Genomic DNA, 57,094 nt, shown 5'->3' on the forward strand with positions numbered 1-57,094 from the left:
GCGCGAGCAAGCTGGTGTACTACACCCGCGCCGGCGCCGAGATCGGCGTGGCCTCGACCAAGGCGTTCACCACCCAGCTGGTGGCGTTGTTCACCCTGACCGCGACCCTGGCCAAGCTGCGCGGCGCGCTCAGCGACGAACGCGAAGCCGAATACCTGGACGCGCTGCGCCATCTGCCGGGCAGCGTGCAGCACGCGCTGAACCTGGAGCCGCAAGTCGCCGGCTGGGCCGAGCGCTTCGCGCCGAAGCACCACGCGCTGTTCCTGGGCCGCGGCGTGCACTACCCGATCGCGCTGGAAGGCGCGCTCAAGCTCAAGGAAATCTCCTACATCCACGCCGAAGCGTATCCGGCCGGCGAACTCAAGCACGGCCCGCTGGCGCTGGTGGATGCGGCGATGCCGGTGGTGGTGATCGCGCCGAACGACAAGCTGCTGGAGAAGGTGAAGTCGAACATCCAGGAAGTGCGCGCGCGCGGCGGCGAGATGTTCGTGTTCGCCGACCTGGACAGCCATTTCGGCGAATCCGAGCAGGTGCACGTGATCCGCACGCCGCGCCACGTCGGCGTGCTGTCGCCGGTGGTGCACGCGATCCCGGTGCAGATGCTGGCGTACCACGCGGCGTTGGCGCGGGGGACGGACGTGGACAAGCCGCGGAATCTGGCGAAGGCGGTTACGGTGGAGTAAGCGGGCGGCGCCGCGGGCCTTGGGCTCGCGGCGCTGGTTGCGGCTGGTGCTGCGACGGTAATAGCGACAGCAAAGGCAAGATCAAAATGGATTCCGGCGTTCGCCGGAATGACGGAGTGAGAGGTGCGCAGCGATCATCCGCCAGCGCCATTCCCGATCCGTCATTCCGGCGAACGCCGGAATCCATTTTGCTTTTCGCTTCGCCCGTGCCCGGCGAGAACCGAAGCGTTCCCGTCGTGCCGGGAGCCGCGGCGGCTGGCGCTGCTCTTGGTGCGGATCGCGCCGATGCCGACGCAGATCGCGCGCCGAGCGCGCCAGCCGCGCTACGTTCTCTTCACCTCCCCATGTCGCCGGCCTTACCGCCGCGCGCCTAATCTGGCGCGCATCGTTCCCGATGCAGGCATCGACATGCACATCGTGTTAGGCGGAACCGGACATGTGGGCTCGGCCCTGGCGTGCGAGTTGATCGCCCGCGGCGAGCCGGTGACCGTGGTCACTCACGACCCGCGGCAGCGCGAGCCCTGGAAGACGCGCGGCGCGCAGGTGGCGCTGGCGGACGTGCACGGCACCGCCGGCCTGCGCCAGTTGTTCCGCCAGGGGCGGCGGCTGTTCCTGCTCAATCCGCCGGCCGATATCGGCAGCGACACCGACGCGGTGGAGAAGGCCAGTCTGTATTCGATCCTGGCCGCGCTGGAGGATTCGGGCCTGGAAAAGATCGTCGCCGAATCGACGTACGGCGCTCAGCCGGTGGAGCGCGCGGGCGATCTCGGCGTGCTGTACGCGATGGAACGCGCGCTGGCGGCTCAGCCGATCGCCTTCAGCACGATCCGCGCCGCGTACTACATGAGCAATTGGGACGCGTCCCTGGCCAGCGCGCGCGAGGACGGCATCGTGCGCAGCTTTCTGCCGGCGGATTTCCGCCTGCCGATGGTGGCGCCGCGCGATCTCGGCCTGGCTGCGGCCGAGCTGATGACCGCGCCGGCCGACGAGCGCGCGCTGCGCTACGTCGAAGGCCCGCGGCGTTATTCGCCGCGCGACGTGGCGGCCTGCTTCGCCAGCGCGCTGGGGCGCGAGGTCGCGGTCGAGGAAGTGCCGCGCGATCGCTGGGTCGAGGGGTTTCGCGAGCAGGGGTTCTCGCAGGCGGCGGCCGAATCGTATGCGGCGATGACCGCGTTGACGGTCGACCGACTGGAACTGGCGGACGATCCGGTGTGCGGGGCGACCGGCTTGCGCGAGTACATCGACGCGTTGGTCGCAGCGGGGTGACGCCGCGGCGTCAGGTCTGCGGCGGCGCAGGCGGCGCAGGCGGAGCGTCGGCCGGGTCGGGGTAATACGCCGCGAATTCGCGATGGCGCCTCAGCGCATCCGGACGATAGGCCGTCCGGCGGTCGCAGATGGTCACGCTGTGGGCCTGCAGGCGTTGCAGCACCGTGGGGTCCAGGTCGGGCCCGGGTCCGCGCGTCGCGCTCGGCCAGCCGGCGATCCGCGACAGGAACGGATACCGCTGCCGCTGCGCGAATATTTCGCAGTGCTGCAGGCCGCATGCGTCCGGGTACAGCTGCAGCTTGCTGCGGTCCAGTTGGATCGGCGGCTGCAGTTCCTCGAGTTCGTCCACCATCCAGGCCAGCGCGATGTCCGACAGGCGCGATTCGTCTTCCGGGTAGCTGCCGCCGATGTCGGAGTGGTTGCCGGCGAACCAGCGCTGCTTGAAGCGGCATTGCTCGACCTGCTGCCGGTTGCTGCCGCCGCCCCAGGTTACCCGGCCGAACTGGCGGCGGTTTTCGTCGATCGCCAGGGCGTGGCGGACCTGCGGGATGCGCCGATCCAGCAGTCGGTCGTAATGTTCCGAGTTCCACAACGCCAGGTGAAAGCGCGGGCCGTCGCCGCGGACATCGGCCGAGGCGTAGCGCAGCGTCGCCTTGAGGTAGGCGGCAGCGACGCCCAGGCCCAGCGTCGCCAGCGTGGCGGCGAACGCGATCCATCCGCCGCCGCCGAGCCAGGACTCGCTCGCCGCGCCGATCGCGATGGCGGCCAGGACCGAAACCAGCAGCCCGGCCAGGATCAGCAGCATGCGCGCCGGCAGCGGCAGGCCCAATGCGGCGACCGCGTCGAACACGCCGACGAATTCGGGATACACCTCGCCGTGGTCCGGGTGCTCGCCGGCGGCGTACTTGCGGCGGAAGCGGCGGGCGATGGCTTCGCGCTGGAACTCGAAGCGCTCGCGCGGATGGCCCGCGCCGTGCTCGTACACCCGGGTCACCGCTTCTTCGGCGATCGCCCGCAGCGCGCGGCCCGCCCGCGGCAGCGGGCCGCCGCGGCCGTCGCCGGTCGGCACGCCGCACAGGTTCAGTACGTTGGCGACGCAGCGCACCGTGTAGCCGCCGCGGCTGAAGCCGAACAGGAAGACCCGGTCGCCCGGTTCGTAGCGCTTGAGGATCGCTTCGTAGCAATCGACCACGTTGCGGCTGAAGCCCAAACCGAACGCCAGCCCGGCCAGCGACCTGAGCCGCTGCCACAGATTCAGGCGCACGCCGCCGGCGGCGGTGGCGGTGCCCAGGCCGGGGTCGTAGAACGCCACCTGGCGCTTGGGGTCGATGGCGCTGTCCGGGCCCACGCGGGTGGCGCGGAACAGCTTGTAGATGTTGCTCAACTGCTGGTCGGGCCGCACGCCGCCGGCCTGGCCGGTGCCGTCGGCGAAGATGAGGATGGTCTTGGGCATGTCGCGCGGTCGTTGCGGCGGGTCGGGCCGGCTCCGCGCAAGCCGATGCGCGGGCGGGAGGCGTGGGCGCGGACGCGGCCTAGACCACGTCGGCGACGCCCTTGCCGGCCTTGACCACGGCCTTGGCGTCGCCCGACGCGAGCGCGCCGGCGAGGACCACCAGCGCGGCGACGATCTCCAGGCCCTTGCGCACCGTCTTGACCGTTTCGATGCGGGCCTTGGCGTCGGCGATGGCCTGTTCGATGTTCTGCCCGGCCTGCGCCGAGGCGTCGAGCGCCGCGCCGAGATTGACCGCGGCCACCACCGAGGCCTCGGCGCGCAGTTCCATTTCCTTGATCCGCGCGTCGGTGTACTCGTCCAGGTCCATCTTGCCGGCGGCGTAGGCTTGCCTGCTGCGGTCGCGGATGGCGTCGGCGGCGTCGTCGAGTTGGTTGGCGAGGTCGAACGCGGATTTCTTGGCTTGCGCCAGCGGGGTCGGCATGGGAGCGCTCCGGAATTAGAGGGTGGCGAAGCTCTGGCGGATCGACTTGAGGTCTGCGGAGGCCTTGCGCAGGGTAGCCTGGAGCTGCTTGTCGCCGAGGCGGTCCACGTTCCGCAGCAGCGCGCTGTGCGCCGCGCGCACCTGGGCGAGCCCTTCGGCCGCGGCTTTCTGCGCCTTCAGCGCATCGGCCTGCGCGGCCTTGTCGATGCGCGCGGTGCGCCGCAGCAGCGTCACGACCGCGTCGCGCCGCGCGGGGGTGAGTTCGCTGTCGCCCTTGAGTTCGGCCGTCCACGCGGCTTCGCGCAGTTCCGATTGCGTGTCGTAGTTTTTGGCTTCGTCGCGCAACACGATGCCGTAGGCCTCGGTAGCCAGCTCCATCGCCTCGAGCAGCTTGTCCATGTCCTGGCCGTTGCGCTCGACCATGTGCTTGACGTCCTTGGCCTGCTGCGCGGCCAGCGCCCAGTCGGCCACGCGCCGGGCGATGTTGCTGTAGGCCTGCACGTGGCCGGCGTCGATGTGCAGATCTTCGGAAGCGACGATGGCATCGGAGACCTTGCCCAACTCGGCCGACACCGAATACGCGTCCTCGCCCGCCAGCAGCGCCAGCGCGGCCAGGTAGCCGGTGGTCGTGGCGTGCAGCTTGAGCAGGGTGTCCTTGTCGCGCGCGCTGACCGTGCGCAGGTTCTGCAGTTTCGTGCGCAGCGGGTCGTAGCGCTTGTCCGGCGGCAGGTCGGCCAGCTGCCGGTCGGCGCTGGTGACATAGCGTTCGGTCACGCCCTGGTAGCCGGTCATGCGCGCCGAGGTGCCGGCGAACTCGCGCACCGGGCCGAGGTTGACGCAGCCGCACAACAGCGCGGCCAGGACCAGGCTGCCGGCGCAGCCGATTTGCCTCAAGGCAAGCATGAGCATTCCCCAGTGAGATGTCGCGGACGGTCGATCCATTCAACCGCCGGACGGCGTGGCTTGCCTGCCGGCGCGTTTGCGAAGTCGTGGTGCTGCGTAGGGTCATACGGATTGGCGCGGGCGTACCGGCCGTATCGGGCGCCCGTGGATTGCGGCGGCGCCGTTGGCCGCGCGGGCGGGCCGGGCGGACGCGGCCGCCGGCGCGTCCGCGATGTTTCATTTCTGAAATGTCCTGCCCGACGCGGCAGCGGCGTTTGTTCGGGGGTGACCGGCGCGTCCGCATACCTGCATCGGGCGGCTCGGTCGAACACCACAGGCAATGGAGCGCGGCGCCGCAAGCGCCGCGATGGCGGCGCTTTGCGCCGGGCACAGGGAGAGGTATATGCCGCTGGGACGCTTGCTCAATCTCAATCAGATCGTCGCCGGCGTGCGTCCGGCGCCCGCGGCCGTGTCGGTCGCCGCGCCGATCCGGATTCCCGGCGTCGTGGTCGCGCCGCCGGTGCATGCCGCCACGCCGGTGGTGGTGGCGCCGCCCGCGCAAGCTGCGCCGGCCCAGCCCACGCCGGCCCAGCCGGCGCCGACGGTGCGGGTCGCGCCGCCGTTCATGCCCGGCGCGGCGCTGCGGGTGAACCCGGCGATCGTGCGCGCGCAGCCGGCGATCGTCGCCCAACTGGAAGGCCGCACGCTGCGGCCGCGCCTGGACGTGCTGCGTCCGGGCCTGCTGCCGAACGCCGGCGGCGGCATCGCCCGCGCCGATTCGGCCTATCCGATCAGCCCGAACGCGACGCCCGACGACCGCTGCGTATTCGAGGACGCGAAGAACCCGCAGCAACGCTACTGGCTGCCGCGCTTTCGCCTGCGCAGCGCCGGCGGCCAGTACGAGATCAAGATCGCCCAGGGCCAGGACGGCCTGTGGGCGGTGAGCCTGGCGCTGGAGGCGTTTCCCGCGCCGGAGATCGCCGAAGCCGCGCGCACGATGGTGATGATGGGGATCAACCGCAGCGCGGTGATCGCGTACCGCGCGCCGGGCACCTCGATCGAGCAACGCCTGCCGGTGGCCGAGCTGATCGACGATCCGCGCGGCGGTTGCGTGGCGATGCTGCACCTGAGCCTGGCCGAGCGCGACGGCCTGTTGCGCGCGTTCATGGCCGCCGATGCGCAGTGCCGGCTGATCGTCTCGCGCGGCTACACCGTGGCGGTGCCGCGTCCGGCCGAGACCGCGCCGGACGCGCCCAAGCGCCAGCTGATGATGGTCAAGGGCCAGATGCAGCTGCTGCGCGCGCCGGCGGCGATGTTGCGCGCGCAGGCCATGGTCGCGGAGGTGGCGCCGCCGCCTCCGCCGGGCGTGGCCGCAGCCCGGCTCGCGCCGGGCGCGCTGAAGGCCGCGGCGATCCGTCCGATCGGCGGCGAGTCGATCATCGCCGGCGACGAGGTGTTCCCGCGCAAGCCGTTCCCGCGGCCGCGGCCGATGCCGTTCCCGCGCCCGCAGCCCGAGCCGCAGCCGCAGCCGCAACCCGCGCCGGAACTGCGCTACGACATTTCCAACCAACTGCAGGACTGCGCCATCGCCCTGCTGTTCGAGCCGCAGCTGCATCCCTACCTGTATCCGGCCGGCAGCAACACCGGCGCGCAGGCGACGCGCTGGGTCGTGCACGCGCTGCGCTATCCGGCCGACAGCGGCCGCGTCCACGCCTATTTCCAGGACATGAACGATCCGGCGCGGATCTACTACCTGCCCGATTCGTTCAAGCTCGCCCGCCGCGGCGACGCGCCGCACGCGCCGGCGCTGGTGTTCCAGGTCGACCAGGGCGACAACGCCGAGCAGGCGATGGTCGACTTGACCTGCGAAGTGCGCCCGGTCACCGACGGCGAGCGCCTGCTGGCTGCGCGCCGCGCCCTGGCCGACAAGGTGCCGGCGAGCGCCGACAACCCCAACCGCGAGTTCGAACTGCGCCTGCTGCGCGCCAGCTCGAGCTTGCAGATGTCGCTGCTGCGCAACGGCGCGGTGCGTTCGCAGGCGGTGCCGGCGACGATCGACTGGGACAACGGCTTCACCCTCAACGAGCGCTTCGAGTTCAAGGACTTCCAGGACGTGTTCGGCGTGCTGATGACCGCCGGCGGCGCGTCCAACCTGCTGCAGGGCAGCGTGGTGGTGGCCAGCGGCGTCAACGAGAACGTGATGGTGCCGGTCAAGCTCAATTTCGCCGACATGGAAGGCGAGCTGTTCCGCTCGATCGAGACGCCCGACGCGCAGACCGGCGCGGTCGCGGTCAAGTTGATCAACGTCACCGAGAGCACCCTGCGCATCACCCAGCTGCCGGTGTGGATCACCCGCGGCGAAGGCCTGGTGGAAGGGCGCATCGAAGGCATGGACCTGAGCCAGCCGGTGGAGATCGCGCCCGAGCAGGGCCGCGACTTCGTGGTCCAGCCGGCCTCGCCGCCGGCCGGCCCGCTGCCGGCCGACGCGATCTTCAACACCGCCTCGGTGCGCACGATCCCCGACGGCGAGGCGATCCTCAAGTACACCCTGGACGACCGCATCGACCAGGAAACCGTGCGCGCGGTAACGGTGATGACCGCGCCGGAAGTGCTGGCCAACGCCGGCGGCGAAGGCGGCGAGATCCTCAACATCGTGGTCGAGTTCCGCGGCAACCGCCGGGTGGTGCTCGGCGCGGCCACCACCAGCGCCGACATCGAGGTGCCGGTGCCGCTGATGGACATCCTGTTGCGCAAGGACAGCGAGGGCTTCTACGAGTACCGCCAGACCGTGGTGTACAAGTCCGGGCAGAAGGCGCCGGCCACGCCGTGGCGCCGCGACGACGCCGGCGTGCTGTTCGTGACGGCGCTCTGACATGTCCTTCGCCGCCCGCCCCGACTGGCGCTCGCCGTTGCCGATCGCGCAACGCCTGGCCTACGCCGCCTACGACCAGCCCGGACGTTTCCTGCTGCCGCCGCAGGCGCTGGTGGCCGGCCGCGTCGAAGGCGGTTCGCCGCTGCGGCTGGACATCGTCCAGCAGGACCGCGGCAACGCGCTGGCGCGCTATTCGATCCTGTCGCTGGCCTTCGCCGCCGACTTCGGCCTGGACCCCGCGCGCCGGGCCGCGTTCGAGCTCGGCCAGCGCGTGCAGCTGGCGCCGCTGCCGGTGGAAGGCGGCTGGCTGCGGCTCAACGCGGTGCAGGCGCTGGACCTGCCGCCGGCGCTGGACGAACTGCTGCCGCTGGACGCGGCCAGCCTGAGCGCGATGAACCTGGCCGTGCGCCTGGATAGCGCCGGCACCGACCTGTTCGTGGCGGCGCTGCAGCGCGGCCTGCTCGCGGTCGGCGCCAGCGCCTGGCTGCGCGTGCGCGGCGTGGCCGAGCGGGCGCCGCTGAGCCTCGCCTTCGATCCGGCCGCCCTGCTCGCCGCGGTGCGCGGCCTGAGCGGCGGCGCCGACGAGATCGACGCCGCGCTGCTGCGCCAGCGCCTGATCGACGCGCCGCAACTGCTCGGGCTCGGCTTACCCGAACGCTCTGGCGAGGTGCCCGCGAGCGTGCTCGCCGACGCGGTACTCGACCGCATCGCCGCGCGCCTGGCCGCGCCGAAACCCTCGCCGGCCGACGCCGCGCCCGGCGTGCGGCTGGTGTTCGATCCGGCGGCGATGGCCTCCGGCCGGGTGCAGTGGAACCTCGCCGATGCGTTGCTGGCGCCGCGCCTGCTGATCCTGGAGGCCGACCCGCTCGGCCCGCTGCGCACGCTGCCGGCCGGCGAACTGCACGACGCGGTGGTGCGCCGCTTCGATGCGCGCGCCCTGGCCAGCGGCTGGCGCAGCCTCAGCGTGCGCGCCAACCTGCCCGAGCGGCGCATCGGCGTGATGACCTCGCAGGTGGACGTGCAGGTGCCGGCGCGGCCGCCGGCGCGCATGACCACGCTCAAGGCCAGCGCGCCGCTGGCGGCGTCCGACAAGCCGGTCGCGCTGGACCTGCGCCTGTCGCCTAGCGAGCCGCTGGCCTACCAGTGGCAGACCAGCGCGGTGGTGCTCAGCGACGGCCGCGCGGAAACCCTCAAGGGCCCGCTGCGCAGCGGCGAACGCGAACACCTGCTGGTCGGCCCCGACGACTTCGGCCTGCGCCTGCTGCCGGTGGAGGCCGAGCCGGCGTTCCTGCAGCAGGCCGACATCGAGGTCGAATGCTTCGGCACCCGCAAGGGCAAGCCGTGGAGCGCGCGCGGGCCGCTCGACGCGGCGCGGCCCGCGCTGGCCTTCGCCGTGCCGTTCGATGTCGACGACGCGCAGATCCGCGCGCTGGCGCGCGCCCGCGACGGCGGCGCGCAGCGGCCGATGGCGCCGCAGCCGGCCGACGGCCTGCGCCTGGACGCCTTCAGTTTCGACGGCAGCGGTTCGCGCGAACTGGCGCTGAGCTGCGAGTTCGACGACGACGCGCGCCAGTGCGCCATCGAGATCGCGCCGGAGGACGGCATCGACGATCCGTTGCGGCGCAAGCGCCTGAGCTTCACCCGCGCGCGGCCGCAGCAGGACTGGGGCTGGCTGGCGCTGTCGCCGTTCCGCAGCGGCTATCGCTGGCGCTGGAACGCGCAGGCGCCGTGGTCGCCGGTGCTGCAGCCCGATGCGCCGCTGCGCTTGCGCAGCAGCCAGGCCGCGCTGGCGGCGACGGCCGGTTGATTGATCGCACATCATCACAGGAAGGATCGAATGAACGCGGACAAGGACGAAGCGGGCGCCGGCGACCAGGCCGGCGGATACGAACAAGTGCAGGGCGTGCTGGTCGCGCAGGACGCCGACGGCGGCTGGCGCTACCGCGCGCGCGCGCCGGGCCTGGCGCGCGGCCCCGACGGCCGCGCCCAGTTCACCCTGGTCGGCGCGGGCGCGATCACGATGCTGGCGTTGACCGCCAGCTGGGGCGTGCCGGCCGCGACCCTGGATGCGGTGCGCGCCGAACTGGCCGCGCGCGCGCAGGTGCCGGCGGCGCAGCTGGGGCTGGCGCCGGCTGCGGTGGAGGTCGGCACGGTGCGGTTGTTGCTCGGCGACGGCGCCGGCGGTTTCGAGGAACTGGGCAAGGCCCAGTCCTCGGGCGTGCCGCCATACCACGCGGCGTTCAATGTGATGCTCGACGCGGAGCGGGCGGCCAAGGTGCGCAAGGCGCTGGGCGGCGAGCGCGGCTGGCTGCAGCTGAGCTACGAGGTGCGCGACGGCGTCGAGCCGCGCCGCAGCAGCCACACGCACAGCGAGGAGTCGCTGGCGGTGGACGCGTCCGTGCGCGATGCGCAGGGCGAAGCGGGGTTGAGCGCGCGCATCGACTACAGCGAGCGGATCGAGGCCGACAGCGGCCGGGCCGAACCGCGCACGCGATCGTATTCGGCCGACGCCGTGGATTGGGGGCTGCCGAAGCAGTGAAACGATCCGCCGCGCGGCGCGGCGGACGGGGCGATTGGAGCGGGACGCGACTGCGGGTCGGCTGAGCGAGCGCCGACGCAGCCGCAGCCCGGTCTCAACGGCGCGAACGTGCGCCGGCGGCATGGCCGCGACACAGGCGAACGACATCCGCACGCGGCGCCGGCCTGCTCCGGTCCGCGACGGTAACGCTCGTACCGGACACCGCGTGCGCGCCTGGCTGGCGCGCGCCGACAGGCGCTTTCGCGCTCGCGAAACCGCGAAAAAATACCTGCAAATCGTGTGTCTTTTTGTGTCCGGAGAGAACTGTGATCGGCGTTGGATGATTCGAGCCGGCAGCGAGTCCGGCGGCGGATCGCAGTCGCAGCCCGCCGCGCGGCGGGCGGGCGAAGGAACACGGCGCGCCTGCAACGCGCCAGGCAACGAACCGTCGCGGGGACCGCCCGGGACATCTCAGGACAACGCGTTTTTCAGGACACGGATAAGGAGCAAGTCCATGCTTAAGATCGACAAGGTCGACACCCTCTTCGACCACGTGGTGTACGGCGACGACGCCAACGATTTCACCTACTACATCATGCCCAACGCGCCGACCTTCGCGAAGATGGCCAGCGGCGGCCTGGCCATGCGCTTCGTCGAATACGGCCAGATCCGCGAGGACGGCGGCAAGAAGTTCGGCGGCTTCATCGCCTTCGACACCGAGCTGTCGGTGCCGGCCGACGTGCAGAAGAAGATCGCCGACGACCTGCAGAAGAAGCTGGCCGAGAAGTACAAGGGCAAGACCGTGCCCAAGGTCGCCATCGCTCCGGTGCTGTGGACCGACGGCACCGTCGAGCTGCTGCTGACCGAGGGCGGCGCGCTGGTGGAGAAGATCCGCGGCGCCGGCAAGCCCTCGATCTACGGCAAGAACATCGCCTCGTTCATGGTAGAGCTGTCCGAGCTGGGCACGGCGATCTTCAAGGAGACCCTGAGCACCGGCTCGGCCTCGGCGGTGCAGGTGGTCTACAAGATGAACTGCTACATGCGCCTGCCGGAGATGAAGGCCTGGGGCACCTGGAACGCCTCGGAGTTCTACAGCTTCTTCCAGGACATCAACACCGAGGACAACTTCTGGAGCGAGGACAGCTACACCGAGGTCGTCAACTCCAGCCGCTACAAGAACGACGTCACCAAGACCCACTTCGACTTCGTCCAGGCGCCCAACCTCAGCGCCGAGGACAACGCCAAGCTCGAGTCCGACATCCGCGCGATCATCAACAAGCAGCTCGAAGCCGCGGTCCAGCGCAACATGCTCAAGGAGATCGCCGAAGTCGATCCCAACACCAAAGAGCTGCGCGAAGGCTCGGGCATCGAGGACATCCGCCGCACCGTCAACAAGTCGCAGATCGCCAACGTGCGGGTGGAGTGGAGCGAGGCCAAGGCGGTCATCGTCAACCGCAACCCGCAGGGCATGCTGCCGACGATCACCTCGCTCAAGGACGACAAGAACAAGGCGCTGAAGTGGGAGGACTACTACTCCAAGATCAACCTGGACGAGTTCCTCAAGACGGTGCAGGTGGTGATGCGGGTCAACGCCGACTTCGCCAATCTGCCGATCCACAGCGTCGAGGTCAAGATCCGCTATCCCTACGGGCCGAACAAGAAGGTCCAGGAGTTCGTGTTCACCAAGCCCGATGACGTGGCCAAGTTCGAGGCCTTCGTCCACGAGGGCAAGCGCGACTTCACCTACCAGGTGACGGTGAACTACAAGGGCGCGACGTTCAAGCAGGTGTCGGAGGAGATCAAGACCGACGACACCAACCTGACCATCAACGTCGACGACCTCGGCGTGCTGGCGCTGGACATCGGCCCGGGCGACCTCGACTTCGCCCAGGTGCCGCGCACCCAGGTGACGGTGCGCTACAAGCACGGCAAGCAGCCGGTCGAAGCCAAGTTCAACATGACCAAGGACACGCCGACCTTCCAGCTGCGCAAGATCATCGGCAAGCCGCGCACCGAGGACATCGACCTGGAGTTCCTGTACACCCTCGCCGACGGCCGCCAGATCAAGAAGACCGACAAGCAGCAGGCCAAGGAACTGTTCGTCGACGATCCGTTCTCCTCGACCAAGACCGTGAGCTTCCGCGCCGCCGGCAACCTCAGCGAGGAGATCGCCTCGATCACGGTCGACGCCAGCTACACCGACTCGGCCAACAAGTACAACCAGAAGACCATCGTCACCCTGTCGAGCGAGATGACTTCCTTCGACTGGACCTTCCCGGTGGTGGACGAGACCCTGGGCGAGGTCAAGTACTCGGTGACCACGCTGTTCGCCGACGGCACCAGCAAGGAAGAGGCCGAGAAGGTGGCCGCGCGCTCGACCATCCTGGTCGGCAAGAAGCTCGACCAGCTCGAAGTCTCGGTGGTGCCGGACCTGCTGAACTGGGACGAGCTCAAGCTGGTCAGCGTGTCGCTGGCGCACGGCACCAAGCGCATCGACCTGCGCTTCAAGCCCGGCGACGAGGAGAAGAGCTGGAAGCTGCCGCTGACCGACGGCGAGGCGCCGGACTACAAGGCCACCGTGACCTACTTCCTGACCGACGGCACCCGCAAGGTGGTCGGCCCGGAAACCAAGGACGACATGACCTTGTTCCTGGAACTGCCGACCGCCTGAATCCGGCGCAGCGCGCGCGCGGCGGCTGGGCCGCCGCGCGCAAGCCCCCTCCATCGCACCACGCCTGATTCGGAAGGAGTCCGATCATGCTTCTCCTCGACAGCCGCAGCCGCGAGATCAACGGCATTTCGGTCTTCCCCGACCACGCCGATCCCGAGCAGTGGTACTACATGCCGCTCAACCCGCACCTGACCACCGTGCGCGACAACACGCTCGGCCAGGACGTGCCGCAGTTCCTGCTGATCGGCTTCCGCGGCGACGCGGGCACCGGCGGCTTCCTCAACTTCGACTGCAACCTCGGCGCCAGCCAGAAGCAGATCGACGACCTCGCGCGCGAGATCGCCAACAGCGAGAACCTGCGCAACAAGCCGCGCATCGCGCCGGTGCCGCTGGAAGACGGCGGGGTCAAGCTGATGATGCTCGGCAAGGCCAGCGGCGACACCGCGGCCACGCCCGGCGGCGGCCCGCAGTTCGTGCTCAAGATCGACCACAACGCCAAGCCGGCGCTGTACGGCGCCAACCAGGCCTCGTTCTCGGTGCGCCTGGACCAAGACGGCTACACCGTCATGGAGCAGTGCCTGGAAGGCGAGATCCTGCCGGTGGCGGTGATCTACTCGCTGGACTTCCTCGGCCTGCGCCCGGCCTACAACATCCGCCTGTCGATCGACTGGGACCGGGTGCAGAAGCACATGGACGAGAGCTTCTCCGGCGGCAACATCTTCTTCAGCACCGAGATCGGCAAGGCCGTGGACGAACTGGTCGAGAGCCGCGCGATCGTGCTGGAGTCGGACACCTTCGTCGCCGAGGGCGAGGACACCAAGGGCATCATCGACCGCCGCGACGCCGCCCTGGCGCAGGTGCGCAACATGGTCACCGACGCGTTCTTCCAGCCCAGCCTGCCGCCGTGGTCGCCGGAGAAGAAGAACGACTTCGAGCGCGGCCTGGACGCGATCGGCAAGTTCGCCTCCGAATCCTCCGCGCGCGCCGCCGGCGGGCCGATCGGCGCGCTGCTGCCGAGCTTCAGCTACAAGCGCATGGACTACAAGCGCATCGACAAGAAGAAGCTCAACGTCAATTTCTCCGAGCGCGTCGCGATCAAGCGCTCGATCTATCCGCAGGGGCACCTGGCGGCGCTGTTCAAGACCATCCGCGAAGGCAACGTGCCGCGCGACCGGCTGGTCAAGCAGATCAGCCTGGACAACGATTTCTTCAAGAAGCGCCGGGTCAAGGTGATCTCGCGCGCGGACCTGGCCGCCGACGACATCGGCAGCGTCAACGTGCGGGTGCGCTACGGCGACAAGGCGCAGAACGCGCTGCTCGGCGCGAACCAGGGCGAGGCCAGCTTCGAGTGGCTGAGCCAGCTCGACAAGGGCCAGATGAAGCGCGAGGTCCAGGTCGAGTACGAGGTCAGCTTCAAGGGCGTGGACGCGGCCGAGCGGCCGACCAAGCTCAAGTCCAAGCCGCAGACCTTCGACGTGGAGAACGTCGAGATCATCCCGCGCGACCTGTACGCGATCAACACCGTGCCGGTGCTGGCCGAGAACTTCCCGTGGGACCGCTACAGCTCGGTCGACGTGTTCCTGCGCTACCGCGACCCGGCCAACAAGATCAACCAGAACGACCTGGTGCGGCTGACCAAGGACGCGCCCTCGGGCAGCTGGAAGATGTTCATGCTCGACCCGGCCAAGACCGCCTACGAGGTGCGTATCGTCCACCACGGCCTCAGCGGCGGCGACACCGTGCGCGACTGGGCGCCGCTGGACGAGCCGCAGGTGATGGTGCGCAACCCGTTCCCGACCCGGCGCGTCGTGCAGGTGGTGCCGAACTTCAACTGGAACGAGGTGCAGGAGGTGTTCGTCGACCTGCGTTACGCCGACAAGGCCAACAACGTCCAGGAAGACATGCAGATGTCGTTCCAGGAAGGCTCGGCCTCGCAGGTGTTCGCCGTGGACCTGCGCAATCCAGAGGTCAAGGGCGTGTTCTACAGCGTCAGCATCCTCTACAAGGACGGCCGCGACATCGAGGAGATTCCGGAGTCGGTGACCAACAGCAATCGAATAATGCTCAAGGCCGGCATGAAAGGAAGACGCATCGTCACCGTAAAGCCGCCCTTGGACTTCGCCAAGCGCAAGATGCGCAAGGTCAAGGTGTCGCTGCGCTTCGAGGACTTCACCGGCGGGCTGTCGTTCGCCGAGGACTTCGAGTTCGCCGACGCCCAGGCCAGCGGCGAGTTCGAGTACGACTACCTCGACGCGGCGCGCATGCGCTACGAGTACAAGGCCAGCTACCTGCTCGAGAACGGCACCAACAAGAACGTCAACTGGGCGGCGGCGGAGACCACCGACCTGGTGTTGAAGATGCCCTGACCGGGGCGCGCATCGAGCAAGGCAACGCTCGGTCGCCGTTTTCTCGCAAGTGCGTCATCCCCGCGCAGGCGGGGATCCAGAGACTTCGGCGCCATGCTCCGGCGAAGCCCTGGGTTCCCGCGTTCGCGCGAACGACGCAGCCAGAAGGGCGCCGCCGCCTGCCGCGATAACCCAGAACAAGGAACGGCCGCGCCCCGCGCGCCACCGCAGAGCCCACGGAGTTCGTCATGCTCAGCCTGGAAAAACCCATCACCATCGACGGCATCACCGTCTTCCGCGACCACGCCGACAAGAGCCAGTTCTGGTACCTGCCCGGTCCGGTCGACCTGGCCAAGCGCCAGGCCGACGGGCGCAAGGAATTCAACTTCCTCAAGTACCGCGTCGCCGACGCCTCGGCCGCGGACAAGGGCGGCGGCTTCGTCACCTTCGTCACCACCTTGCAGCTGCCCTCGTCGATGGAATCGAAGATCGTCGGCCGGCTCAACGCCGAACCCGGCGCGGTGCCGCCGGTGCGGCTGACCTGTGCGACGTTCGAAGAGGGCACGGTGCAGTGCATCGCCCTCAACGTGCAGGGCGGCGGCGGCACCTCGGCGCAGCCGGCGGCGCCGGGTACGTTCAACGCGGTCGAGCACATCCTCGGCGCGACTGTGCCGTCGATGGACGCGGCCAACCGCGCCGCTTTCAGCCTGAGCCTGTCGGCCGAGGGCGCGACCATCCTGGAGCAGGCGCTCAGCGACGGCATGACCCCGATCGGGGTGGTCTACGACTTCAAGTACCTGGCCATGCGCCCGGCGCTGCGGGTCACCATCACCGCCGACTTCGAGCGCATCTACAACCACTTCAGCGCCAGCCTGGAAGGGCAGTACGCCTGGTTCAAGGCCGGCATCGACGCGGCGTTCGAATCGCTGGTGCAGAACGGCGTGATCGACATCCAGGTCGAGGCCTTCACCGACGCCGAAGACAAGCGCGACCAGGAGAAGTGGGCGCTGGATTTCTTCAAGAACGACCTGCTGAGCAAGTGGTTCGAACCGACCCTGGTGCCGGGCAAGCTGGCGACCGAGGCGGCCAACGCAGGCGGCGGCCAGAGCGGAGGCTCGGGTAGCGGGCAGGGCGGCGGCACCGGCGGCAGCGGCGGATCCAGCGGCGGCAGTTCGGGCGGCAGCAGCGGCGGATCGAGCGGCGGCAGTTCGGGCGGCAGCAGCGGCGGATCGAGCGGCGGCAGTTCCGGCGGCAGCAGCGGCGGATCGAGCGGCGGCAGTTCGGGCGGCAGCAGCGGCGGGTCGAGCGGCGGCAGTTCGAGCGGTAGCAGCGGCGGATCGAGCGGTGGCAGTTCGGGCGGCAGCAGTGGCGGATCGAGCGGCGGCAGTTCGGGCGGCAGCAGCGGCGGGTCGAGCGGTGGTAGTTCGGGCGGCAGCGGCAGCGGATCGAGCGGCGGCAGTTCCGGCAGCAGCGGCGGCGGTTTCGCCGGCGGCACGTCGGGCGCGAGCGGCGGCGCCGGCAGCAGCGGCGGCACCGGCGCGGGCGGTGCGACCGGCGGTACTGGCGGCAGCACCGGCGGAACCGGCGGAACCACTGGCGGCACCACGCCGCCGGCGCCGCAGATCCAGCCGGCCGCGCTCAGCGTCGATTCGACCGAGCCTTCGCCGTTGCCGGCGGGCCTGGGCGTTACCCACACGCCGGCCGCCAGCGGCCTGGCCGAGACGATCACCGTGACCGGCGCCGGCGCCGTGGTGAAGGTCGACGACCAGGTCGTCGCCGCCGACGCGCAGGGCCGCGTCAGCGTCACCGTCAACCCGGACTCGGCCAAGCGCATCGACGTCGAGTGGCCGGCGAGCGCGCGCGACCAGACCTTCGGCCTGTTCTTCGATTTCGACAAGCCCGCCGAATCGGGCTGGAAGACCAACCCGCCGTCGCCGCAGTTCCGCGCCTACGTGGACAACACCACCACCGACCCGCGTTATCGCGACGCCTCCGGCACGCTGCGCATCGAAGGCGACGGCGACTGGAGCGGCAGCGAACGCGGCGCCGATCGATTGATGGCGTGGATCCGCAGCCTGCCGACGCCGCGCAACCTCAATTTCCAGGCCTACGCCAGCCACGAGCACGTCAGCGGCGCCAGCGAGAGCCAGCGCGAGCAGTACAACCGGCGGCTGTCGCAGCGCCGGCTCGACGTCGCCCTGGCGGTGGCCAAGCGCGCCGGCGTGCCGATCACGGTGACCACGCAGGCTGCCAACGGCGACGTCGTGCCCGCGGCGCGGCCGGGTTCGCACACGCCGATGGGCGGCGACCCGGACAACCGCGTGGTCCACGTCAGCGGCCGCGCCGCCGGCACCACGCCGAACCGCTGGCACGGGCGCCTGCGCCGGCCCGCGTCGGTGACGCCGCCGAATCCCAATCCGAATCCGAACCCCAATCCGAATCCGAATCCGAATCCCAACCCGAATCCGAATCCGAATCCAAACCCCAATCCGCACCCCAATCCCAATCCCAATCCGACGCCGACCGTGCCGACGCCGCCCACCGCGGTCAGCCTCTCGCTCAAGCTCAAGTTCGTGCACCAGGAAGAGCGCAAGAAGCTGACCCTGCGCTACAACCGCGCCGAGGCGGTGCGCCGCACCTACGCGCCGCAGGGCTTCTTCGGGCTGATGCTCGGCGACCTCAGCGACAAGTCCAAGTACTTCAAGGAAATCGATCTCGACGACCCGTTCTTCCGTCAGTTCGCGGTCGAGGCCAGCCTGCCGATCGCGTTCGAGCCGATCGACCTCAAGTCGGTGCAGCTGGCGCTGGACTACGGCGACAAGAGCAAGCCGCGCGACCACAAGCACGCCGACTTCGTGTTCGGCCCCGGCGACACCGCGGCCAAGCGCTTCGAAGTGTTCATGAACCAGACCCGCGACATCGGCTACGAAGCCTCGTACCAGTACCACTTCGATCCGCAGTCCGACTGGGCCGCCGACCGCACCTCCTACACCGTGCCGGCCGAGCGCACCGAGGACCGCACGCTGTTCGTCAATCCCTACGAGCACGTCGAGTTCCGCCAGATCACCGCGACTGCCGGCGATGTCGACTGGGACGTGGTCGAGGCCATCGACGTCAAGCTGCAGGCGCGCGGCTACGCCTCGCCCGAGCCGAAGACGACGCTGACCCTGACCGCCAGCTCCGGGCCCAAGACCTGGCGCCTGCGCGGCGCCAGGCCGGCGCCGGCCAACCGCGGCGTGACCTACCAGGTCGTGCAGCGGCGCAAGGGCGTCTCGCAGCCCGATCCGGCCACCCCGGCGGTCGAGGTCGACGTGCCCGAGCTGCTGGTCCACGACAGTTTCGAGGACGCGCTGCAGCTGGAATTCATTCCGGTGTTCGACCCGGCCGCGGTCAAGCGCGTCTACATCGACGTGAAGTACGAGGACGGCGCCTACAAGCGCAACGAGCGCATCGAAATGGCCGGCTCGCAGGCCGACCCGATCAAGCTGCGCATTGCGTTGAACAACAAGGACAAGCGCAAGTACCGCCGGCGCTTCACCTTCGTCGGCATGCAGGGCCAGTTCGACCAGCGCGCCTGGGTCGAGGACAGCGAAGAACTGGTCGCGGTGCAATAAGGGGAGGAACGGCATGGACGCAGGCAACGCCAGGGACGGCTTCGACACAGGGAGAGCGAGCGTGAGCGACGCGATGCCGCGGTGCGCCGGCGGCGACGGATTGGCCGCGCCGGTCGCGGCGACGCTGCAGCGGCTGCGCGCGGTGCTGCCGCAGCAGGCCGACGCGGCGCAGGCGCGGCTGGCGCGCGCGCTGGCGCCGCTGGCGGCCTCGCGCTGGCCGGAAGTGGCGTGGAGCTTCAGTTCGCTGACCAACACCGGCCTGCCGGTGGAGTTCGCCTGGACTTCGCGCGAAGCGGCGGTGCGCTGGACCGCCGAGGTCGCCGAGCCCGAAGCCGACGACGCGACCCGGCTGCAACGCGCCGCGCAGGCGCTGGACTGGAGCGGCGACCTGCGGCCGTGGCTCGATCACCAGCGCGGCGCGCGGCTGAAGTTCGGCGCCTGGGCCTCGGCCCGGCACGGCGAGGATTTCGCCGCCAAGCTCTACGCCGACCTGCCCGAAGGCCGGCTGCCGCCGCAGTGGCGCGGCCGCCATCGCCTGTTCGATTCGGCCTTGCTGTTCTGGCGCATGTGCGGGATCAACCCCGACGGCAGCGTCGAATGCTACGCGCGCGCCGACGAACTCGACCTGGCCGCGCTGCGCGCGCTCGCCCGCGTCGCGCTCGGCGACGAGGCTGCGTTGCTGCAGCGCCTGCAGCGGGTGCTGCCGGCCGACGATCTGCCGCGGCCGTCGGGGATCAGCCTGGCGCTGTCGGCGCAGGGCGAGGTGCGCGCGCTGACCTGGTTCACCTTCGCCAAGGCGCTCTTCCGCGACGACGCCCAGGTCGAAGCCTGCCTGCGCGCGCAGGGCGAGGGCGCGTCGGCGCAGGTCTACGCCGCGCTCGCCGCCGGCCCGGCCGACGGCCGCTGGCGCCACGGCATGATCGGCGTCGGCGCCGACATCGCCGGCAACGCCTGGGTGCAATGCGGCGTGCGGCCGACATGATCGACGCGACCCGCGCCGCGTGGCCCGGCCCGACGCGCAGCGCGCCCGCGCGCGTCGCCGCGCCGGCTTACTTCATCGCCAGCGACGTCGTCCTCGACGGCCAGCGCCTGCGCGACCGCAACGGCTTCGTCACTGCGCTGGGCGTGCGCGCGCTGCGCCGCGCCGGCTTGCCGGTGCCGGCGGCGATGCTCGACGCGCTGGCGCAATGCCGCTCGGCGCGCGGCGGTTTCCGCTTCTGGCCCGAACGCGCGCATCCCGATTGGGCGCCGCGCCTGCCCGACGACGCCGACGACACCGCGATCATGCTGCTGGAACTGCTGCACGCCGGCCGGATCGAACGTAGCGACGCCCACCGCACCGCCTGCCTGGCCATCGCCCGCCGCCGCATCGCCCACCTGCCGCTGCTGCGCCCGCCGTGGCTGCGCACCGGCGTGTTCGCCACCTGGGCCCGCGACGGCATCCGCCGCGACCTCGTCGACTGCACCGCGACCGCCAACGTGCTGGCCGTGTTCGCGCACTTGCGGCTCGCCCATCTGCCCGGCGTGCGCGAGGCCGCCGACATGCTCGCCGCGGCGCTGCGCTGGGCCGGCGACGACGCCTTGCGCGCGGCCAGCCTGTCGCCGTTCTATCCCGACCCGGTCGAATTCGTCCTCGCCCTGGAACATGCCGCCGAATGCGGCGCGCCTGCGGCGGGCGAGCTGCATCGTCTCGCCGCGGCGACCGCGTGGGGCAGCGACGCGCCGGCGCGCAGCGAGCGGCCCGATCATGCGGTCTGCGGCAGCCCCTACGGCATGGCGGCCTGGCGCTCGCCCGAGCTGGCGCGCCTGCGCGCGTGGGCGCGGCGCAGCGGCGCCCTGCGCCACCGCGACCTGCAGGCCGAGTTCGACGAGCAGATCACCGCGATGGCGTGAGCGGCGGCGATCTTCTCGCCATGGCGACCGTGCGCAGCGACCGGCCACACCGCGGTCGCGGCTCGCGCCGCTCCTACAGCCAGCCTTCGAAGCCGCGACGTGCCCCTTGTAGGAGCGGCGCAAGCCGCGATCGCGACACCTCGACCACGACGAACCTCCCACCGCCGCCGCGCCCGCTCCGACCTCGCCGCGCACCTTCCCCCCGACAGGCCGCCGCGCCGCGCGACACCGCAAAAAACGAAGCCCGGCCTGAGCCGGGCTTCGTTCTCATCGATCAGGACCGCACCGGCCCCGCGACGCCCTCGATCAGGGCTTGGGCGCGTAGCGCAGGGTCACGAACCACTCGCGGCCCGGCTGGTTGTAGTACGACACGGTCTCGTACTCGCGGTCGAACACATTGGCCACGCGCGCCTGCAGGCTCAGCGCATCGTTGAACGCGTACTCCGCGCGCAGGTCGAAGGTGCCGTAGCCGCCCAGGCGGCCGCTGTTGGCGACGTCGTCGTAGCGCGAGCCGTAGCCGACCGCGGTGGCGCCGACGCGGAACTTGCCGAAGGCGCGGTCCAGGTCGATGCGCGCGCTGTGCTTGGCGCGGCGCGGCAGGTCGTTGCCGCGGTAGAAGCCGACCCGGTTCTCGGTGTCCAGCCAGCTCGCGCTCGCCGCCAGGGTCCACTCGGCGAAGGTGGTGTCGACGCCGATCTCGGCGCCGCGCATGCGCGCGCGTTCGATGTTGTTGGGCAGGTTGATCGCCGAGTCGAAGGTGATCAGCTCGTCCACGCGGGTGTCGAAGCCGTCGATGCGGGCGTTGAAGTTCTCGCCGCGGTAGGCCAGGCCCAGTTCCCAGGTCTTGGATTCTTCCGGCTTGAGGTTGTGGTTGCCGAAGAACGGGTAGTACAGCTCGTTGAAGGTCGGCGCCTTGAACGCGGTGCCGTAGCCGACGGTGACGCGCCAGTTGTCGGCGAAGTTCAGGCCCCACGCGGCGCCGCCGGTGGTGTGGCCGCCGAACTGCTCGTTGTCGTCGCGGCGCACGCTGGCTTCGAACGACTGGTTGCCGAACCGGCCCTGGTACTGGACGAAACCGGCCTTGTTGTCGCGCGAACGCTCGTCGTAGGTGGTGTCACTGCGCACTTCGTCGCGCAGCCAATCGAAGCCGGCGCTCAGCAGGTGGCCTTCGGCCAGGGTGAAGTCGGCCTGCAGGGTGGCGCTGTCGCGGTTGGTGCTGAAGTACCCCATCGGCACCGCGCCGAGGAAGTTGTCGGAGCTGTCGACGTTGCGCCCGCCGGTCAGCTGCACGTGCACGCGCTCGCTCGGACGCCAGTCGAGCTTGCCGCCGATCACCTGCTGCACGGTCTGGGAGTAATTGACGAAGCTGCCGTCGTAATCGTTGCGGCCTTCGGCGCGCAGCGCCTGGCCTTCGACGCTCCACTGGTCGTTGATCTCGACGCCGCCGCGCAGCGACAGCGCGTGGCTCTCGTAACCGTCGCGGTCGGGCTCGTCGGTGAAGCAGCCGGCGAACACCGGGAAGCCGGCGCCGCGGCAGGCGTTGATGCCCTGGGTTTTGCGGAAGCTGTAGTCGGCGCCGAACCAGCCGCGGCCGCTGCGGCCGCCGAAGCCGGTGCCGAACTCGACCGTGCCGTTGCTGCCGCCGCCGGCGTGCACGCGCGGGGCGAAGCCCTGGCGCTCGCGGCGGGTGAACACCTGGATCACGCCGCCGATGGCGTCGGCGCCGTACAGGCTCGAACGCGGTCCGCGCACGATCTCGACGCGGTCGATCAGTTCCAGCGGCAGGTCCTGCAGCGAGGCCAGGCCCGAGGTCGGCGAGCCGATGCGGATGCCGTCGACCAGCACCAGCACGTGGTCGGATTCGCTGCCGCGCAGGAACAGCGTGGTCAGCTTGCCGGCGCCGCCCTGGTTGGAAATGGTGATGCCGGCGCGGCCGCGCAGCAGGTCGTTGAGGTCGCGCGCCTGGCTGCGTTCGATGTCGGCGCGGTCGAGCACCTCGACCGGGGTCAGCAGGTCGTTGACGCTGACCGCGGTGCGGTTGGCGGTGACCACGACCTGGTCGAGATCGGTGGCCTCGCCGGCGGGCGCGGCGACGGCGGCGGCCGGCAGCGCGAGCGCTCCGGCGATGGCGAGGGACAGCAGCTTGAAACGACGCATGGGGCACTCCTGCGCGCGCGATCCTGCGCGCGCCACGTACGGCGAAGGGCGGCAGCGGGGGAGGGCGAACGCAGGCGAGCCGGCGCGAAGGCGCGGCGACCGCCGCGATGCCCTCCGCATCGCAACCTGTGGGGGCTTCGGGGCCGGTCTCCGGACTTGCGGGCCGAACCGGCGGACCGGTCCTGGCGCGGCGCCTTCCCATGCCGGTGGCGCGAGGCCGGTGGCACAGTGGCGTTTGCCGCGCTGTGGCGCGCTTACCGTTGCGGGGGCAGTGCCGGACTGGCCGCGGCGGGATCCTCGATCCGCGCCTTCAGGCGTCACCGGCTTCCCGTTTCAACCCGGCGGCCTGGCCGCGGGGTCACCTCGAAGCGGGGCGCAGTGTACGCGAAGTGGGCAGCGGCTGCCTGAGGGCGCGGCGGCGCGCGCCCGGCGGGCGCAAGCCCCGACTGGCGGCGCGGTCAGCCAACGTGTTTCGAAGCGACGAACCCAACGCTCTCGATCCCGCCCGGCGCCCTCCCTGCTCCCGCTGGCGGGAGAAGGGAGCCCGAAGGGCCGGATGAGGCCCGACGCGGCCGCTCAATCCCGCCCGTCGTTGCCTTCGTTGCCGTCGCGATCCTCGTGGCGATCCTCATCGACCCCACCCTCGCGGCCGTCGTCGTCGCGGTTGAAGTCTTCGCCGTGCGGCTCCTCGTGCACCCCGCCGAAGCCGCCGCCGCTGTCGTCGCGGCGCTCCTCGTTATGCACCGTAGTCCGCACCGGCCCAGCCGCCGGCTTGTTGCGCGGCGCCGGCAACAGCGCGGTCGCGGCCTCGGCGGCCAGGATCAGCTCCTGCCGGCGCTCGTCGGGAATCTCCTGCCAATGGCAGTCCAGCAGCGCGCCCTCGATCGCGTAGAGCAGGTTCAAGGTCGGCTTGAAGCCGGCGCGCTTGACCCGCATGAACGCCTCGACCGTGCCGATCGCGGCGACGTCCTCGTGCGTGCGCAGCCCCACCTGGCGCAGCCACGCCGCGCTCTTGGGGCCGATGTTGCGCATCTTGGTTCCGCTCATGCCAATGACTCCACATACACCTGGGCCAAGGCTTCCAGGCCGGCTTGGTCGTCGGCGTCGAAACGGTCCGGGACCGGGCTGTCGATGTCGAACACGCCGATCAGTTCCGCGCCGCGGGTCAGCGGCACCACCACTTCCGAACGCGAGGCCGCGTCGCAGGCGATGTGGCCGGGGAACGCGTGCACGTCGGCCACGCGCTGGGTGAGGCGGCTGGACGCGGCCGCGCCGCACACGCCCTTGTCGAGCGGAATGCGCACGCAGGCCGGCAGCCCCTGGAACGGGCCGACCACCAGTTCGGTGCCGTCGAAGAAATAGAATCCGACCCAATTGAGCTGCGGCAGGGCCTGGTTGACCAGCGCCGACAGGTTGGCGGCGTTGGCGATGCGATCGCGCTCGCCGTCGAGCAGCGCGCGCGCCTGCTCGACCAATTGGGCGTATTGCTCGGACTTTTGGCCCGAAAGTGTGGAGGCGGTAAACATCTTCGGAGTGTAACAGCGGCGTCCGCTGCGACTACCATGGCCGCCGGGCGGCGCCGGGAAAGCGCGAGATCAGTCACAGGCGCCGCCGATCCTTCCGACAAGCGCGCCGCCGGCCGTGCGGGCCCGTCCGCGCGCCGCGGCGGCCCCAGCCGCGAGACTCCCGCATGATTCCTGCCCACCGGCTTGCCGGCCTGTTCGTCACCGGCACCGACACCGGCATCGGCAAGTCGGTCGCCAGCGCCGCCCTGCTGCATGCCCTGCGCGCCGGCGGCGCCCGCGCGGTCGGCATGAAGCCGGTCGCCAGCGGCTGCGAGCCCGGCCCGGACGGCTGGCGCAACGAGGACGCATTGCTGCTGCAGGCGGCCAGCGATCCGCGGCCGCGCTACGGAGACGTCAACCCGTACGCCCTGCCGCAGCCGCTGGCGCCGGAGATCGCCGCCGCCGAAGCCGGGGTCGAGATCGCGCTGGAGCCGATCCTGGCCGCGCACGCGCGCCTGGCCGCCCAGGCCGACACCGTGGTGGTCGAAGGCGTCGGCGGCTGGGCCGCGCCGGTCAGCGACCGTCTCGACCAGATCGACCTGGTGCGCGCGCTGAAGCTGCCGGTGGTGCTGGTGGTCGGCCTGCGTCTGGGCGCGATCAACCACGCCCGCCTGAGCGCGCGCGCGATCCAGGCCGACGGCGCCGAGCTGATCGGCTGGATCGCCAACTGCATCGACCCGCACATGGCGCGCGCCGACGAGAACTTCGAGATCCTGCGCCAGCGCCTGCCGGTGCCGTGCTGGGGCCGGCTGCCGCATGCGGCGGATCCCGATCCTGCCGTGCTGGCCGCCGTTTTGCAGCCGATCTACTGAAGCCGCGCGATCTCCCTGCGCGCGATTTCCCTGTAGGAGCGGCGCGAGCCGCGACCGCGGGGGTTCCGCTCGCGCCGCTACGGTCGTCGTAGTTGCGTCGCCGCGGTCGCGACTCGCGTCGCTCCTACGGCAGTGCTGCGCAACTCCCATCGCGACTTGCGGCCCGCACAAACGAAAAAACCCGACAGCTTGCGCTGCCGGGTTTCTTCACCGCATCGGGCCGCCGGGAGAGAGGCGGCGGCCGCGAGGCTTACTTGGCGGCCGGAGCGGCGGCCTTGGCCGCGGCCTTGGTGGCCTTCTCGACGTTGGCCTGGGTGGCCTTGGCGGCGGTCTCGACCTGCGACTTGGCCAGCTCGGCGATGGCTTCGTTGGTCTTCACGGTGCGGCCGAAGGCTTCCTGGCCGGTGCTGACGGCGCGCTCGACGTTCTCGCGGGCGATCTGCACGCCCTTCGGGAACAGGGTCTTGAGGGCGTCGAAGTCGCGGGCCTCGGCGGCTTCGCCGAAGAAGGCGAAGGTGGCGTTGACGCGGTCTTCGATCGCGGCGATCTGCAGGCCGAACACGGCCTCGGCGTTGTCGAGGGCCAGGCGGTTGACCTGAGCGGCCGTGTCCGCGAACTGGCGCGTGGCGGCGGCGAACTGTTCGTTGAACTGCTGGTACATGGCTTAGCTCCTGAAAAGGTGGCCCAGACGGTGGGCGACTGGATTGTGCGATGCAGCATAGGCCGGTCTTTGTTGCGGCGCAACATGACGCCGACGAGCGGTCCTGAATCGTTCAGAAAACCAGCCTGTTCAGTCAGTTACGGGGTTGCTACCTGAATAGGCAAAGCGGCTTCGCTGCGCGGGCGTGCGCCGATCCACCCGGCGAGGCTGGCGGCAGCGGAGGTCGATGCGATGGCGCGCGCATGACCCCGCCCGGAACCGGGCGCGGCATCGGATCGCATCGCAGGTGCCGGCGCGAGGCGCCGGCGCCGGGTCACTCGCCGCGGTAGCGGCTGCCGGCGGTGCAGGTCTCGTGGACCACGATCTCGCTCAGCAGCGGCAGCGCCGGCTTGAGCTGTTCCCAGATCCACACCGCCAGCCGCTCGCTGGTCGGGTTGTCCAGGCCGTCGATGTCGTTGAGGTAATGGTGGTCGAGCCGGTCGTGGATCGGCTGGAACGCCTTCTTGACGTCGGCGTAGTCCATCAGCCAGCCGCTGTGCTCGCCGATCGCGCCGCTCAGGTGCACTTCGACGCGGAACGAGTGCCCGTGCAGGCGCGCGCACTTGTGGCCTTCCGGCACGTTCGGCAGCCGGTGCGCGGCTTCCAGGGTGAAGACCTTGAAGATGTCGATGGCGGGCATGGCGACGGAGCGGGTGCGGAGCCGGCGGCGCCGGCGCGTGGAAGGCCAATGATCGCGCAGCGCCGGGACCGGCGCGAACGCGACGGCGGGATGCAGCGGTGCGGATACGAAAAAGCCCGCTGCGCTGGCGGGCCGGACGGGTGTTGCGGCGCGTTATTTTATGGTGGCTATGGGTGGACTCGAACCACCGACCCCAGCATTATGAGTGCTGTGCTCTAACCGGCTGAGCTACATAGCCACGGTGAGCCGCGCATTCTTCATGTCGCGAGCGGGCTTGTCAATCCTTTCGCTGCGTTTTGCCCGGCTTGTCCTCTGGCCGACCCCGTGGCAGAGTCGGAGACAGTGAAATTAGGAGTCCGCATCGTGATCGATCCGGACGGCTACAGACCCAATGTAGGCATCGTCTTGATGCATCCCGATGGGCGCCTGTTCTGGGCGCGCAGGGTGCATCGCGACGGATGGCAGTTCCCGCAGGGCGGGATGAACAGCGACGAGACGCCGCTGGAGGCCATGTATCGCGAGTTGCGCGAGGAAACCGGCCTGCAACCCCATCATGTCGAAGTGCTCGGCGCCACCCCGGGCTGGCTGCGCTATCGCCTGCCGCGCCGGGCGGTGCGGCGCAACGACCGGCTGGTCTGCATCGGCCAGAAACAAGTGTGGTTCCTGCTGCGGCTGACCGGGCAGGAGTCGGACCTGTGCCTGGACGGGACCGAAAAGCCCGAGTTCGACCACTGGCGCTGGGTCGATTTCTGGTACCCGATCGAGCACGTGGTGATGTTCAAGCGCGGCGTCTACACCAGCGCCCTGCGTCACCTGGCGCCGTTCGCCCGGCACGTCGCCGGCGACCAGGCGGTGCCGATGCCGTGCCCGGTCGCCGATTCGCGGCCCGACCCGCGCCGCGACGCCGGCCTCGGCGGCCGCCAGCACCAGCGGCCGCGCGCGCGGTCCGGCGGGCAGTCGGCCTGCGGCGGCTCCGAACCCGGCGCCTGAACCGGCTCCCGGCCGGTCCCGGGGCGGCCCTGCCGGCGTCTTTGCCGAATTGGGCTTCCATTAATTGACAATCATTCTCATCCGTGGCGGAATGGCTCCGCAGCCAGCCGGCTGCCAACCGAAGACCAGCGCCGTGTACGTCTGCATCTGCAACGGAGTCACCGACCGCGATATCCGCCAGGCCGCCGAAGCCGGTTGCCGCAGCGTGTCCGAGCTGACCATGCGCACCGGCGCCGGCGCCAATTGCGGCAGCTGCCTGGACCTGGCCGGCTCGCTGCTGGAGCAGGCGCGCAACGTGCGCGAACTGCCGCTGTCGGTCCTGCAACAAGCCGCCTGACCCGGCCGCGCGCCGCGCCCGCGCCGCCGTAGCGGCCGCAGGCGTTCCCGCTCCGGAAACCGGGTTTCGCCAAGCGCAATCCGGTGACATAAGAGTTTCCGCAACGGCCGCCTCGCGCGGCCGTTTTCGTGTCCGCCGCCGCAGTTCGCGCGGCCGCGTGCGAGCGATTCGCGATTACCGTTGCGCACGATTCGCGTTTCGTCATGGCCTGCGCGAAAGGGCTACAGTGCCGCCCATCGCAACGCAGGAGCCGGCCATGAAGGGCGACGCCAAAGTCATCGAATACCTCAACAAAGCGCTCTACAACGAGCTGACCGCGATCAACCAGTACTTCCTGCACGCCAAGATGCTGAAGAACTGGGGCCTCAAGGAACTGGCCGAGCACGAGTACCACGAGTCCATCGACGAGATGAAGCATGCCGACAAGCTGTCGGACCGCATCTTGTTCCTCGACGGCCTGCCGAACTTCCAGGCGCTGGGCAAGCTGCGCATCGGCGAGAACCCGCGCGAACTGCTCGAGTGCGACCTCGCCCTCGAACTGGAAGCGATCCCGCTGCTGCGCGAGGCGATCAAGTACTGCGAGACCGTCAGCGACTACGTCAGCCGCAAGCTGTTCGCCGACATCCTGGATTCGGAAGAAGAGCACGTCGACTGGATCGAGACGCAGCTGGCGCTGATCGAGCGCATCGGCGAGCAGAACTACCTGCTGACCAAGATCGAAGACGCGTCGTAAGCGCAAGCGCAATCGCGCAGGAGCCTCGCGCTCCTGCCGCGGTGCGATCCACCCGCCAGCGCACGCCAGCCAGACGGATCGACCGCAGCCGCGCAAGCGGCGACCTTTCTCCAGCCAGCCGCGGCGACACGCGTCGCCGAGCCAGCCAGACGAAACCCAAGCCGCCGGCCCCGTGCCGGCGGCTTTTTTATTGTCCTTTCAGCGAATCCGGTCGCTCCCTGCAGGAGCGGCGCAAGCTGCGACCGCGACAGCGCAGCTGCGGCGAAAGCAACGGCCCGAGCGGTTGTCCCGCGGTCGCGGCTTGCGCCGCTCCTGCAGGGGCTTCGGCCATTTCCCGCGTACATGCAGAAACCGCCGGCTCGGGCCGGCGGTTTTCGGGAGCAGGGAGCGATCGCGGCCTCAGCCGGCTTCCAGCGCCTTGGGCTCGCGCTTGCGCCGCCGGAACAGCAGCCGCCACAGCCACCACAGCATCAGCGCCAGCACCACGGTGATCGTCGCCACGATGCCCAGGCTCAGCCAGGGGTGGGCGAAGGCCAGCGCCAGCACGCCGATCACGGCGGCGTCCTCGGTGATCGAGGCGGTCCAGTTGCTGATCGGTTCGGGCGAGGTGTTGAGCAGGGCGCGCGAGCTGGACTTGAGCAGGTGGCTGGTCAGCGCGACGCCGGCGCCGGCGGCGAGGGCGCCGGCGCCGAGCTGGCCGTCCGGCGAGATCGTCGCGGCGGCCAGGAACGCGCCCACCGGCACCCGCAGCAGGGTGTGCAGCAGATCCCAGCCCGAGTCCACGCCGGGGATCTTGTCGGCGAAGAACTCGCCGACCGTCAGCAGGCCGCACACGCCCAGCACCCACGGCGACTCGGTCGCCTGCAGCGCCGGCGGCAGGTCCAGCCAGCCGAGCATGCCGGCCAGGCCGACCCCGAACACGGTCAGGTAGACCCGGACGCCCGACAGCCAGGCCAGAACTACGCCAACTGCGAACAGGTGCGCATCGGACATCGCGGCATTCCCGTTAAGATTGAAGGTTGAGTATAGGTAAACCGGCGGCTGCGGGCCGTCGACGTCTCCGTATGAGCAAAACGCCGCCGCCCCGCTTCGTCATCGTCCAGCAGCAGCCGGACAAGCGACCTTATATCTGGTCGGCAGTGGGCGTGGCGTGGGCGGTATCGCTGGCGCTGGCCTGGTGGTGGTCGCAGTCGCTGGCCGCGCCGCAGCTGCCCAAGCTCAAGGTCGAGCTCGACCAGACCCGGCGCGAGCTGCGCCAGCGCCAGTCCGAGCTGGACAAGCTGGCCCAGCGCGAGGCCAACCTGCAGCGCTCCGACCAGGTCAGCCGGGCCGCCAACAAGCAGGTCCAGAGCTCGCTGGCCCAGCGCGAGGAGGAAATCTCCGACCTGCGCGCGGATGTCGCCTTCTACGAACGCCTGGTCGGCGCGACCGCGCCGGCCAAGGGGCTGAACGTGCACTCGGTGGAGTTCCACGCCGAGGCCGGCGGCACCTGGCGGTACCAGATCGTCCTGACCCAGAACCTGAACCGCGGTGCGGTGAGCAGCGGGGGGCTGCAATTCCAGGTCGAAGGGGTGCGTGGCGGCAAGCTCGCCACCGTGGGTTGGGACGAGTTGCACCAGAAGTCCAAGGCGCCCGCCCAGGACTACTCCTTCCGCTACTTCCAGACCCTCGACGGCAGCGTGATGCTGCCGGCCGGCTTCACTGCGCAACGCATACGCGTTTCGTTGCGCGGAGAGAACGCCTCGATCGAGCAGCGCTTCGCCTGGAAGAGCGGCGTCACCGTAACGACTGGGGAAACCTGACAGATGTTCAAGACCAACAGCAGCAAACCGGCTCCCCTGCGCGAAGGCCAGGTCGACACCATGATCGGCTCGCAGGTGGTGATCCGCGGCGACCTGCAATTCAGCGGCGGCCTGTACATCGAGGGCCGCATCATCGGCAAGCTGATCGCCGCCGACGGCCAGCCGGCCAGCCTGACCCTGGCCGAGAACGGCAGCATCGAGGGCGAGGTGCGCGCGCCGGTGGTGATCATCAACGGCACCCTGCACGGCGATGTCTACGCCAGCGAGCGGGTCGAGCTGGCGGCCAAGGCCCGGGTCGAGGGCAACGTGCATTACAAGGTGGTCGAGATGACCGCCGGCTCGCAGCTGACCGGCCGCCTGATCCACGCCGACGCCGCGGCTGCGCTGCCGCCGCCTGAAGCCGCGATTACCGCCGGCGCCCTGGTGGATTGAGCCGGCCCGCCGCCGCCCTCACGCTGGGGCGGATGAGCGAGGACACCAGCCCACCCCGACCTGCGCCCGCCGCCCCGGCGGCCGGCGCCGCCGCTTCGTCCCATCGCTGGCGCCTGCCGGCGATGGCGCTGTTGGCCGCGGCCCTGGCGTTCGGCGCCTGGGGCCTGTGGCGTTCGTTCAGCGGCGAGGACGCCCCCGCCCCGGCACCCGTCGGCGCCGGCGCGGCGACCCCGCGCCAGATGCAGGCCGAACTGGAGCAGCTGCGCCAGCGCGTGGCCACCCTGGGCCGCTCCGACGCGATCAGCCGCCAGGCCAACCGCGACCTGCAGAGCGCCCTGGCCGAGCGCGACGAAGAGATTTCCGGCCTGCGCGCCGACGTGGCCTTCTACGAACGCCTGGTCGGCGCCACCGGCCAGCGCCGCGGCCTCACCGTGCACGCGCTGAAGATGCAGGCGCAGGACGGCGCGCCGTCGGCCTGGCACTTCACCACCACCCTGACCCAGAACCTCAACCGCGGCGCGGTCAGCGCCGGCCGGCTGACCCTGGCCCTGGAAGGCACCCGCAACGGCAAGCTGGAGAAGCTGGCCTGGACCGACCTGCGCCAGCAGGCCGATGCGCCGGGCGTGGGCTACTCGTTCAAATACTTCGAGCAGGTCGAGGGCGACGTGTTCGTCCCCGCCGGCCTGACCCCGGTGCGGGTGACGGTGCGCCTGGTCCCGCAATCCGGGGCCGCGGTCGAGCAGTCCTTCACCTGGGCCGACGCCACCCGCGACGCGGCCGCGGCGAGCGCCGAAGCGGTGCGTCCCGCCGGGCCTTGACCGCACGGTCGCGGCCTGGCTCGCGGCCGGCTGCGACGAAGGCCGATGCGCCCCACGCCCGCGCCAGGCGCCTGGGCAGCGGCGGCCGCCAGGCCGCACGCCGGGCCTCCAGGTCCGCTTCCACCGGTGCGAAGCCCCGATTCCCGCCAATACGCGACTGGCTGTGTTCGCCTGGCGCGCTTGAATGCGCGGCGTGCGGCCTTATCCTTTGTGCATGGAAATCGCCACCCTCAACTCCGCGCCGGGCTACCAGTCGCTGGAGCGCCCGCTGCAGTTCACCTCCTCGGCCGCGCACAAGGTGCGCGAGCTGATCGCCGAGGAAGGCAACGACGCGCTCAAGCTGCGCGTCTACATCCAGGGCGGCGGCTGCTCGGGCTTCCAGTACGGCTTCGAGTTCGACGAACAGCAGGGCGAGGACGACCTGGCGGTGCAGACCGACGGCGTGACCCTGCTGGTCGACCCGCTGAGCCTGCAATACCTGATGGGCGCGGAAGTCGACTACACCGAGAGCCTGCACGGTTCGCAGTTCGTGATCCGCAATCCGAACGCGAAGACCACCTGCGGCTGCGGTTCCTCGTTCGGCGTTTGACCGCGCGCGAGTGAACACCGCCGAGGCCGCCCTCAGCCACGCCGCGCGTGCGTTCGCCTTCGTCGAGGCCGACGCGGCCTGGCGCGCCGCGCTGGACCGCGCCGACCACCTGCGCACCCAGCCCGAGGCCTTGTCCGAATTGTGGCCGCAGGCGCGGATCGTCGTGCTCGACGCGTCCGGCAACGCCCTGGCCGACGACGACGACGCCCTGCGCGCGCCGCTCGGCCGCGAGCTCAGCGACGGCCCCGGCGGCCCCGGCGCGGCGATCTTCCTCGGCCTGGACGACGCCGGCGGCGCCTGGTTCGCCATCGATGCGGAACTGGTCGCCTTCGACGCGCCGCGCCGGGTCGACCTGCGCGCCGCGGCCGCGCACTGGCCGCTGCTGCACGCCAGCGTGTTCGCCCAGGCCCGCGCGCTGCAGTTCTGGCGCAACCGCAACCGTTTTTGCGGCGTGTGCGGCGGCGCGGTCGCGTTCGAGCGCGCCGGCTGGCTGGGCCGCTGCGGCCAGTGCGGCAGCGAACATTACCCGCGTACCGACCCGGCGGTGATCGTCGCGGTCAGCGACGGCGAGCGTTTGTTGCTCGGCCGTCAGGCGGCGTGGCCGCCGCGGCGGTTTTCGGTGATCGCCGGCTTCGTCGAGCCGGGCGAATCGCTGGAGCAGACCGTGGCGCGCGAAGTGCTGGAGGAAACCGGCGTGCGCGTGCGCGACTGCCGTTACCTGGGCTCGCAGCCGTGGCCGTTCCCGGGCGCGCTGATGCTCGGTTTCGAAGCGCGCGCCGAGGCCGGCGAACCGCACAGCAGCGAGGAACTGGAGGAAGTGCGCTGGTTCACGCTGGAGGAGATCCGTGCGGCGATCGCGCGCGGCGAACGCGGCGCGGACGATGGCGAGGGCTATCTGCTGTCGCCGAGCATTTCGATTTCGCGCTGGCTGATCGAGCACTGGCGGCTGGCCGCCGAGGAACGCTTGCGGCGTTGAGCGGGATGATGGGTGCGCGGCTGCGCAGCGAAAGGCGTCGGGCCTGAAGGGCCCTCCCACAGAGCCATCGGCCGCAACCTGCTCTTGTGAGAGGGCCTGCAGGTCCGCTGCTTTTGTGCCCGCCGCAGCGCTGCATGCCGACGCGACCGCGCCTGCACGCGGCCGCGCTAGAATCCGGGGGCCAGATTCGCCACGCCAGGAGCGTCGCCCGATGTCCGTCACGCTGATCGCCGCCGTCGTCGCTCTGGTGCTCGGCCATCTCGCCCAATCGCTGGCCGCCTCCTTGCGTCACTTCGGCTGGTACGACGACTGGCTGCGCTGGATCGATAGCCGCTTTCCCGAGGGCAGCTTCTGGCGCGGACGCTGGGGCATCGTCATCGCATTGCTGCCGCCGCTGCTGGCGGTGGGCCTGTTCCAGCTGGCGCTGGTCGAGCCGCTGATCGGCCTGGGCGGGCTGGTGTTCGCGATCTTCATCCTGTTCTACGCCTGGGGCCCGCGCGATCTCGACCTGGACGTGGAGGCGCTGGCCGGCGCGCGCGACGGCGCCGCCCGGCGCGAGGCCGCCGCGCGGCTGTGGCCGGACGGCGCGACGCCGGCGCTCGACGGCGGCTCGCTGGTCGAGGCGGTGTTCCGCAGCGCGTTGCGGCGTTGGTTCGGGGTGTTGTTCTGGTTCCTGGTGCTCGGCCCGATCGGCGCGCTGGGCTACCGGCTGACGGCGCTCGCGGCCGAAGGCGAGGCCTCGCGCCGGCTGCCCGGCGAAACCCTGGCCGGCGCGCGCACCCTGCTGGCGCTGCTGGATTGGCCGGTCGCGCAGCTGTTGACCCTGGCCCTGGCTCTGGTCGGCAACTTCGACACCGTGCTCGGCGCCTGGCGCGAAGCCGGCGGCGCGAGCTTCAGCCTGGACAACCGCTTCCTCGGCGCGGTCGCGCGCGCCAGCGTCAAGTGCGAGCTGGCCGAGGAGGCCGCCGACTACGTCAACGAATCCGGCGTGCCGGGCCAGGCCGTGGCGCTCGCCGCCGGCGGCGAGGTGCCCGAGCTGCGCGACGCGATGAGCCTGGTCTGGCGCAGCCTGTTGGTGTGGCTGGCGGTGCTGGCGCTGTTCGTGATCGCCGGCTTCGTCGCCTGATCCACCGAATCGCGCGGCCGTCGCCGCCGGCCGCGCCGCGGCCCCACCCGCACCGGGCGGGCCGTCCGCCAGCTGGCGGTCGCCGGTTACGCACGATTTCGCGGAGCTTCGCGCAATTTCCGCACGCCGCCGCACGGCCAGGGTAGGGGGGCGTCCGTCGCCCTGCGTTTGACAGTTCAGGTTGCGCAGAAATCGCCAGCCGCGCGAGCCTTCCGCCGTCGGCCACCCCTGACGTCGGAACGCGGTCCTGCCGAGGGGGCGGGGCCATTCGCGCGCAGCGACGGTCGCAACCGGGCCGGCGCCTTCGGGCGCGCGGCCGCGGCAGCAGCCAGACAGCGGCGACAGCGACGAAGCAACGCGCTTTACGCGTACACGGGAGCCCGGCGCGAAGACCGGGCCCCGTGGCCGCCTGGCACGCGCTCCGCATCCTGCGCCGGTCATCACGCTTGCGGAGGAGTCGGATTTGGCGAATCGCTACACCTCGGTGTTCCAGTTCGGCTTGAACGAAGCCGGCATGGGCCAGATCGCAATGGCGCCGGTCAACGGCGCGCAGGATCGGTCGGGCTTGGAGAGGGGCTTCGTTCGCCCGGCCACGGAGGCTGGGCTAGTATCGAAGCAGATAACCGGGGCGTGGGCGAAGGTGGACGTGGGCGAGGAGTCATCGGCAGCGAACCAACCCGCGACGGCGCAGCAGGACGGCGATCATTTCGTCGGATTCCTGCGCGACAACCGCGAGGCCTTGATCGCCTTCCTGCGCAAGTCGGCGGCGTCGCACGAGGACGCGCAGGACATCGCCCAGGAAACGATGATGCGCATGCTGCGTTATCGCGACCAGCCCGCCGACGCGTTGAAGATCCTGATGTACCGCATCGCGATCAATGCGCTGAACGATCGCGGACGCCGGCAGAAGACCCGGCACGCGCCGGAGCACGTGAGCCTGGACGAGGACTATCACGCGCTGCCGTCGCCCGAACCCAGCCACGACCAGCGCGTGGCGACCGAGCAGGAACTGGCGCTGGTGCGCACGGCGATCATGCAATTGCCGGTGCGCAGCCGCCAGATCTACCTGCTCAACCGCATCAACGGAATGAGTTACACGCAGATCGCAAAACACTGCGGCATTTCTGTAAAGGCGGTGGAGAAGAATATCGGCCGGGCGCTCGCGCTGTTGCGCGCGCGCATGAAGGAAAGCGGCTACGAGACCTTGCACGAGCCATGAATACGACACAGCCCACATCGACGAACGCTACCGCCCCTGCCGTCGCCGACGCGGACGAAGGCAGCGCGGAAGCCTGGGTGGCGCGGCTGGATTCGCCCGAATGCACGGCGCGCGAACGCGCCGAATTCGAGCGCTGGCTCGACGCGTCCGCGGACAACGTGACCGCATACGTCGAGGCCGAACGCGTGCACCAAGCCGCCGCGCAGCTGGCCGGCGACGAGATGCTGCAGGCCGCCGCGCGCATCGCCTGGCGCCAGAGCGGACGCGAAAGCGCGCGCTCGCGCTGGTGGGTGCCGACGACGATGGTCGCGTCCTTGCTGGTCGCCACCGTGGTCGGCGTGGGCTGGCTGCGTTCGCCGGCGCCGGCCGACACCGTTCGCTACGTCACCCAGGTCGGCGAGCAGCGCTCGCTGCGGCTGGCCGACGGCACCCAGGTCATGCTCGATACCGACTCGATGATCCTCGCGCGCTTCGACGGCGAGCGCCGCGAGGTCGAGGTCGACCGCGGCCGGGTCCAGTTCCAGGTCGCCGCCGATCCGGCGCGGCCGTTCTCGGTCAAGGCCGGCACCGGCACCATCCGCGACATCGGCACCACCTTCCAGGTCAGCAAGAACGGCAGCGAGGTCAACGTCGGCCTGATCGAGGGCGCGGTGATGATCTCCAACGGCCTGGCCCAGGCCGGCAGCGCGCTGCGTCCGGGCCAGCAGCTCAGCTACGACCACAGCGGCCGGATGACCCCGCCCGAGCCGCTCGACCTCAGCGTCGCCCAGTCCTGGCCGGGCGGCGACCTGGTGTTCAAGAACCGGCGCCTGGACGCGTTGCTCACCGAGATGAACCGCTACTCGGCGACCAAGCTGCGGCTGGCCGACCCGAACCTGGGCAAGATCACGGTCAGCGGCGTGTTCCACATCGGCGACCAGGCTGCGCTGCTGGAAGCGCTGGAGCAGGGCTGGTCGCTGAAGGCCGAACGCGCGACGGACGACGAAATCGTCCTGCATCGCAATCCGGGTTGAGCCCCCTGGCCGCTGCGGCGGTGATATGGTTGGACAGCGCCAACAACAGGGGGCGCACGGTTCAGCTGTAGCCCGATCGATGCGGTTGGTGGATGGCCAAGATTTCCCATGCGTTCATCGTTTCCGTCGCGCTGACGTTTTCGCCCGTTGCCGGGGCTTTGCCGGCCGCCCAGGGCGATATTCCAGCCGATGGCTACACCATTTCCCCCGGCGCGTTGGACGACGCGCTGAACGCGTTCGCCACCCGTAATCGTTTGCAGCTGATCTATTCGCCGGCCCTGGTGGCGCGGCGGCGCACCGCCGGCCTGCGCGGCCGGCCGCCGATGCGCGAGGGATTGGCCCAGTTGCTGGAGGGAACCGGCCTCACCGCGGTGGCCGTAAAAGCCAATGTCTACTTGCTGCAGCCGGCGCCGCGTCCGCGCCCGCGGCCGCAGCCGGCGATACAGACCGGGACCCCGCCGGCGCCGGCCCCGCGCGGGCCGACCACGACCGAACTCGACACCGTCCACGTCACCGGCTCGCGCATCGGCCGGGCCGCGTTCGAAAGCTCGCTGCCGCTGACCCTGATCACCAACGAACAGATCCGCTCCAGCGGCCACCAGACCCTGTTCGACGTGCTGCGGCTGCTGCCGGGCATGAGCGGCCACCACCCGCGCAACGTCGCCACCGAGAACGGCGCCAGCCAGGTGCCGTCGGCGGCCGCCGCCTCGGCCAGCCTGTATTCGCTGGGGCCGCGCGCGACCTTGTTCCTGGTCGACGGCCGGCGCATGGCCAACTACGGCCTGGTCTCGACCGACTACGGCGCGCTGACCGACCTCAACGGCATTCCGCTGAGCATGGTCGACCACATCGAGATCGCCCACGGCGGCGCCTCGGCGATCTACGGCGCCGACGCCATGGCCGGGGTGGTCAACATCATCCTCAAGAAGGACTACCGCGGCGCCGAGGTCGGCACCAGCTACGGCGTGTCCGAGCGCGGCGACGCCGAGCAGCAGCGCCAGTACGCCAGCTTCGGCGAGCAGACGCCCGGCGGCGGCAGCGTGTTCGTCAGCGTCGATCATTTCACCCGCAATCCGCTGATCGGCAGCCAGCGCAAGTGGGCGACGATGGACCAGCGCTTGAGCGGGCAGGCCGATAGGCGCTATCGCGCCGGGTACTTCGACGAGTACTACCGGTTCACGCCGATCGAAGGTTGCGAGAAACCGACCGAGCCGGGCGTGGTGGACGTGCAGGCGCGTTGTTCGCTGGACTTGGCCCGCTACGTCAGCCTGCAGCCGGGCATCACCAGCAATGCGCTGTACACCTATTTCCGCCAGCCCTTCGGCACGGACAAGGAGTTCTACGCCGACCTGCGCGCGACCCGGGTCGGCCTGGAGGTGCAGAACCCGCCGTTCAATGCGGCCCTGGGGCTGCCGACCGCGCATCCAGACTCGGCGGGCGACCAGTATCTGAATTACTGGTTCTCCGACGTCGGCCCGATCCGCAGCCGCAGCGTCACCACGACCCGCGACTTCACCGTCGGCGTGAAAGGCCTGCGCGACAAGTGGGAATGGGACGTCAGCCTCGCCCAGCGCCGCAACAAGGTGGCCAACCGCATCACCGGCCTGATCAACATGCCGGCGGTGACGCAGGAAGTCCAAACCATGTCCCTGCGCTTCGACAAGGCCGCGACCAACGAGCCCAAGGTGCTGGCCGAAATCGCGCCGCAGACCACCATGGGCGGCGAGATCGTGCTCGACATGTTCTCCGCCAGCGTCGAGGGCCCGTTGTTCGAACTGCCGGCCGGCGAGGCCCGGCTGGCCGGCGGCGTCGAGGCGCGGCGCGAAGTGCTGCGCGCGCGGCCCGACGACGACTTCGTCCAGGGTCATGTGGCGTTGGCCCAGGAGTTCGACGCGCGCCGCGCCAGCCGCAACACCTCGGCGCTGTACGGCGAGGTCGACGTGCCGCTGCTGCAGAAGCTGTGGTTGAACGCGGCCTGGCGCCTGGACCGCAGTTCGGGCTACGGCAGCCAGATCTCGCCCATGTACGGCCTGCGCTGGCAGCCGCTGCAATCGCTGGTGCTGCGCGCGTCGATGGGCGAGGGCTATCGCGCGCCGACCCTGGCCGAGTTGCGGCGGCCGCTGACGATCGGCAACAAGCAGGCGCTGATCGAAGCCGCCGACAGCCCGGCGCCGTGCGCGGTGCCGCTGTTCGACGAGGACGGCAACGAGATCGGGCTGTGCCAGGTCGAGGTCTTCGGCGGGATCAACGCCAAGCTGCGTCCGGAAACCTCCACCAGCCGCAACTTCGGCGTGGTCTGGACGCCGAGCGAAGAACTGGCGATCAGCCTGGACCGCTACCGCATCCATCGCCGCAACGAGATCGTCGCCACCGCTTCGGTCGAGTACCCGAACCTGTTCCCGCAGCAGGGCGTGCTCGACGGGTTCGGCCAGCTCAGCGGCATCACCCGGCAACTCGACAACTACGGCAGCACCGACGTGCGCGGCTGGGAGCTGAGCGTCGAGTACCGCGTGCCGACGCAGCGTTGGGGCAATCTTGCCTTCCGCCTCAACGGCCATTATCTCGACACCTTGCGGCGCGGCGTGCATCCGCAGGTGGCGGAGCTGGATTACTCCGGTTTCGGCACGCCCAACCGCACCGTGCTCGGCAGCGTGCGCTGGGCCTACCGCGACTGGAACGCCACGCTCAATCTTCGCTACATGGGGCCGGCGACGGTGTACAAGAGCGCGCCGGACGTCGCCTGTCCGCGATCGACCCGCTACCGCACGATCTGCAGCACCCCCAGCGCGACCCTGCTCGGCCTGGACCTGACCTACGGCGGCTTCGACAAGTGGCTGCTCGGCGTGAACATCAGCAACCTCAACGACCGCCGGCCGGTCAACTACGACTACAACGCCGGCGGCTACAGCCTGGTCGACGACGATCCGGTCGGGCGCTATTACCTGGTCAGCGCGATGTATCGGTTCTGAGCCGCAGGCGTCGCCGGCGCGGCGGCGCGAGCGTGGCGCGGCAGAACGGCGTGGCGGCGATGGCGATTGCGGCGATGACGGCGGCCGCGATCGCGCGGCGGCCGCGGACGAAGCCGGTGCGGCTCAGCCCGGCGCGAGCCAGGAGAACGGCGGCCACGGCAGGTTGCGCAGCACCCAGAAGCCGCCGAGCAGCGGCAGCCAGAACTTCGCGCTGGTCAGCGCGGCGATCGCCCGCTGCGGTACCGGCAGGCGATAGCCCAGGCTGTGCAGCACCAGCAGCGGCAGGATCAGCAGCAGCACCGGCAGCAACGGGTTCATCGCCACCGCCTGGGCGAGGTCGCCGTGGACCAGCGCGTGCGCGGCGCGGGTCATGCCGCAGCCCGGGCAGTACAGCCCGGTGAAGTGATAGAACATGCAGCCCGGCAGCGGGCTGCCGGTGGCATTGGGATCGACCCGCTGCAGCACCCACGCGCCGGCCGCGGCGACCGCGCCGCCGGCGGCGACGGTCGCGGCGAGCGCGTAATGGCGGGCGGGCGCTTGCATGGCGGCGGTGCGGACGCGGGCGGCGCGGGCTCAGCGGCCCTGCGCGCGCTGCACCTGCTCCAGGAACTCCTGCGACATGAACGATGCGCCGTTGATGAAGAACGACACGGCCGTCCACAGCACGCCGATGGCGACCAGCGCGGTGCCGATCCAGCACCACAGCTTGGCCTGCTCGGACGCGCGGCGCGCGCCGGCCTCGTCGCCGGCGGCGAACTTGCTGCCCACCTGGCTGCCGAACACGATCGCCACCACGCCCGGCGCGGCGCCGATCAGGCAGCAGAAACAGGCGCCCAGGACGGTGACGATGATCGACCAGACCAGGTAATTCGGATACGGCGACCCGGCGACGACGGGCTGATTCATGGCGGACTCTCCCCTGAGCCTTCGATCCGCGCCGGAACGGCGGCGGCTGCGGGCATCCTAGCAGCGCCGGCGCCGCAGCGGCATCACCGCGGCGGCCGGCTCAGGCCAGATCCCCGCGCAGCGCCCGCACCTGCGCTTCCAGCGCTTGCGCGGTCAAGCCCTGCGGATCGCGCGGCGGATCGGCCACCACCTCGACCTGCGCGCGGAACCGGCGCGGCACCCGCATCCGGCGCAGGCGCGAATCGCGCTTGCTCCACATGCTGCTCCACATGCCGCGCAGCGCCATCGGCACCACCGGGACCGGGTTCTTCTCCAGAATCCGTTCCACGCCCGACTTGAACGCCGCGATCTCGCCGTCCTTGGTCAGCGCGCCCTCGGGGAAGATGCCGACCAGCTGGCCGTCGGCCAGCGCCGCCTCGATTTCCTCCATCGCCTTGCGCAGCACCTCCGGGTCTTCCTTGGCGCCGGCGATCGGAATGGTCTTGGCGGTGCGGAAGATCCAGTTCATCACCGGGATGTTGAAGATCTTGTAGTACATGACGAAGCGCATCGGCCGCGACACGCTGGCGCTGAGGATCAGCGGATCCATGTAGCTGACGTGGTTGCACACCACCAGCGCGGCGCCTTCGTCGGGAATGCGCTCGGTGCCGGACACGCGCAGCCGGTACAGGCCGCGCACCAGCACCCAGCTGAGGAAGCGCATCAGGAACTCGGGCACGATGGTGAAGATGTAGATCGCCACCAGCGCGTTGAGGATGCCCAGCGCCAGGAACACCTGCGGGATGGTCCAGTGCAGGAAGCGCTGCACGATCACGCCCAGCGCCGCGGCCAGCACGATGAAGGCCGCGTTCTGGATGTTCATGCCGGCGATCACGCGCGACAGCTCGTTCTTCGGCGAACGGTTCTGGATCAGCGCGAACAGCGGCACCACGAAGAAACCGGCGAACACGCCGATGCCGACCAGGTCCATCATGATCCGCCACGCGCCCGCGCTGTGGACGAAGCCGCTCACGTCCAGGTCTTTGGCCGTGGCCATGCCGGGATGGGCGAAATACAGGTCGACCATGAAGGCGGTCATGCCGAACGCGCCCAAAGGGACCAGACCGATTTCGACCGTGCGCGCCGACAGCTTCTCGCACAGCATCGAACCCACGCCGGTGCCGATCGAGAACAGCGCCAGCGCGAAGATGTACAGGGTCGGCCCGCCGCCGAGGTTGTCCTCGGCGTAGCCCGGCAGCTGCGAGGTCAGCACCGTGCCGACGAACCAGAACCACGACACGCCGAGGATCGAGTTGCGCACCGCCGGCTGGCGCCGGGTCATGCGCATGATCTTCACCGACTCGGGAATCGGGTTCCAGTTGATCTTGAGGTCCGGCTCGCCGGCGTCGGCGCGCGGGATCAGGCGGCTGACGATGTTGCCGGTGACCGCCAGCGCGATGATCGCCACCGCCGCGACGATCGGGCCGTGCGCGCCGGCCAGGGTGAAGATCAGGCCGCCGAAGATCATGCCGGCGAGGATCGAGATCGAGGTGCCCATCTCGACCAGGCCGTTGCCGCCGGTGAGTTCCTCGGGCTTGAGCACCGACGGCAGGATCGAATACTTGACCGGCCCGAACAGCGTCGACTGCAGGCCGGTGCAGAACAGCGCGACCAGCAGGATCGACATGTTCTGGGTCAGGAAGCCGACCGCGGCCAACGACATGATGACGATTTCCATCGTCGTGGTGATGCGGATGAGCTTGTGTTTCTCCAGCTTCTCGGCGATCTGCCCGGCGGTGGCCGAGAACAGGAAGTACGGCAGGATGAACAAGGCCGGCGCGAGGTTGGTATAGAGGGTGCGCTGCTCGTCGCTGACGCCCAGGTAGAACAGCAGGCCGATGATCGCCTGCCGGTACACGTTGTCGTTGAAGGCGCCGAACGCCTGGGTGAGGAAGAACGGCAGGAAGCGCCGTTGGGTGAGCAACGCGAACTGGTTGTGCGCCATGCCGTCCTGCTGTCCGGTCGGGTCCGCACCCGGATGTGCGGCTCATGCGAAGGATTCGCGCTGGGAGCCTAACAAAAGGGGCTTGCGGGCGTGTAGCCGAACGCGGCGGGACCGGGCGGGTAGCGGAAAAGTAGCCCGGGTGGGCCGTCGGCCTAGACCGTTGCCGGTTGGGCGGCCGGCATCTGCCTGCGCCTGTGGTTCGCAGGCTCGGTGGGGCTGCGAGAGGCGATGCGGCCTCGCGACAGGGCTGCGCAGTTGGCGTCCTGGGGCCGGCGTTCGCGCAAGCGATACGGGAACTTGGCCGCGGGCGACTGCGGCGGATGGCGCGGTCGCCGCGCGTGCGGCCGGCCCCGCGACTGTCCATGTGTATCCCAGTGTATCCAGGCGCCCGCTGCGCGGCGCTCGCATACAAATCCCCGCCTGGCCGGACACGCCGCCGATACCCGGCTCCGGCCCAATGCCCTGGCCCGTCCACTGCCCAGGAGCCCGTCATGACCGCCACCCCGACCGACCGCCCTCTCGATGCCCAGCGCCGCAGCCTGCTCGGTGGCGCCGCCCTGGCTCTGCTCGCCGGGCCGCTCGGCGCGGTCGGCGGCATCGCCCCGGCCTTCGCCGCCGCGCCGCGCGCGCAGGCGACTATCGGCCCGGTGGCCTGGGGCGCGCTCAAGCAGGTCGACGCCGGGGCGCTGCGGGTGAGCTACGCCGAACTCGGCCCGCGCGACGGCACCCCGGTGCTGCTGCTGCACGGCTGGCCCTACGACATCCACACCTACGCCGAGGTCGCGCCGATCCTGGCAGCGCGGGGCTACCGCGTGATCGTCCCCTACCTGCGCGGCTACGGCGCGACCGCGTTCCTGTCCGCCGACACGCCGCGCAACGGCCAGCAAGCCGCGCTCGCCGTCGACGCCATCGCCCTGCTCGATGCGCTCGGCATCGAATCGGCGATCTTCGGCGGCTGCGACTGGGGCGCGCGCACCGTCGGCATCCTGGCCGCGCTGTGGCCGCAGCGTTGCAAAGGCCTGGTGTCGGTCAGCGGCTACCTGATCGGCAACCAGCAGGCCGGCCAGGCGCCGCTGCCGCCGAAGGCCGAGCTGCAATGGTGGTACCAGTTCTACTTCGCCACCGACCGCGGCGAACGCGGCTATGCCCAGAACCGCGGGGAATTCGTCCGATTGATCTGGGAACTGGCCTCGCCGCAATGGCGATTCGACGACGCGACGTTCGCCCGCAGCGCGGCGGCGTTCGACAATCCCGATCACGTCGCCATCGTCATCCACAATTATCGTTGGCGGCTAGGGTTGGCGCAGGGCGAAGCGCGGTTCGATGAGTTGGAAGCGCGGCTGGCGAAGGCGCCGAGCATTGTCGTCCCGACGATCACATTGGAAGGCGATGCCAACGGCGCGCCGCACCCGCCGGCCGAGGCGTATGCGCGCAAGTTCACCGGCAAGTATCAGCATCGCGAGATCAAGGGCGGAATCGGCCACAACCTGCCGCAGGAAGCGCCGCAGGCGTTCGCGCAAGCGATCCTCGATGTCGCCAAGCTCTGAGGGAAAGCCTGGTAGCCCCTGTAGGAGCGGCGCGAGCCACGACCGCGAACCTTCACGCTCGCGGCGAAACTTTCGTCGTAGCTGCGGATTCGCGGTCGCGACTCGCGTCGCTCCTACAGGTGGATCACGCGGCTTCCGACGCTTAGCGCCCGCCCGCGTCCTGCCACTCCGCCCCTTCGGCGGTCCTCTGCTCGCGCACGACCCGGCTCCACTCCGGCTCATGCCGCCAGCGCCGCGTCGTGCGCTGGAAGAACTGGCTGTTGGGCACCTGCAGCACCGTGTCGTCGCCGTTGGCGTGGGTTTCCTGCAGCGTCGTATAGACGAAATTGATGTCCACCACGCGTCCCTTCAGCCCCGGCTTGTCGCCGTTCTCCAGCACCTCGATGTAGTCGTACAGGCGGAACGGCCGGGTGGCGAGGATCAAGAACGCGCAGAAGATGTTCGACAGCACGCTCCAGGCGGCGAAGAACGCCACCGCGCCCACCGCGACGAACCCGGTCAGCGTGGTCCACACCACCGACCCGGAAATCCCGACCCGGTTGAGGAACATCAGCAGCGCGGTGATGTAGATCACCGTGCTGAGCCCGCGCCGCAGCCCCAGCGCGAACGCCGGCGCGATGTCGTAGCGGGTGGACATGCGCTTCACCAACTGCCGCAGCAGCGTGGTCAGCAGCCAGGCGATGGCCAGGATCGCGAAGGCCTCGCCGATTTTCGTGGCGATGTAGGTGGCCTGGGCGAGCATGGGGGACATTGCGGGCGGTCTCGGGTAGCAGGCCCGCCAGTGTAAAGGGTGGGAGGTTAGCGCGCGGTGCTCGACGAGTCCGGACGGGCCGGCCGGTCAATTCGCCGCCACCGCCACATTCACCGCCGCCGCCACCAGCACCGCGTTGAAGAAGTACGCCACGATCGAGTGCATCAGCGCGAAGCGGCGCAGGGCGCGGCCGCTGATCGCCACGTCCGAGGTCTGCGCGGCCATGCCGATCACGAACGAGAAGTAGACGAAGTCGATCGCGGCGGGTTCGTCGTCGCCGGGGAACTGGAGGCCGCGGCGCGGTTGCTTGTCGGCGCCGGGCCGCCAGTAGAGGTGGGTGTAGTGCGAGGCGGCGAGCATGTGGATGGTCGCCCAGCCCAGCGGGATCGAGAGCAGGGCGACGATCAGCCAGGCCAGGCTGGGGCGGTGGTCGGCGTTGATGGTCATGAACAACGCCGCCAGGGCGGTGGTCACGGTGGACACGACGATCAGGAACAGGACGTAGACCGGGACGTCGCTGCGCACCGCGGCCTGGCGCAGGCGTTGGCCGCTCAGCCGGCGCAGGCTGGGCACGGCCAGCGCGAGGTAGCTCAGGAAGAAACCGTTGGCGGCGAGGATGATCGCGCGTTGCCAACCCAGCCAGCCGGCCAGGACGAAGCCCAGAGCGTAGGCGGCGGCGATCAGCGCGAACAGGAACCGGCGGGAATCGAGCATGGGCAGCCCTCGCTAGGCGCGCCGGTCGGTGGCGACGGCGGGGTCAGGATAGCGCCGCAAACGCGGGCCTTGCCAGCATGGGCCGAGCGGCGTGCGGTGGTTCCGGTGCGGCGGGGACGGCGGCGCCGTCGGCAGCGTGCGGCGTACCCGGCAAGGACTCGCATCGCGCGCGGTCCGCGTTGCCCCGAACGCGATTTGGCGGCGCCGTGACGCGCGGCCGGGCAAGCTCGGCGATCGGCGCGGCGGTATCCCGCGCCGACATCCTGCGCCACCGTGGAGATCGCATGTCGTTCGAACTGAGCTGGCTGCCCGCATCGCTGAACGTCGGCCTGACCGTGATCGTGTTCGTGGCCCACCTGCTGGTGGCCGCGCGCGCGCTGACCCGCCCCAACCGCACGCCGGCCTCGCGCGCGGCCTGGGTCGCGGTGATCATGCTGGCGCCGGTGGTGGGCATGGTCGCTTACCTGCTGCTGGGCGAGACCAACATCGGCCGTGCGCGGGTCGGCCGGATCGAGCACGCGGGCAAGCGCATGCCGTCGCCGGACGATGCCGCCAACGCGCCGCGCGCGGTCGCCGACCACGCGGCGCCGTTGTTCGAGCTGGCGCGCTCGATCAACGGCTTCCACGCCGTCGGCGGCAACCGCATCGCCCTGCTCGGCGACGAGGACAGCGCGGCGGACGATCCCAAGCGCGATTGCCGGCTGGCGATCGACGCGTTGGTCGCCGACATCGAGCAGGCGCGCGAGTCGGTGCACATCGCGTTCTACATCTGGCTCGACGACGGCGCCGGCGGCCGCGTCGCCGACGCGGTCGCCGCTGCGGCGCGGCGCGGGGTGGCCTGCCGGGTGATGGTCGATGCCTTCGGCTCGCGCGCCTTCATCGCTGGCGAGCGCTGGAAACAGCTCGGCGCGGCGGGGGTGAAGCTGCTGCGCACGCTCGACGATCTGAACCGGCTACAGCACATCGCGTTCAGCCGCATGGACCTGCGCGATCACCGCAAGATCGTGGTGATCGACAACGCCATCGCCTATTGCGGCAGCCAGAACTGCGCCGACCCGGAGTTCCGGGTCAAGGCCGCGTATGCGCCGTGGATCGACCTGCTGCTGCGTTGCGAAGGGCCGGTGGTGCGGCAGGCGCAGTTCCTGTTCCTCAGCGGATGGATTCCGGAGACCGGCGAAACCGGGCTGGACGATTATCCCGACGCCGCCGCGCCGCAGCGGTTCGACGAGGATTGCATCGCCCAGGCGTTCGAGACCGGCCCGGTCGTCCGCCACAACGCGATGAGCGACATGTTCGCCGCCTGCATCTACGCCGCGCGGCGCGAGCTGACGATCGTCACTCCGTATTTCGTGCCCGACGAATCGATCCTGCGCGCGATCTGCGCCGCGCCGCGCCGCGGAGCGGCGACCCGGGTGGTGTTCCCGCAGCGCAACGATTCGTGGTTCGTCGGCCAGACCTGCCGCAGCACCTACGCCGACCTGCTGCGCGCGGGCGTGGAGGTGTACGAGTATCCGCTCGGCATCCTGCACGCCAAGGCGATGTGCATCGATGGCGAGATCGCGCTGATCGGCTCGGCCAACATGGACCGGCGCAGCCTGGATCTGAACTTCGAGAACAACCTGATGATCGCGGACCGCAAGGTCGTCGCGGCGATCCGGCGGCGGCAGGGCAAGTACCTGTCGGTGTCGCGCCGGATCGCGCTGGAGGAGGTCGAGGCGTGGCCGTTGCAGGTGCGGCTGGTGCAGAACGCGGTGGCGATGATGTCGCCGGTGCTCTAGCGCCAGAACGCCCACCACGGCTTGGCTTGCTGCGGGGGCTCGTAGGCCGGCACCGGGCACAGCACCGCCCAGCCGTCTTCGGCGTGCGACATGAAGATGCGCTGGGCGAAGTTGCGGCCGTCGGCGTTGCGGATGTTCTGGGTCACGGTGAAGAACCGGCTGGCGAAGTGTTCGACCGCGACGACCTGGGTGACGACGCCGAGGAAGTCGGGCGGTTGCGCCTGCCGCCACTGCCGTTGCAGCGCTTCGGCGAGTTCTCCGCGTGGGCCCGCGGGCGGCGCGGCGCCGGCCGGGCGCAGATGTTGCTGGATGAGTTCGGCCTCGTGCTGGAAATTGCGGCAGCGCAGCGCGAGGTCAAAGTCGCCGTTGCGATAGGCCTCTTCGAGGACGTGGAGGGTTTTCTCGGGCGTGGACAGATCGAGTTCCGGGTTGCTCAACGCGATGCCCCTGTGGAGTGGACGGTCGTGCGGAACCTGTGCGCATCGGCGATTAGGCGATGGCGCCGGGGTGCGTGCTTGCCGATCCTAGCCGATCGCGGCGCGAGGGATACGACCTGGGTCGCATATGACAATGTCGTTGCGAAGTGAAGATGCGATGTCAGCGTAGCGGCGGGCGCCGGTGTTTCGCGGGCAGCCAGCTTGCGGCGGTTAGGCTCGGTGCGTTCCCCCGCACGAGGAGGCCGGTATGTCCGCCGACACCAAGACGCCGCTGGATCATGTCAACACGACGCTGAACCAGCTCAAGGAAATGCGCCACTACGCCAAGAACTACGTCGAGCAGCTGACCGGGCAGTGGCTGCTGTTCGATGGCGAGTTGAAGAAGCTCAAGCAGGCGCAGCGCATCGAGGAACTGATGGTGCGGCAGGGCGAATTGTACGAGGCCCTGGACAAGGAGATCGCGGAGTTGGAGGAGCTCGCCACGACGCTGCAGCCGGCGCCGGAGGAAGCGGCGGCGCAATGATGCGCATCGGCTGCGCAGGCAGCCACTGCGCGGCTCGCGCCTACGGCGTCGTGCTTTCGATGCAGGTGTGTGGCCGCGGCGCGCGCCGCCGCTCGCGGACGCGAGCCGGAAACGAAGCACGGCCGGGAGCGGGCGCTCCCGGCCGTTGCGTTTTCGCGATGCCGCGGCGTCAGGCCTGGCCGGCGCGTTCGCGCTCGATCGCCCGCCAGCCGATGTCGTGGCGGTGGAATTCGCCCTGCCAGGAAATCCCTGCGACGACTTCGTAGGCGCGGCGTTGCGCGTCGGCCACGCTGTCGCCGAGCGCGCAGGCGCACAGCACGCGGCCGCCGGCGGTCACGGCCTGGCCGTCGGCGAGTTTGGTGCCGGCGTGGAAGACGTGGCTGTCGGCCGGCAGCGGCACGTCCCATTCGCTGATCGGATCGCCGGTGCGCGGCGTCTCGGGGTAGTGCTGCGCGGCCATCACCACGCCCAGCGAGGGACGCGGGTCCCACTCGGCGACGGTGGCGTCGAGGCGTTGGTCGAGCGCGGCTTCGACCAGGTCGAGCAGATCCGAGCGCAAGCGCAGCATCACCGGCTGGGTTTCCGGGTCGCCGAAGCGGACGTTGAATTCGATGACCTTGGGCGCGCCGTCGCGGTCGATCATCAGGCCGGCGTAGAGGAAGCCGGTGAAGGGCACGCCGTCGGCGATCATGCCGCGCACGGTCGGCATCACCACCTCGCGCATGACCCGGTCGTGGACGTCTTGAGTGACCACCGGCGCCGGCGAGTAGGCGCCCATGCCGCCGGTATTGGGGCCGGTATCGCCGTCGCCGACACGCTTGTGGTCCTGCGAGGTCGCCATCGGCAGCGCGTGCTCGCCGTCGACCATAGAGATGAAGCTGGCTTCCTCGCCGTCGAGGAATTCCTCGATCACCACGCGCGCGCCGGCGGCGCCGAAGGCGTTGCCGGAGAGCATGTCGCGCACCGCGTCTTCGGCCTCAAGCAGCGTCATCGCTACGATCACGCCCTTGCCGGCGGCCAGGCCGTCGGCCTTGACCACGATCGGCGCGCCCTTCTCGCGGACGTAGGCCAGTGCCGCTTCGACCTGCGTATGCACCGCGTAGTAGGCGGTGGGAATGCCGTGGCGGGCAAGGAAGTCCTTGGCGAAGGCCTTGCTGCCTTCGAGCTGCGCGGCGGCGGCGGTGGGGCCGAAGATGCGGCGGCCGGCGGCGCGGAAGCGGTCGACCACGCCGGCCACCAGCGGCGCCTCGGGGCCGACCACGGTCACCGCGACGCCTTCGTCGGCGGCCAGCTTCAGCAGGCCGTCGAGATCGGTGGCGGCGACCGCGACGTTGCGGCATTTGCCTTCGCGCGCGGTGCCGGCGTTGCCGGGGGCGACCAGGACCTCGTCGACGCGCGGGGATTGGGCGAGCTTCCAGGCCAGCGCGTGTTCGCGCCCGCCGGACCCGATGACGAGGACCTTCATGCGTACTCCAGGGAAAAGGGGGAAATGACGGATGGGCAGCGGCTCATGCCGCATGGGATTTTACGGCAGGGGGCGGGGCGGGGCGACCGGGCTGCTACCATCGCCCGGTTCCGGCCCACGGAGGGGGCCGCGCGCGCGCCTGGCGGCCGCCGCGGGTCCGGGGCGGCGGCCGGTTCGGCCGGGCGGGGTGCGGTTTCGCGCGGTGGCGCCCGGTCCGGGCGGCGTGCGCGGCGCGCGCCGGCCCGCTCGCGAACCGCGGCGCCGCGGCGGCCCGGACGCGGCCGCAGCGACCGACCTCCCTCTCGCCCCAACCCGGAACCCACCGCATGGACTGGCTGCTGCACCTGATCGAACGCGCCATCTCCCCGAGCATCGGCGCGATCAACAACGTGCTGTGGAACTACGTGCTGATCTACGGCCTGCTGGTGGTCGGCGTCTTCTTCACCGTGCGCCTGGGCTTCGTCCAGGTGCGCCGCTTCCCGCACATGCTCAAGGTGATCGGCCGCGGCACCGACGGCGACGACGCCGGCATCTCGCCGTTCCAGGCGCTGTGCACCTCGCTGGCCGCGCGCGTGGGCACCGGCAACCTTGCCGGCGTCGCCATCGCGATGAGCCTCGGCGGCCCGGGCGCGCTGTTCTGGATGTGGTGCACGGCCGCGGTCGGCATGGCCACGGCCTATGCGGAAAGCTCGCTGGCGCAGCTGTACAAGGTGCGCGACGAGAACGGCCAGTACCGCGGCGGCCCGGCGTACTACATCGCCCGCGGCCTGCGCGCGCCGAAGATGGGCTGGGCGTTCGCGGCGTGTTTGCTGTTCTCGTACGGCGTGGTGTTCAACGGCGTGCACGCCAACGCCATCGCCCAGTCGGTCGGCGAGACCTTCAAGTTCTCGCAGACCACCGTGGCGGTGGTGCTGGTGGTGCTGACCGGTGCGATCATCTTCGGCGGGCTGCGTTCCATCGCCAAGGTCGCCGAGTGGGTGGTGCCGTTCATGTCGATCGGCTACATCGGCCTGGCGCTGTGGGCGCTGGTCGCGCATTACGACCAGGTGCCGGCGGCGATCATGATGATCCTGCGCGGCGCGTTCGGCCTGGACCAGGCCGCGGGCGGCATCGCCGGCGGCATGGCCGCGGCGATGCTCAACGGAGTCAAGCGCGGCCTGTACGCCAACGAGGCCGGCATGGGCAGCGCGCCCAACATCGCCGCGGCGGCGACGCCGGTGCCGCACCATCCGTCCAGCCAGGGTTTCGTGCAGTCGCTCGGCGTGTTCTTCGACACCATGTTCATCTGCACCGCGACCGGCCTGATCGTGCTGCTGTCGGGCGTGCTCGGGCAGGGCGGCGACGGCGTGGTCATCACCCAGCGCGCGATGACGGTGTTCTTCGGCGAGTGGGGCGCGTGGTTCGCGTCGATCGCGTTGTTCTTCTTCGCCTTCACCACGATCCTGGGCAATTACTCCTATGCCGAGAGCGGGCTGCTGTACATCGGCGGTGGGCGCAAGTCGCTGTTCGTGCTGCGCATCGTCGCGCTGTGCGTGATCGTGTGGGGCGTGTTCTCGAAAGTGCAGCTGGTGTGGGACGCGGCCGACGCGGCGATGGCGGTGATGGCGACGCTGAACCTGATCGCGGTGGTGCTGCTGTGGAAGGTCGTGGTGAAGCTGACCCGCGACTACGACCGCCAGCTCGACGAGGGCAAGTCGCCGGAGTTCCACATTTCCCAGTATCCCGAGCTGGGGTACGGGGTGGATCACGAGATCTGGCGCGAGCGCCACAAGCCCGGCGCGTAAGCCGGGGCTTTATGTAGACGCGGCGCGAGCCGCGACCGCGCAGCCATGATGTAAGCCGCGCCGCAACCGCGTTGTCGCGGTCGCGGCTTGCGCCGCTCCTACAGGGGCTGTTCCGGCATTCGCCCGAATCCGTCATTCCGGCGAAAGCCGGAATCCATTTTTGACTTTGCATTCGCTTGTCGCGCCGGACACAGGCGGAAGCAAAAAATCGAAATGGATTCCTGCTTTCGCAGCAATGGCTATGGGTGAGATGGGATGGGGCGGCGGCAGGCGCGCGATCAGTGGATCGCATTCGCCGGCAGCTTCCCGTCCTCGCGCAGCCGCGCCAGCGCCAGTTCCGCCAGGCTGTCCCACAGCGGCGGCGGCAGCCGGTTCTGGCGCAGGTGCCAGAGCAGGGCGATGGATTGCGAGCGGCCTTCGCGCCAGCTCAGCACGGCCTGCCACGACGGCTCCAGGCTGCGCGGGTCGAGCAGTTCGACCTTGTAGCGGTGCTGGCTGACGCTGCGCCCGTCGTAGTCCAGGCCGTCCAGCGAGACCCGCAGCACCGGCGCGGCGGTTTCGCGCAAAGACTGCAGGGTCTGCGACTGGTGCTCGATGGCGGCGCGCTGGTCGCGCATCCGCGAGGTCTCGCCGAAGCGTTCCTGCTCGCTGCGCGCCGACAGCGGCCGCACCCGGTAGCCCAGTTGTTCCAGCCGCTGCGCCAGCGCGCGCGCCAGCTGCGCGGTGTAGTCGCGGCGCAGGCCGGCTTCGATGTCGAGCGAGACGTCGGGCTCGACCAGCAGCACGGTGATCGCGTCGCCGCCGATGCGGTAGTCGCCCAGCGTCGTGGCGTCGGCCGACTGGCGCTGCGAATACTGCCAGCCCGCCCACAGCACCAACGCCGCGGCCAGCACCGCCAGGATCATCAGCTTGCGCGCCAGCGAGCGCAGCAGGCCGCGGCCGGAAGGCGGCGGGCCCGGCGGCGGGTGCGGTTTGAATTCGAGCGGCATGGCTTAGGCAGGCGCGGGCGCCGGAGCGCCCGCGCATCGCGGCTCAGTGGCGGAAGTGGCGCACGCCGGTGAACACCATCGCCAGGCCGTGTTCGTCGGCCGCGGCGATCACTTCGCTGTCGCGCATCGAACCGCCCGGCTGGATCACCGCCTTGATGCCGGCGGCCGCGGCGGCGTCGATGCCGTCGCGGAACGGGAAGAACGCGTCGGAGGCCATGACCGAGCCCGGCACCGCCAGCCCGGCCTCTTCGGCCTTGAGCGCGGCGATCTTGGCGCTGACCACGCGGCTCATCTGGCCGGCGCCGATGCCGATGCTGCGATGGTCGCGGGCATAGACGATGGCATTGGACTTGACGAACTTGGCGATGCGCCAGGCGAACAGCAGGTCGGCCAGCTGCGCGTCGGTCGGCGCCAGCTTGCTGACGACCTTGAGTTCGGCGCGGCCGACTTCGCGCAGGTCCGCGCTCTGCACCAGCAGGCCCGAGCCGATGCGCTTGAAGTCCAGCGCATTGCGGCCGTCGCCGCCGGGAATGCGCAGCACCCGCACGTTGGCCTTCTTCTTGGCGTATTCGATCGCGCCGTCTTCGTAGTCGGGCGCGATCAGCACCTCGACGAACTGGCGGTCGAGGATGACCTTGGCGGTGGCCGCGTCGAGCTTGCCGTTGAAGGCGATGATGCCGCCGAAGGCCGAGGTCGGGTCGGTGGCGTAGGCCAGTTCGTAGGCGTCGCCGCAGGCCACGCCCTCGGCCACGCCGCAGGGATTGGCGTGCTTGACGATCACGCAGGCCGGACGCTCGAACTGGCGCACGCATTCCCAGGCCGCGTCGGCGTCGGCGAGGTTGTTGTAGCTCAGCTCCTTGCCCTGCAGCTGCACGAAGCTGGCCAGGGTGCCCGGCAGCGGCTGCGCTTCGCGGTAGAACGCGCCGCTCTGGTGCGGGTTCTCGCCGTAGCGCAGGTCCATGACCTTGACGAAGCTGGCGTTGTGCTGGGCCGGGAATTCGAGCTTGGCGCCGTCTTCGCCGATCGCCGAGAGGTGGTTGCTGATCGCCGCGTCGTACTGGGCGACGCGGTTGAACGCGGCCACCGACAGGGCGAAGCGGGTCTTGGCCGAGAGCGCGCCGGCGTTGCCGTCGAGTTCGGCCAGCAGGGACGGGTACTGGGCCGGGTCGGTGGCCACCGCGACGCGGGCGAAATTCTTCGCCGCCGAGCGCAGCATCGCCGGGCCGCCGATGTCGATGTTCTCGATCACGTCCTCGAACGAACTGTCCGGATCGGCCGAGACCTTCTCGAACGGATACAGGTTCAGCACCAGCAGGTCGATCGCGCCGATGCCGTGCTGCGCCATCACCGCGTCGTCGACGCCGGCGCGGCCGAGCAGGCCGCCGTGCACCAGCGGATGCAGGGTCTTGACCCGGCCGTCCATCATTTCCGGGAAACCGGTGACCTCGGCCACGTCGCGCACCGGCAAGCCGGCGTCGCGGATCGCCTTGGCGGTGCCGCCGGTGGACAGCAGTTCGACGCCGTGCGCGGCCAGGGCGCGGGCGAGTTCGATCAGGCCGGTCTTGTCGGACACGGACAGCAGGGCGCGACGGATACGTACCGGTTGGCCGGTCGGAAGTTCGGAGGTCATGCGGGGGGCAGGGCAGCGGAAGGGCGCGGGAATTATAGCCGCGCGGGCCCGCCGGGCCGCCCGTTCAGGGCGGTACGGGGCGGCCGGCGCCGGGTTTTGCGGCCGGCCTGGGCAAAGTCGCGCCGTCGGGGTGCCGCCGCGCGCGCCGCCGGGGCCACTGTGGCGATACTTGCGCGCCGGCGGCGCGGCCGGGGCGGCGGCGGCTCGCATCCGCGCGCGCAGCCGCTAAGCTGTGGCGGCGCCCGGTCGCGGGCGCGCGGCGGACGCAAGGAACCGATGGCTTCGATCTACGCTTTGAAAGGACGCTTCCAGGACCTGCTGCGCCCGCTGGTGCGGCGGCTGCATGCCGGTGGCGTCACCGCCAACCAGGTCACCGTGGCGGCCGCATTGGTGTCGCTGGCGGTCGCCGCGCTGGTGTACTGGGGCGCGCCCGCGCGGCCGTGGCTGTTCGCGCTGCTGCCGCTGTGGATGTTCGCGCGCATGGCGATGAACGCCATCGACGGCATGCTGGCGCGCGAGTTCGGCCAGCAATCGCGGCTGGGCGCCTACCTCAACGAATTGTGCGATGTGGTCTCCGACAGCGCGCTGTACCTGTCGCTGCTGGCGCTGGCCGGGCTGCACGCGGCGCCGTTGCTGGCGTTCGCGCTGCTGGCGGCGCTGACCGAATACGCCGGCGTGCTCGGCCTGATGGTCGGCGCGCCGCGGCGCTACGACGGGCCGATGGGCAAGAGCGACCGCGCTTTCGTGATCGGCGCGCTGGGGCTGTTGCTGGCCCTGGGCTGGATCTCGGCGTGGCCGGTCGAGATCGTGTTGGTGCTGGCTTCGATGCTGTGCGCGTGGACCGTGGTTCGCCGCGTGCGCGCCGGTTTGCGGCATGATGCCGCGCCGGGAGTGGTGGACGTTCGACAAGGAGAGCGGGAATGAACGAAGTCGTGGTCAAGTCAGGCGGCGCGCGCGCGGCCGAGGAACGCTGGTTCGCCAGTTTCGACGGCGCCGAGCTGTTCTACCGGCACTGGCCGGCGAGCCAGCCCGGCGACGGGCCGCGCAAAGCGGTGGTGCTGCTGCACCGCGGCCACGAGCATTCGGGCCGGGTCGAGCACCTGGTGCCCGAGCTGGGCCTGGAGGACTGCGATTTCTTCGCCTGGGACGCGCGCGGCAACGGCCGCTCGCCCGGCGAGCGCGGCGACGCGCCCGGGTTCGAGGCGCTGGTGCGCGACCTCGACCGCTTCGTCGCCCACATCCGCGACAAGCACGGCATCGAGGTCGAGAACCTCGCCCTGATCGCGCAGAGCGTCGGCGCCGTGGTCGCCTCGACCTGGGTCCACGACTACGCGCCGCGCCTGCGCGCGCTGGTGCTGGCCTCGCCGGCGTTCAAGGTCAAGCTGTACGTGCCGCTGGCGCGGCCGGGCCTGGCGCTGATGCAGAAGCTGCGCGGCAACTTCTTCGTCAACAGCTACGTCAAGCCGCAGTGGCTGACCCACGACCCCGAGCGCGTCGAGAGCTACCGCACCGACAAGCTGATCGCGCGGCCGATCTCGGTGCGGGTGCTGTTGGGGTTGTACGAGGCGGCCGACCGCATCGTGGCGGATGCTCAAGCGATTACGGTTCCGACGCAACTCTTGGTCTCCGGCGCCGACTTCGTCGTCCACCGCGGCCCGCAGGACCGCTTCTACGAACGCCTGGGCAGCGCGGTCAAGGAACGCCACCTGCTGCCGGACTTCTTCCACGACACCCTCGGCGAGAAGGGCCGCGCCGCGGCGATCAACCGCATCCGCGCATTCGTGCAGGCGCGCTTCGCCCAGCCGCTGAGCCGCGCCGACCTCAGCGAGGCGCACCGGCGCGGGCCGAGCTTCGAGGAATCGGAAAAACTGTCGTGGCCGCCCGAGCGCTGGTCGCTGGCGGACCTGCGCTGGCGCTTCGTGCGCGCCGGGCTGCGCTTCGGCGGCAAGCTGTCGCAGGGCATCCGCCTGGGGTTGGACACCGGCTTCGACTCGGGCAGCAGCCTGGACTACGTGTACCGCAACGAGGCCCGCGGCGGCGGGCCGCTCGGGCGCATGGTCGACCGCAATTACCTGGAAGCCATCGGCTGGCGCGGCATCCGCGTGCGCCGCACCCACTTGCACGAGCTGCTGCGCGAGGCGGTGCGGCGGCTGCGCGAGGCCGGGCAGCCGGTGCACGCGGTCGACATCGCCGCCGGCCACGGCCGCTACGCGCTGGAAGCGCTGGCGGGCGAGGGCGCGCACGCCGACAGCGTGCGCCTGCGCGACTACAGCACGCTCAACGTCGACAAGGGCCGCGCGCTGATCGAGGAACTCGGCGCCGGCGCGATCGCCCGTTTCGACCAGGGCGACGCGTTCGACCGCAACGCCCTGGCGGCGCTGGACCCGAAGCCGACCCTGGCGGTGGTCTCGGGCCTGTACGAACTATTCCCCGACAACGACCAGGTGCGGCGCTCGCTCGAAGGCCTGGCCGCGGCGGTGCCGCCGGGCGGGTTCCTGGTCTACACCGGCCAGCCCTGGCACCCGCAGCTGGAGTTCATCGCCCGCGCGCTGACCAGCCACCGCGGCGGTGCGGCCTGGGTGATGCGTCGGCGCAGCCAGCAGGAGATGGACGACCTCGTGCGCGCGGCCGGTTTCGTCAAGATCGACCAGCGCATCGACCGCTGGGGCATCTTCACCGTGTCGATGGCGCAGCGGGTCGGGCAATGACCGACGCCGTCGCCGCGACCCGGCGCCCGTGGGGGCGCGCGGCGCTGTGGCTGTTGGTGCTGGGGCCGCTGTTCTTCGCCAGCTACGGCTACGCCAATTCGCTCGCGGCCGCGCGCGCCGGCGTGCCGAGCCTGGCGTTCGGCTGGGAAAGCGCGATTCCGTTCTGGGCCTGGACCATCGTGCCGTACTGGTCGATCGACCTGTTCTACGGCATCTCGCTGTTCGTCTGCCGCGACCGCCGCGAGCTGGACACGCAAGCGCTGCGGCTGCTGAGCGCGCAGGCCGTCGCGGTGACGTGCTTCCTGCTGTGGCCGCTGCGCTA

General features: G+C 70.3%; 47 protein-coding genes, 1 tRNA gene, 1 pseudogene and 1 riboswitch (1 of these 50 cut by a window edge). Of the genes and pseudogenes, 30 read left to right on the forward strand and 19 right to left on the reverse strand.

The features are described 5' to 3' along the window. The coding region (locus BLV01_RS22355; protein WP_139179090.1) for an SIS domain-containing protein at positions 1–683 on the forward strand (683 nt) is incomplete at its 5' end. A gap of 408 nt (positions 684–1,091) precedes the next feature. Further along, positions 1,092–1,949, forward strand: a complete 858-nt coding sequence (locus BLV01_RS22360; RefSeq protein ID WP_091805389.1) for an NmrA family NAD(P)-binding protein — start codon at positions 1,092–1,094, stop codon at positions 1,947–1,949. Positions 1,950–1,959: 10 nt separating this feature from the next. Here BLV01_RS22360 and BLV01_RS22365 read toward each other — a convergent pair whose 3' ends face one another. From BLV01_RS22365 to BLV01_RS22375, 3 genes are all read right to left on the reverse strand, one after another. Next, complete coding sequence (locus tag BLV01_RS22365; protein WP_091805392.1) at positions 1,960–3,402, reverse strand: phospholipase effector Tle1 domain-containing protein; 1,443 nt, start codon at positions 3,400–3,402, stop codon at positions 1,960–1,962. Between the two features lie 79 nt (positions 3,403–3,481). Beyond that, a complete protein-coding gene (locus tag BLV01_RS22370; protein WP_091805394.1) occupies positions 3,482–3,883 on the reverse strand; it encodes a hypothetical protein in 402 nt (133 codons plus the stop codon). 15 nt (positions 3,884–3,898) lie between these two features. Beyond that, entirely contained in the window at positions 3,899–4,786 is an 888-nt protein-coding gene (locus BLV01_RS22375) for a hypothetical protein (protein WP_139179093.1), read from the reverse strand. A gap of 382 nt (positions 4,787–5,168) precedes the next feature. Between BLV01_RS22375 and BLV01_RS22380 the strand changes: the two genes are divergently transcribed. The 8 genes from BLV01_RS22380 to BLV01_RS22420 all read left to right on the forward strand — a co-directional run bounded on the left by BLV01_RS22380 (position 5,169) and on the right by BLV01_RS22420 (position 20,678). Next, positions 5,169–7,637, forward strand: coding sequence for a hypothetical protein (locus BLV01_RS22380; protein WP_091805400.1), 2,469 nt, complete (start codon positions 5,169–5,171; stop codon positions 7,635–7,637). 1 nt (position 7,638) lies between these two features. Next, positions 7,639–9,444: a hypothetical protein gene (locus tag BLV01_RS26470; protein ID WP_091805403.1), complete on the forward strand. Its 1,806-nt coding sequence runs from the start codon at positions 7,639–7,641 to the stop codon at positions 9,442–9,444. Between the two features lie 30 nt (positions 9,445–9,474). Next, entirely contained in the window at positions 9,475–10,176 is a 702-nt protein-coding gene (locus BLV01_RS22390; protein WP_091805406.1) for a hypothetical protein, read from the forward strand. 493 nt (positions 10,177–10,669) lie between these two features. Further along, positions 10,670–12,826 (forward strand): hypothetical protein, encoded by a 2,157-nt coding sequence (locus BLV01_RS22395; RefSeq protein WP_091805408.1) that lies wholly within the window; start codon positions 10,670–10,672, stop codon positions 12,824–12,826. An 86-nt stretch (positions 12,827–12,912) separates the two neighbouring features. Then, positions 12,913–15,192, forward strand: a complete 2,280-nt coding sequence (locus BLV01_RS22400) for a hypothetical protein (RefSeq protein WP_091805411.1) — start codon at positions 12,913–12,915, stop codon at positions 15,190–15,192. 227 nt (positions 15,193–15,419) lie between these two features. Next, on the forward strand, positions 15,420–18,785 hold the full coding sequence (locus BLV01_RS26475) for a hypothetical protein (protein ID WP_175486205.1): 3,366 nt from the start codon (positions 15,420–15,422) through the stop codon (positions 18,783–18,785). A gap of 61 nt (positions 18,786–18,846) precedes the next feature. Next, positions 18,847–19,767, forward strand: coding sequence for a hypothetical protein (locus BLV01_RS22415; RefSeq protein ID WP_139179096.1), 921 nt, complete (start codon positions 18,847–18,849; stop codon positions 19,765–19,767). Continuing rightward, on the forward strand, positions 19,764–20,678 hold the full coding sequence (locus tag BLV01_RS22420) for a hypothetical protein (protein WP_175486207.1): 915 nt from the start codon (positions 19,764–19,766) through the stop codon (positions 20,676–20,678). Before BLV01_RS22415 ends, BLV01_RS22420 begins: the two co-directional genes overlap by 4 nt. A 306-nt stretch (positions 20,679–20,984) precedes the next feature. On the opposite strand, the gene btuB is transcribed toward BLV01_RS22420, so the two are convergent. From btuB to BLV01_RS22435, 3 genes are all read right to left on the reverse strand, one after another. Further along, the gene (gene btuB / locus BLV01_RS22425; protein WP_091805420.1) at positions 20,985–22,835 is read right to left on the reverse strand and encodes a TonB-dependent vitamin B12 receptor; all 1,851 of its coding nucleotides are present in this window, start codon (positions 22,833–22,835) and stop codon (positions 20,985–20,987) included. A 123-nt stretch (positions 22,836–22,958) separates the two neighbouring features. After that, a riboswitch (cobalamin riboswitch) is annotated at positions 22,959–23,216 on the reverse strand. A gap of 195 nt (positions 23,217–23,411) precedes the next feature. After that, positions 23,412–23,882: a TfoX/Sxy family protein gene (locus BLV01_RS22430; RefSeq protein WP_091805423.1), complete on the reverse strand. Its 471-nt coding sequence runs from the start codon at positions 23,880–23,882 to the stop codon at positions 23,412–23,414. Next, the gene (locus BLV01_RS22435; RefSeq protein ID WP_091805426.1) at positions 23,879–24,361 is read right to left on the reverse strand and encodes a GAF domain-containing protein; all 483 of its coding nucleotides are present in this window, start codon (positions 24,359–24,361) and stop codon (positions 23,879–23,881) included. Before BLV01_RS22435 ends, BLV01_RS22430 begins: the two co-directional genes overlap by 4 nt. A gap of 164 nt (positions 24,362–24,525) precedes the next feature. Between BLV01_RS22435 and bioD the strand changes: the two genes are divergently transcribed. Then, positions 24,526–25,212: a dethiobiotin synthase gene (gene bioD, locus BLV01_RS22440; RefSeq protein ID WP_091805429.1), complete on the forward strand. Its 687-nt coding sequence runs from the start codon at positions 24,526–24,528 to the stop codon at positions 25,210–25,212. Between the two features lie 250 nt (positions 25,213–25,462). On the opposite strand, the gene BLV01_RS22445 is transcribed toward bioD, so the two are convergent. The 3 genes from BLV01_RS22445 to BLV01_RS22455 form a co-directional block, all read right to left on the reverse strand. Beyond that, on the reverse strand, positions 25,463–25,873 hold the full coding sequence (locus BLV01_RS22445) for a phasin family protein (RefSeq protein WP_091805432.1): 411 nt from the start codon (positions 25,871–25,873) through the stop codon (positions 25,463–25,465). Between the two features lie 313 nt (positions 25,874–26,186). After that, positions 26,187–26,543 carry a 6-carboxytetrahydropterin synthase QueD gene (queD, locus tag BLV01_RS22450; RefSeq protein WP_091805517.1) on the reverse strand — a complete coding sequence of 119 codons (357 nt, stop codon included), beginning with the start codon at positions 26,541–26,543 and terminating at the stop codon, positions 26,187–26,189. 170 nt (positions 26,544–26,713) lie between these two features. Then, positions 26,714–26,790 (reverse strand) — tRNA-Met (locus tag BLV01_RS22455). Positions 26,791–26,915: 125 nt separating this feature from the next. On the opposite strand from BLV01_RS22455, the pseudogene BLV01_RS22460 reads away from it, so the two are divergent. The 3 genes and pseudogenes from BLV01_RS22460 to bfr all read left to right on the forward strand — a co-directional run. Next, positions 26,916–27,395 (forward strand): annotated as a pseudogene (locus BLV01_RS22460) (RNA pyrophosphohydrolase); the annotation flags it as partial. Positions 27,396–27,675: 280 nt separating this feature from the next. Continuing rightward, on the forward strand, positions 27,676–27,879 hold the full coding sequence (locus tag BLV01_RS22465) for a (2Fe-2S)-binding protein (protein ID WP_057949943.1): 204 nt from the start codon (positions 27,676–27,678) through the stop codon (positions 27,877–27,879). 256 nt (positions 27,880–28,135) lie between these two features. Further along, positions 28,136–28,612 carry a bacterioferritin gene (gene bfr / locus BLV01_RS22470; RefSeq protein ID WP_057946249.1) on the forward strand — a complete coding sequence of 159 codons (477 nt, stop codon included), beginning with the start codon at positions 28,136–28,138 and terminating at the stop codon, positions 28,610–28,612. A 399-nt stretch (positions 28,613–29,011) separates the two neighbouring features. On the opposite strand, the gene BLV01_RS22475 is transcribed toward bfr, so the two are convergent. Further along, positions 29,012–29,605: a DUF4126 domain-containing protein gene (locus BLV01_RS22475; RefSeq protein WP_091805438.1), complete on the reverse strand. Its 594-nt coding sequence runs from the start codon at positions 29,603–29,605 to the stop codon at positions 29,012–29,014. Between the two features lie 71 nt (positions 29,606–29,676). On the opposite strand from BLV01_RS22475, the gene BLV01_RS22480 reads away from it, so the two are divergent. From BLV01_RS22480 to BLV01_RS22520, 9 genes are all read left to right on the forward strand, one after another. Continuing rightward, a complete protein-coding gene (locus BLV01_RS22480; RefSeq protein ID WP_175486209.1) occupies positions 29,677–30,414 on the forward strand; it encodes a DUF6776 family protein in 738 nt (245 codons plus the stop codon). 3 nt (positions 30,415–30,417) lie between these two features. Continuing rightward, the gene (locus BLV01_RS22485; RefSeq protein WP_091805441.1) at positions 30,418–30,846 is read left to right on the forward strand and encodes a bactofilin family protein; all 429 of its coding nucleotides are present in this window, start codon (positions 30,418–30,420) and stop codon (positions 30,844–30,846) included. Positions 30,847–30,878: 32 nt separating this feature from the next. Continuing rightward, positions 30,879–31,664 carry a DUF6776 family protein gene (locus tag BLV01_RS22490; RefSeq protein WP_254782734.1) on the forward strand — a complete coding sequence of 262 codons (786 nt, stop codon included), beginning with the start codon at positions 30,879–30,881 and terminating at the stop codon, positions 31,662–31,664. 214 nt (positions 31,665–31,878) lie between these two features. Beyond that, entirely contained in the window at positions 31,879–32,253 is a 375-nt protein-coding gene (erpA, locus tag BLV01_RS22495; RefSeq protein WP_091805448.1) for an iron-sulfur cluster insertion protein ErpA, read from the forward strand. A 91-nt stretch (positions 32,254–32,344) separates the two neighbouring features. Continuing rightward, positions 32,345–33,229: an NAD(+) diphosphatase gene (nudC, locus tag BLV01_RS22500; RefSeq protein ID WP_254782736.1), complete on the forward strand. Its 885-nt coding sequence runs from the start codon at positions 32,345–32,347 to the stop codon at positions 33,227–33,229. 211 nt (positions 33,230–33,440) lie between these two features. Beyond that, a complete protein-coding gene (gene ampE / locus BLV01_RS22505) occupies positions 33,441–34,355 on the forward strand; it encodes a regulatory signaling modulator protein AmpE (protein ID WP_091805454.1) in 915 nt (304 codons plus the stop codon). A gap of 463 nt (positions 34,356–34,818) precedes the next feature. Next, positions 34,819–35,574, forward strand: a complete 756-nt coding sequence (locus BLV01_RS22510) for an RNA polymerase sigma factor (RefSeq protein ID WP_343124263.1) — start codon at positions 34,819–34,821, stop codon at positions 35,572–35,574. Next, positions 35,571–36,587, forward strand: a complete 1,017-nt coding sequence (locus BLV01_RS22515; protein ID WP_091805456.1) for a FecR family protein — start codon at positions 35,571–35,573, stop codon at positions 36,585–36,587. Before BLV01_RS22510 ends, BLV01_RS22515 begins: the two co-directional genes overlap by 4 nt. A gap of 92 nt (positions 36,588–36,679) precedes the next feature. Continuing rightward, entirely contained in the window at positions 36,680–39,556 is a 2,877-nt protein-coding gene (locus tag BLV01_RS22520) for a TonB-dependent receptor (protein WP_091805459.1), read from the forward strand. Between the two features lie 123 nt (positions 39,557–39,679). On the opposite strand, the gene BLV01_RS22525 is transcribed toward BLV01_RS22520, so the two are convergent. From BLV01_RS22525 to BLV01_RS22535, 3 genes are all read right to left on the reverse strand, one after another. Beyond that, entirely contained in the window at positions 39,680–40,099 is a 420-nt protein-coding gene (locus BLV01_RS22525; RefSeq protein ID WP_091805461.1) for a DUF2752 domain-containing protein, read from the reverse strand. A 30-nt stretch (positions 40,100–40,129) separates the two neighbouring features. Beyond that, positions 40,130–40,462: a CD225/dispanin family protein gene (locus tag BLV01_RS22530; protein WP_091805464.1), complete on the reverse strand. Its 333-nt coding sequence runs from the start codon at positions 40,460–40,462 to the stop codon at positions 40,130–40,132. Between the two features lie 100 nt (positions 40,463–40,562). Beyond that, entirely contained in the window at positions 40,563–42,446 is a 1,884-nt protein-coding gene (locus BLV01_RS22535) for an MFS transporter (protein WP_091805467.1), read from the reverse strand. Between the two features lie 491 nt (positions 42,447–42,937). On the opposite strand from BLV01_RS22535, the gene BLV01_RS22540 reads away from it, so the two are divergent. Beyond that, positions 42,938–43,993 (forward strand): alpha/beta fold hydrolase, encoded by a 1,056-nt coding sequence (locus BLV01_RS22540; RefSeq protein WP_091805470.1) that lies wholly within the window; start codon positions 42,938–42,940, stop codon positions 43,991–43,993. Positions 43,994–44,135: 142 nt separating this feature from the next. On the opposite strand, the gene BLV01_RS22545 is transcribed toward BLV01_RS22540, so the two are convergent. Continuing rightward, positions 44,136–44,735 carry a mechanosensitive ion channel family protein gene (locus BLV01_RS22545; RefSeq protein ID WP_254782738.1) on the reverse strand — a complete coding sequence of 200 codons (600 nt, stop codon included), beginning with the start codon at positions 44,733–44,735 and terminating at the stop codon, positions 44,136–44,138. A 96-nt stretch (positions 44,736–44,831) separates the two neighbouring features. Beyond that, positions 44,832–45,458, reverse strand: coding sequence for a DUF1345 domain-containing protein (locus BLV01_RS22550; RefSeq protein WP_091805475.1), 627 nt, complete (start codon positions 45,456–45,458; stop codon positions 44,832–44,834). Between the two features lie 284 nt (positions 45,459–45,742). Between BLV01_RS22550 and cls the strand changes: the two genes are divergently transcribed. Beyond that, positions 45,743–47,236: a cardiolipin synthase gene (cls, locus tag BLV01_RS22555; protein ID WP_091805479.1), complete on the forward strand. Its 1,494-nt coding sequence runs from the start codon at positions 45,743–45,745 to the stop codon at positions 47,234–47,236. On the opposite strand, the gene BLV01_RS22560 is transcribed toward cls, so the two are convergent. Beyond that, entirely contained in the window at positions 47,233–47,673 is a 441-nt protein-coding gene (locus BLV01_RS22560) for a hypothetical protein (RefSeq protein WP_091805482.1), read from the reverse strand. The two genes, cls and BLV01_RS22560, sit on opposite strands and share 4 nt — an antisense overlap. Before the next feature lie 247 nt (positions 47,674–47,920). On the opposite strand from BLV01_RS22560, the gene BLV01_RS22565 reads away from it, so the two are divergent. Continuing rightward, entirely contained in the window at positions 47,921–48,196 is a 276-nt protein-coding gene (locus BLV01_RS22565) for a hypothetical protein (RefSeq protein WP_091805485.1), read from the forward strand. 169 nt (positions 48,197–48,365) lie between these two features. On the opposite strand, the gene purD is transcribed toward BLV01_RS22565, so the two are convergent. Then, positions 48,366–49,661 carry a phosphoribosylamine--glycine ligase gene (purD, locus tag BLV01_RS22570; protein ID WP_091805488.1) on the reverse strand — a complete coding sequence of 432 codons (1,296 nt, stop codon included), beginning with the start codon at positions 49,659–49,661 and terminating at the stop codon, positions 48,366–48,368. Between the two features lie 326 nt (positions 49,662–49,987). Between purD and BLV01_RS22575 the strand changes: the two genes are divergently transcribed. Next, a complete protein-coding gene (locus tag BLV01_RS22575) occupies positions 49,988–51,445 on the forward strand; it encodes an alanine/glycine:cation symporter family protein (protein WP_175486211.1) in 1,458 nt (485 codons plus the stop codon). Positions 51,446–51,723: 278 nt separating this feature from the next. On the opposite strand, the gene BLV01_RS22580 is transcribed toward BLV01_RS22575, so the two are convergent. Next, positions 51,724–52,434, reverse strand: coding sequence for a hypothetical protein (locus BLV01_RS22580; protein ID WP_091805490.1), 711 nt, complete (start codon positions 52,432–52,434; stop codon positions 51,724–51,726). A gap of 43 nt (positions 52,435–52,477) precedes the next feature. Then, the gene (gene purH, locus BLV01_RS22585; RefSeq protein ID WP_091805493.1) at positions 52,478–54,064 is read right to left on the reverse strand and encodes a bifunctional phosphoribosylaminoimidazolecarboxamide formyltransferase/IMP cyclohydrolase; all 1,587 of its coding nucleotides are present in this window, start codon (positions 54,062–54,064) and stop codon (positions 52,478–52,480) included. 276 nt (positions 54,065–54,340) lie between these two features. On the opposite strand from purH, the gene BLV01_RS22590 reads away from it, so the two are divergent. The 3 genes in view from BLV01_RS22590 to BLV01_RS22600 are tightly spaced (each overlapping or abutting the next) and all read left to right on the forward strand, a layout consistent with a single transcriptional unit that may run on beyond the window. Further along, positions 54,341–54,988: a CDP-alcohol phosphatidyltransferase family protein gene (locus BLV01_RS22590; protein ID WP_091805495.1), complete on the forward strand. Its 648-nt coding sequence runs from the start codon at positions 54,341–54,343 to the stop codon at positions 54,986–54,988. Further along, positions 54,985–56,772, forward strand: a complete 1,788-nt coding sequence (locus BLV01_RS22595; protein ID WP_091805498.1) for a bifunctional alpha/beta hydrolase/class I SAM-dependent methyltransferase — start codon at positions 54,985–54,987, stop codon at positions 56,770–56,772. The genes BLV01_RS22590 and BLV01_RS22595 overlap by 4 nt, the downstream gene beginning before the upstream one ends. Then, positions 56,769–57,094 carry the start of a phosphatase PAP2/dual specificity phosphatase family protein gene (locus BLV01_RS22600; RefSeq protein ID WP_091805501.1) on the forward strand. 1,033 nt of this gene lie beyond the right edge of the window, so only the first 326 of its 1,359 coding nucleotides appear in the window; the start codon lies at positions 56,769–56,771; its stop codon lies beyond the right edge, outside the window. Before BLV01_RS22595 ends, BLV01_RS22600 begins: the two co-directional genes overlap by 4 nt.

Source organism: Lysobacter sp. yr284, assembly GCF_900107375.1.
GTDB lineage: Bacteria > Pseudomonadota > Gammaproteobacteria > Xanthomonadales > Xanthomonadaceae > Lysobacter.

Bases quoted from the DNA above. Each gene is read 5' to 3' on its own strand.
- BLV01_RS22520 (WP_091805459.1), top strand. From the start codon at position 36,680: ATGGCCAAGATTTCCCATGCGTTCATCGTTTCCGTCGCGCTGACGTTT.
- bfr (WP_057946249.1), top strand. From the start codon at position 28,136: ATGAAGGGCGACGCCAAAGTCATCGAATACCTCAACAAAGCGCTCTAC.
- BLV01_RS22480 (WP_175486209.1), top strand. From the start codon at position 29,677: ATGAGCAAAACGCCGCCGCCCCGCTTCGTCATCGTCCAGCAGCAGCCG.
- BLV01_RS22370 (WP_091805394.1), bottom strand. From the start codon at position 3,883: ATGCCGACCCCGCTGGCGCAAGCCAAGAAATCCGCGTTCGACCTCGCC.
- cls (WP_091805479.1), top strand. From the start codon at position 45,743: ATGTCGTTCGAACTGAGCTGGCTGCCCGCATCGCTGAACGTCGGCCTG.
- BLV01_RS22575 (WP_175486211.1), top strand. From the start codon at position 49,988: ATGGACTGGCTGCTGCACCTGATCGAACGCGCCATCTCCCCGAGCATC.
- BLV01_RS22490 (WP_254782734.1), top strand. From the start codon at position 30,879: ATGAGCGAGGACACCAGCCCACCCCGACCTGCGCCCGCCGCCCCGGCG.
- BLV01_RS22590 (WP_091805495.1), top strand. From the start codon at position 54,341: ATGGCTTCGATCTACGCTTTGAAAGGACGCTTCCAGGACCTGCTGCGC.
- BLV01_RS22365 (WP_091805392.1), bottom strand. From the start codon at position 3,402: ATGCCCAAGACCATCCTCATCTTCGCCGACGGCACCGGCCAGGCCGGC.
- BLV01_RS26470 (WP_091805403.1), top strand. From the start codon at position 7,639: ATGTCCTTCGCCGCCCGCCCCGACTGGCGCTCGCCGTTGCCGATCGCG.
- BLV01_RS22420 (WP_175486207.1), top strand. From the start codon at position 19,764: ATGATCGACGCGACCCGCGCCGCGTGGCCCGGCCCGACGCGCAGCGCG.
- BLV01_RS22595 (WP_091805498.1), top strand. From the start codon at position 54,985: ATGAACGAAGTCGTGGTCAAGTCAGGCGGCGCGCGCGCGGCCGAGGAA.
- BLV01_RS22390 (WP_091805406.1), top strand. From the start codon at position 9,475: ATGAACGCGGACAAGGACGAAGCGGGCGCCGGCGACCAGGCCGGCGGA.
- BLV01_RS22360 (WP_091805389.1), top strand. From the start codon at position 1,092: ATGCACATCGTGTTAGGCGGAACCGGACATGTGGGCTCGGCCCTGGCG.
- BLV01_RS22535 (WP_091805467.1), bottom strand. From the start codon at position 42,446: ATGGCGCACAACCAGTTCGCGTTGCTCACCCAACGGCGCTTCCTGCCG.
- BLV01_RS22485 (WP_091805441.1), top strand. From the start codon at position 30,418: ATGTTCAAGACCAACAGCAGCAAACCGGCTCCCCTGCGCGAAGGCCAG.
- BLV01_RS22545 (WP_254782738.1), bottom strand. From the start codon at position 44,735: ATGCTCGCCCAGGCCACCTACATCGCCACGAAAATCGGCGAGGCCTTC.
- BLV01_RS22550 (WP_091805475.1), bottom strand. From the start codon at position 45,458: ATGCTCGATTCCCGCCGGTTCCTGTTCGCGCTGATCGCCGCCGCCTAC.
- bioD (WP_091805429.1), top strand. From the start codon at position 24,526: ATGATTCCTGCCCACCGGCTTGCCGGCCTGTTCGTCACCGGCACCGAC.
- erpA (WP_091805448.1), top strand. From the start codon at position 31,879: ATGGAAATCGCCACCCTCAACTCCGCGCCGGGCTACCAGTCGCTGGAG.
- BLV01_RS26475 (WP_175486205.1), top strand. From the start codon at position 15,420: ATGCTCAGCCTGGAAAAACCCATCACCATCGACGGCATCACCGTCTTC.
- BLV01_RS22380 (WP_091805400.1), top strand. From the start codon at position 5,169: ATGCCGCTGGGACGCTTGCTCAATCTCAATCAGATCGTCGCCGGCGTG.
- BLV01_RS22475 (WP_091805438.1), bottom strand. From the start codon at position 29,605: ATGTCCGATGCGCACCTGTTCGCAGTTGGCGTAGTTCTGGCCTGGCTG.
- BLV01_RS22565 (WP_091805485.1), top strand. From the start codon at position 47,921: ATGTCCGCCGACACCAAGACGCCGCTGGATCATGTCAACACGACGCTG.
- BLV01_RS22580 (WP_091805490.1), bottom strand. From the start codon at position 52,434: ATGCCGCTCGAATTCAAACCGCACCCGCCGCCGGGCCCGCCGCCTTCC.
- BLV01_RS22435 (WP_091805426.1), bottom strand. From the start codon at position 24,361: ATGTTTACCGCCTCCACACTTTCGGGCCAAAAGTCCGAGCAATACGCC.
- BLV01_RS22515 (WP_091805456.1), top strand. From the start codon at position 35,571: ATGAATACGACACAGCCCACATCGACGAACGCTACCGCCCCTGCCGTC.
- ampE (WP_091805454.1), top strand. From the start codon at position 33,441: ATGTCCGTCACGCTGATCGCCGCCGTCGTCGCTCTGGTGCTCGGCCAT.
- BLV01_RS22395 (WP_091805408.1), top strand. From the start codon at position 10,670: ATGCTTAAGATCGACAAGGTCGACACCCTCTTCGACCACGTGGTGTAC.
- BLV01_RS22445 (WP_091805432.1), bottom strand. From the start codon at position 25,873: ATGTACCAGCAGTTCAACGAACAGTTCGCCGCCGCCACGCGCCAGTTC.
- BLV01_RS22430 (WP_091805423.1), bottom strand. From the start codon at position 23,882: ATGAGCGGAACCAAGATGCGCAACATCGGCCCCAAGAGCGCGGCGTGG.
- btuB (WP_091805420.1), bottom strand. From the start codon at position 22,835: ATGCGTCGTTTCAAGCTGCTGTCCCTCGCCATCGCCGGAGCGCTCGCG.
- BLV01_RS22525 (WP_091805461.1), bottom strand. From the start codon at position 40,099: ATGCAAGCGCCCGCCCGCCATTACGCGCTCGCCGCGACCGTCGCCGCC.
- BLV01_RS22540 (WP_091805470.1), top strand. From the start codon at position 42,938: ATGACCGCCACCCCGACCGACCGCCCTCTCGATGCCCAGCGCCGCAGC.
- BLV01_RS22375 (WP_139179093.1), bottom strand. From the start codon at position 4,786: ATGCTTGCCTTGAGGCAAATCGGCTGCGCCGGCAGCCTGGTCCTGGCC.
- BLV01_RS22400 (WP_091805411.1), top strand. From the start codon at position 12,913: ATGCTTCTCCTCGACAGCCGCAGCCGCGAGATCAACGGCATTTCGGTC.
- purD (WP_091805488.1), bottom strand. From the start codon at position 49,661: ATGAAGGTCCTCGTCATCGGGTCCGGCGGGCGCGAACACGCGCTGGCC.
- purH (WP_091805493.1), bottom strand. From the start codon at position 54,064: ATGACCTCCGAACTTCCGACCGGCCAACCGGTACGTATCCGTCGCGCC.
- BLV01_RS22530 (WP_091805464.1), bottom strand. From the start codon at position 40,462: ATGAATCAGCCCGTCGTCGCCGGGTCGCCGTATCCGAATTACCTGGTC.